Origin of the sequence: Algoriphagus alkaliphilus, from assembly GCF_900103735.1 — a bacterium.
In the GTDB taxonomy this organism is placed as follows: Bacteria; Bacteroidota; Bacteroidia; order Cytophagales; family Cyclobacteriaceae; genus Algoriphagus; species Algoriphagus alkaliphilus.
The window spans coordinates 1-57,671 of record NZ_FMXE01000005.1; the positions used below are offsets into that span (position 1 = coordinate 1).

Consider the following 57,671-nt stretch of genomic DNA (forward strand, 5'->3'; position numbering starts at 1 on the left):
AGTAAATATACTATTATAAAATCATAAAAAATATGGGCTATAAAGTTAAAATTCAAAGAGTTGAAAGAGGAAAAACCAGTTCCTATTATATCAATTTTCCTGCGGCTCTGGCAGAGTCTTGTGATATAGAAAAAGCAGAAGAATTGGAATGGGAGATAGAGGACAGGAATACCTTTGTTTTGAAAAGGGTAATTAAAAAAGAATCATTTCTGAAGAAGAAGGCTAAAAAATAAGAGAGGAACTATCTCTCTAATAGGGGTATAAGCCTTAAGTTAACGCCAATGCCTGAAAGGGTTGAACATTCTAGATATGGAATTACAAATTCCAAAAAATATAAAAGCATTTCGGTTTGAATATTTTTCATGTCCATGGCTTAGTGATTTTCGATCTTACCGTCTTCCACATGAAGGATATGAAGCAAGCGGTGAATGATGGGAGCAAAAAAGACAGCTGTAATACTCAGGAACGCAACTCCGCTGTAAAGGGCATAAAAGGAAGAGAAAAGCTTGGCTCCGTTAGAAGTCATATCAGATACCGGTCCCATCCCGGTCAGAATCATACTGGCCATATGAAAACTATCAATAAGAGTAAGATCAGCAAAAAACCAATATCCCAACATTCCAAACCCCACTGAGACTACTACTAAGGAAAAAGCGAACAATCCAAAGCGACTCAGGCGTATTAAAAAGGATGGAAAAGCCAGTACCTTTTGGGTTTTATGTTCAAGGACCTTTTGAAAGCTTTTTTTTGAATTGTTCATAAAAGGTATCAGAGTGGAAAACCTTCTTCTAAGTTAAATTATATTCCTATCGAAGTAAAAATTATACAAAGTCAATTTGAGCCCGCAATTCAATCTTTATTTCTTTCAGTTTATTTAGAAAAAAAAATGAGGGAAATAACTAACTGCTACTTTTTTAAATTCATACCGCCATTGCTTTTACTTTTTCACCAAGTTCATTTTTCCGGTTACTTCAATGGTTTCAGCAATTTTGGTAATCACCAAAGAAGGAACCTTAATCTGATAGTCTTCAGGTTTAACCTGAAATTTAAAGTCCAGTTTAAGTTCATTTCCCGTTGAAATAAGGGTTCCTTTTACAGCTACAGCCTTAGTGGCTCCATGAATGGTCATGCTTCCCTCTGCGGTAACAGGATAGGTTCCCGCCTTTGTCAAGTCTACCAGTTCTTTGATCTTACCTTTGAAAACCGCCGCAGGGTATTTTTCACTTTCCAGATAATTCTCATTGAAATGCTCCTGCATAAGCTTATTGGGAAAAACGAAATCAGTGATTTTCATCTGCACAGCCAATTCCCATGAAGAGGAATTGATAATGCACCCAGACTTTTTGTTTACAGCCTCAATGGTCTCCAGCGGAGTGTCTGAATAAAATGATACCACTCCTGAGGATGTACCATATAGTACCTGTGACCATGCATCTCCCACATGAAGGAAGAAAAGTAGTGCAGAAAGAATTAGCATATTCCTCATTTGTCTTTGTTTTTTGCTCCTTTGTCAAAGCTGAATGTCCTGGCAATATTGAATCCGTAATAGATGTCACCATCCTCCCACGAGCCTGTTGTCTGACCGATGAAATGCCTTTCGATCATTCCCCGTGAATTGGTGAAGTGGAGCTGAAAGACGTGCCCGCCTGTTTCGATGTCTACTCCGATGGAAATGGCATCGTGATACGGATAGGCTTTCCCGGTACTTGTCTCATAAGCTCCCGGATCAGAGAAGGCATGGTAGTATTCTCCTGAAAGCGTAAATCGTTTGGTGAGCTTGTAGCGTCCTCCAAAACCTAAGGCCCAAAGGTCATTGGGAATGGAGGGATCCTCAACTTTGTTTAAATGAAGGAAAGTTGGCATGACCTGAAGTGATAGCCTATCATTAAACTTCCGGGCAATCAGCGCCTGACCCCAATAGGAATAGCACTCGGTATTATTGTTGAAGCGCATTTCAGAACCGGATTCCATGACATAACCCGTCTCCATTGTGTTGATCGCCCATCCTCCAAGTCCAGTCACCGTGAGGGGGAATTTGTTGGATTGCCTCAGGACCTTGTATTTGGTGTAGAGGTCATATGTTTTTTCTAGTGAACTTCTCCCCGCTCCGATTAGCCATTTGTCAGTAAGGCCATATTCAAGACCCAATCTTATTTTTGCTTCATCCAAACCAAAGAAATTGGCGATAAACCCACTGTTGACCGCGCCAAAGCGGTGGGAAATCCAAAAGTTCAGGTGATTTTTGGATACCGTCTCGATCGTTTGCCCATTGATCAGCCGGGAAGCCTTGAAGGTTGCCAGAGTGAATGTGGGTTCCTTGGATTGCTCCTCGTCCAACATCTTCAGCAATTCATCCTGGGCCAAGGCTTTGGGAATCCAAATCATGGCCACCAGTCCTGCCAGCAAAAGAATAAGCAGAACTTTCTTTAGGGAAGGATTCAAGATCATAAGGTTACAATAAGCGTAGTGCCGCTAAATTGTGTTTGGTAGGTCTTAAGACCTTTTGATCCTTTCGAATTCAATCCTTTTCCAGAAGTGTCAAATAAAGCCCCATGCTCTGGGCAATAAAACTCCCCGGACCTGAAGTAAACTTTCCTTTTGCCTTCATGGGAACATACCTGTGTCACTGCCGCGAATGAAGTTTCAGAAATCCTTGCGATTACAATACCACCGACGATAACATAATTTCCCACGGTATTCAGTTTGGAGTAAGTGGGGTCGTTGAGGTCGAGTGTCAATTCATTGGTATTTCCACCTGTGCCGGGAGGCAAAGTCGGATCCATGCTTTCGTTTACACAGCTACTCAGACCTGAAGCAGCGCAGTAAACTGCAAATAGAGAAGCCCCCTTCAATCCCAAGGATTTGAGGAATTCCATGCGATTCATTTTCTCATTCATAATTTTGATGTTTAGGGTGTTAAGTAAATTTAGAGGCAGACTCCTTCAGGCTTTCTTAGCTTTTTCTTAAGATTGGCTTAAAAGAAGAATGCCTTTAAATCATCCTTCCTTTCTATTCCAGAATTCAGGCGTTTTATAGTAGCCTAAATTGGATTTGATTAAATTTCCGGAATCCAAATTCACCTCTTCCAGTATCAAAAGGCCAATAATCCGGCAGATATTTTAAAAAATACCCCCGGAAGAATCCACCGGGGCTATCGGTCAACATATCAATAAAACCTCAATCAAAATGAAAACTGATACTGCATCACCAGCATTCCCTTTCGTGGATCAGACTCGTTTTTTACCAACTTTTCAGAATTTCCTTTGGCCAAAATGGGTCGGCTTTGGTAATCCAAGGAAAGCTTGGAACGATGCCCTGCCTGAAGCCAATTGACCCCGATGTCATAGATCGTGATGGGCTTTTCTACCCGCTCATAATCTGAAACAATTAGCTGTGCATATGGCTGAAGGGTGCTCTGTTTGCCAAGCAAATCATTTCTCATCAGGTAACCCATCTGGGCATAATAGACTTGACCCGTACCGATAAGGGGGGCATTATTTCCGGGTCCATTAAATGCCCCTTGGCTAGTAGTTCCGTTTGCCGGGTTGATGGCACCGGCATTTCTCAGGTAGTTGGGACCAAAATCATAATCGATCAGCGCTGCGTAGACCGTCAAAGCAGTACCCTTTTCTTGGTCGAGCGGCGCATCGTAGAAGACATCCAGCCCAAATTGCCTACTCGCTTGTTGGATCACAGGACTTGTCACTGTCTCACGGTATTCCGTGGCGTGATCTTGAGTAGAAAAGCCAACACCGATATTGAATACATTCTTTTTTCCCAAATATGTCCCTGTCATATAAGGTATCTGATTGCTTTCTTTCTCATGAAACTGCCAAAAGAAATATCCCTGGTAATTAACTGCGGGGGCGGATGAGCTGTAATAAGCGATATTGGTGACATTTTCCGGTAAAGTGGGGACAGGAACCAAGGCAGTTTGAATCGGGAAAGGATTTGAAACCGATACCCGGTAGTCTAATTCGCCCAGTTTTCCTTTGGCATAAATCCCAAGCTTGCGGACAAATTGATCCGTAATGTCATTGGTGGATTCCTCAATATAGGGCAGATCCAATCCCAGAATGCTAGCTACCGAAGATGACGAATAGCGAACCGTTCCGTTCCACCCATGAAGCCCGGCACCAAGACTGAGCTTGTATTTAACCACTGCATATTCGGCGGTGACATCATGAAGGAATAGTCCGGGTTTTCGGGCAGAAAGTGATCCAAAGCTATTGATCCCAAACTGCGTATAGACGAATACATGATCCGTAACTTGTCCCATCACCTGATAGCGAACTCTTCGAAGACCGACATCGAAGACCTGATCCTTGGCTGTCCCAACCACAGTAGAACCGGGATTCAAATCTGTATAGCGAATCCAAATTTGTCCGAGACCGGTTCCTTTTACCCAATGGGTTTTTTCCTCATTCAGAAATAGTTTGACTTCTTTTTCGGTCTGGGCAGTGGCTGAAAGAATAAATGCCATAAAAATCAGTGCTGCCAGGAGAAGGATTAGACCTATTTTTCTCATGATGGATTTTTATTTATTTGGAAAATAGGACCACAAGGCACTATCCAAACAGTGCCTTGAAGTCAGATTTATTCGGTGGTGATTTTGAGGCAGGAAAAGTAGCCACGACTGTCAAAGCTTGATTAGCAGTTTTCACACCACTGATCGATTGTTAGATCCTTGATTATCGGAGCGATTTCCCTTGAGTTCAGGATTGGATCAGTTTTCTCGATGCCAACTTATGATCCGATACCGGCTTGTGGTTTTCCAGGCCAATGATCCTGACTTGTCCCCCATTTTCTTCATACTCGTGCTGGAAATGATGCAGGTTTTCCATCACCGAGTGGTCGACCAGCTTGGTGTTTTTCAGATCGATAGTCACATTGAATCCGGCAGGAATTTCTTCCAGTTTTCGTTTGATTCCCATAAAATTTGAGAAAATGGCTGCCTTATCGATTTCTACCAGGTATTCATTATTATTAAAAGAAACCACCGTTGGGGCCTTGAAGAAAGAATTGATAGGTGTACCATTAATGAGGTGAAGGAACATTTTCAAGACGATTCCAGCTCCAATTCCAATTAATAAATCTTCGAAAATGGTGAAGGCTATGGTCACTAAAAATATTGCCAATTGCTCTTTGCCGATTTTAAAGGTGTTGACAAATTCCTTCGGATGGGCCAGCTTAATACCTACAGTAATCAACATCGCCGCCAAGGCAGCGTTGGGAATCAACTCAATCACAGGAGTAGCAACCAATACGAAAACAAGGATAAAAAATCCATGGAAGAAGTTTGCCCAACGGGTTTTTGCCCCATTAGTCACATTGGCAGAGCTACGGGCCACTTCAGAAATCATTGGCAAACCTCCCAAAAAGGCACTAACCGTATTTCCGACTCCTATCGCGATCAAATCTTTATCGTTGTTGGATTTCCGCTTGAAAGGATCGGAGAGATCAATTGCTTTTACAGTCAGCAGCGATTCTAAAGTTCCGACCAAGGCAAACATAATGACATACTTAATAAACGTACCCGTTTGGGCAATCCCCGAAAAGTCCGCATTGTACTTTACGTTTTCCACCAGATTCCCGATATGAAGCAAGGCATAGGGTGGTTCGGTGTGTGCAAAATCCATCGCCAATTCTGAGGGAATGGCAACGATTAACACCATTAATGGAGCAGGGATTTTTCCTAATTTAAAATCCTTCAAATAGGGCCATCCCAGCATGATGGCCAAGCTGTACACGCCGATCATCGTGGCTCTCGGGTCAAAATTTGCAAAGAAGGTAGGAATCGATTTGATCATCCCCACAATACTCATCCCCTTATAAAGTTCTGGATTGACGTCCAATAAAACAGGGATTTGCTTTACAATGATGATAATTCCAATCGCCGCTAGCATCCCGTGTATGGCGGAAAGGGGGAATATATCGGCCAATTTTCCGAGTTTAAATACACCGAATAGAATTTGAACCAGGCCAGCCACCACCATGGCTCCGAGGGCTAGTTTCCAACCTGTATCTCCGCCGCCGAATTCTGCAACAGATCCGGCTACTACCACAATCAACCCCGCCGCAGGACCTTTGATAGTCAATAGTGAACCTGAAATCAAACTGACCAGTATGCCCCCAATTATGGCAGTCACCAAGCCCATTATCGGAGGAAAATCAGAGGCTTTGGCGATACCCAAACTTAAGGGCATTGCCAAAAGAAATACTACAAATCCTGCACTGGCATCTGCTCCGAAGTTTTCAACCAGACCTTTCCAGCCGTCCTTTGGTAGTTGAAGTTTTGTTTCGCTTTTCATTTGATATGATATTTTATGAGGAAATTCCTCTTGAATGAATGATTAGAATGAGGTTTTTATTTGCGTTTTATTCGCAATCATTTTGACAGTACTAAACTGCCAAAAAGATAAAATCCCAGGCTTTGCCGGATCCTTTTTGTAACCGGTAAGTTTTGCTCCCAGAAACAAGCGCGCAAAGATTCTCACAGAAGCAATACCTTCCATGACAAAGGCCAGCGCTGCAAGAAATGCCAAAAGGTATTGATCTTGATGGATATGGCTGAAGAGCAAATCCTCACCTATAAACGTAGGCGAAAGTGGAAATCCCATCAGGCCAAGCGAGCTGATCAAAAAACCAAAAGCCAACATCGGGTGCCGACTCACATAGCCTTGGTATTCAAATAATCCCTTCTGCCCGAGGGAATTTTTCATCCGTGAAATAATCAGAAGACCTGAAAACCCAAAAACAAGTACACCACTGAGGTACATGGCAATTTCTTCAGCGGAGAATTTTTCATTTTCTGCAATTGCCAAGACCATCCAGAAATGGTTCATCATCAAAAATGTCCAGCTCAACCTTGCGGATTTTCGTTCGGAAAATGACTTGAGAACCATCAGCAGGGCTATAAATGCAAAGAGCGGCGGTAGCAGTCTGTGCAACTCCGGGGGGACTTTATATCCAATAAGCAAGAGTCCCATTCCGATTAAGTAGCTTGGTACAAAATAAAACAGGACAGTTCGATAGCTTAAGAAGTCAAGTCTATGACCTAGTCTCTTCAATGGATTGAAAATAAGCCGATTGATCAGTCGATCAAGATTCCATTCTTTTAGACTCCAGATATAAAATGAGATCTGAAGTTTATTCCAAATGCCGGTTTTATTATGGAATTGCTTTGGCACGAAGCCATAAAACTGCTCTCGAATCAAGTAGCTGACTACTGAGGGAGAAACCAAAAGCTGGTAGGTTCTTAAGAAAGCATTTCCGGCAAAATGGATCAATACGAGCACTTCCAAGCCAGCGGCAACCTCAATAAACATGATCCCGATTTGAGTCAGAGAAGCATAACCTATTTGGGTTTTGACAGAAGTCTGAACACGGGCGATCATTGTGGAAAAGACTGCCGTCATAAGGCCAATTAATCCGATCAGAACTCGCACGACAAGTTGATTTTCCCAAAAAGGAAATGTCCTGAGCAAAAGAAATACCCCCAAGTGAACAGACAGCGATCCATAGAAAATCGCCGAAGAAGGAGTCGGACCCTCCATTGCTCGGGGCAACCAAGAGGAAAATGGAAATTGGGCAGATTTGGCAGCAGCGGCCAAAAGCAACATCAATGCAATGAACAAACCGATTCCAGAGTGGCCTGCCAAATGTTCCGATACTAATTCGGAATTATTAAGCTTGAGAAAGGTGATGTTTTCATGCCAAAGATGATGACTGGCCCACATCGCCAAAATCAACCCGACGTCTCCGATCCGATAAATAGAAAAAACTTTGATTGCATTTTTTGTCGGTAGGTAATTCTCCCGATAAAAGGCAATCAACAGGAAAGAAGATAAACCCAAGATCTCCCAACCTATGAATAAGGTTTCGAAATTTCCTGCCAAAACAGTGATATTGAAACCCAGGTAAAAGAACAAAACAGTGTTGAAAAACCGTTTGTAGCCACTTTCCCTATGAAGGTAATAGCGACTGTAGAAAGTGATCAAAAAGGTTAACAATGCGCCTATAACCACATACACGGCGCCGACCCGGTCAAAGAAAAAGTCTACCAAAAACTCAAAGTGGTCGTTTCGATATAGGACAAATTCCTTGAGATTAAGCGCCTGAAATCCCTGAATACTCCAGAACACCAAGAAAACCAGGACACTCATCAAGTTAAACCCTGCCGTGAAAAAGGCTACTCTGGAGAGCAGTTTCTCCTTATACTCCGGCACCATAAGACTCACCAAAAAGCCAACGAGAGGTATCCCAATCATTAACTGAATCCAATTTTGAAGTTCCATCAAAGTGAGTCAATAAGGTAAACGGGAAGATTTTCTTTGCTACTCAACAGCTTGTCCTGCAAGTGATCAAGGTGCTCGATTTTGGACTCGGGCTGGTAGGCCTCAAATCCCTCATCTCTATACCGCAAAAACGTGCCTGTAAATGGATCGATGACTACTAAATGGATCCAATAATTCTTTACCCATTCATAGGTTCCGGGATTAGCCTGAAGCACCTTCATCACTACCGCGGGGTCTTGCTCAACAATCATCAACAAGCGAATCGGGTCATGAATTTCGACCATTTGGTAGGGCAATCCTGTTCTCAAATCACCGTCAGCACCATTGGCTACGCCGATCAATCCCATAACATTGTGGGGTAGTTTGGTGCCAGCCCCAAGCTTATCCGGATCCATTCGGGAGAAATAATATTCCAGATTGATTCCCCCACACACCGGTGCTGCCGCACCGAGAATTTTGGTCAAGGCTTTTCCTTCGGGATCTTTTCGGTAATCGTATGAATTCAAAAAAGCTCTTCGATCAAAAAACAGACCTTTGATCGTTGATTTTCGGGAAATAATACAAAGCGCATTAGTCGCATGATTGTACTCCGGTCGGGGTTCGAAAAGGGAAAAGGCACGTTTTTTAATCTCCTCATGCAATCTTCCTACCGACTTGTTGGGTTTTAACGTATCGAATCTCCTTGACCGCTCCAAGGCATTAAATCCCAGGGCCTTACCAAACTTCCCTTTATTTCCCTGATGAAGTTGAGTATTGAACGCTGAAAGTAAATACTCATCAAAATAGGCGATTTCATCTTTGGTGGTATCGTGCAATCCACCTAAAAACTGGGTGGAAACAGGGATTTCAATCCCTCTAGTGAGGAGCTGCTCCCTGACCATAGGATGATTTGCCATGGCTGCGGCCACTCGGGCATTCACAGATCCTGGACGACCACAGCATGCACCACAGTCATATCCGGCATAGTGGGTGTTATTTATACTGGATGCGCCATGCCCAATCAAATAAACAAGAGGAGAAAAGCCATCGATAAGTCCAATGCTCCGCAGAAGACCTTCGACTCGATCAGTCATTTCCTCTACCTTGAAACCGACCTGAAGCCCCTCTTCCATCAGCCCCTTGTATTCAATCGACAGGGTACCGGAAGGATCCATGTGTTTAAAGGAGGACACCTCAAGTGCTGAACTGGAAGGCCTTAAGATATTACCCACCAATTTCACTGCGGATAAAAATCCGAGAGTCTGAGCACTAACCCAGCCACGGACCAGTGAGTGGCTTTTTTGGTTGAAATGTGGATCTCGGACCAGTATTTTATGGCTGGCTATTTCCTTAATCAGAAACTTCGGGGTGACAGGAGCCGGGCAGGATTTGGTATGAAACTTTCCAAACTCTGGCTGAAAGTAGAATTCCACATTGAAAAATCCGGGGGTACCATATGTCGCACATTCAGGATCGATGTATTCCAAATGTCGTCGAGTGGAGCATTCCCGGTCATCAATGCAAAATAAAGCCTGAAAACTAGGTATTCCAGATGCTTTTGACTGAGGTCTAACCGCCGAGATACCTGCCAAAACCTCATCATAATAGCTCCATTCGTAGGCTTCTTGCCAACATTGAAGAACTAGGTCTAATTCATTAAAAGGATTGTTTTCAAACAGATCCTTGGTTTTAAAAGGAAATCTATGACCAATTGGGATCCAATTTTCTCCAAACTTTTGATCCAGTGCATCGATCTCCAGCAGGCATTCAAATTTGATCACATCCTCCAGGCATATTTTTTTGAAATCCAAAAGAGATTCAGGTTGGGATTCCAAAACTGACACCATACCCGACCACCCCGCATGCGCAAATTGTTGATCAAATAAATACCAACCGTAGGATTGAGGATCACCAACCAGAATATCAAGGAGTTTCTCCAAACTTAATTGAGGATCAAAAAGTAAATCCAAAGCTCTTTTACTCTTAATAATCGAGGAAAAACTTTGGGTTTGGATGACTTTGATCGCATCCAAAAACCCCTTGGCTTCGACCGGAAATGACCAAATCGAAATTCCCTGATCAAGGTAAGCTGCCAAGATTCTAAAGAGAAAAGGATGTGTGACCTTATCCAGGTTAAAATGATAATCAGATTTCCAGTGGTTCCTCAATGAACCAACTTTAGCACCCGAAACCTCCTGATAATCTTGATCGAGTAGTTTGACAGCCCAGTCATTGGCCGCTGCTAAACCAAAATGATCCTCAAGCAGATTTTTTAATAGTTGACCTTTGATTTTACTGGATCTGAAAAGATCTCGGTAGGCTTCCAAGGGCAAATAGCCTTGGTATCCCAATTGTGTTTTGGCTTGCTTTAACCCTTGATGAAAAGGCAGGTGCTGAAAAGCATGTAGCGTATTATGATGGACAAAGTCCTTGAGTGGAGCCTGTGCAGGGAGGAAATGCCGCAACTCATGCAGAATTTCGCCCAAGCCAAAGGCATGATGCATCAAATGTGAATTCATGAATTTAAGTATTGAGTTGGAGATCAGGCAGTGTCCAACAGACCAAAAGTCTGCGACAACAGTAATCAAAGCCTATCGGCTAAAAATCAACCCAAATGGGTCTTCCAGGATTGGAAGATATCGTAAAGATGCAGGTCCCCCTGAATGGGTTTATTCCCGAAAATAGTATTTGAAAGCAATCGAGGCTCCCGCTCAATAGAATCTTGAAAGAGCAAAGCCAAGATATCTGCTACGCTTTCACTTTTATCTTCTGTTTTCTCCTCCTCGGCTTCTATAAAGCCATATTCATTTGCAAAAGCGGGAATTAAAAACTCGTGTAGCTCTTGATCAGAACCAAGATCTGAGGCAGCAATCCTGTCTCCAAAAAAATCATTCAGTAAAATCCCAACTGCCTGACCTTGGACAGCCAAGGTCAGGCGTAAGGATAGAATGAGAAGATTAAGAAGAGAAATCATTTTTTTCTAAAAACATTGAAAGGTACACTTTTTTAATATCAAGCAATAGATCTTTACTATTTTTAACGATTACGCAAGAAAAAGACGCTATTATTTAAATATCAGTCGATTGTTCAATGCATACTCCGATTCCTAAACTATTCCAATCACCTACACTCCTATCACAATTTTAATCAGCAGCCAATTATCAAAAAGGGTTTAGAATTAAATTTTTTGATGGAAAGCTAAAAATAGAAGACAGATAAATCCGATTGTCTTTCCTGATGAAAAGACTTAGTAAGCCTACTCTGAGGATTCTTAAATGAGGGCGGAAAGAAAAAAAACCCAGGCTGATCAGGCCGGGGCTAGGGGTGATTGAAACAACTTTTCTCGATTCCTTTTCAATGTTTTACCAATTGGTTTACTGGCATTCGATACAGAAAGGAAAACTGTAGTGAATTTCTTAACTACAGTATAACTTCTTGGAATTTAAATTGATTGAATATATTAAGTGAAAGATTACAACAAAATCTGACTCAGTTTCCCATTTAAAATCAGCTGTTAAAACAACAATTATGACCTGTTTTGGTTGGTTTCAAAGAAGGATAAAACTGACTTTAATCTGAATTGACGAAAGATGAAATCTTTTTTTTTCAATACCCAAGATTCCCTACTAAGTGTAGTAATTAGTAAATAAAATGAAATTGACCTCACTTGCCTCAATTAATCTTGCCTGTTGCAAAAAAGTTCGGAATAGAGAATGTGGTAATTTTAGAGTCACATGAAACGAACAAAAACAAGACTCCAAGCCTGATCGAGGTCCGTATGGAAAAACAATTGTTAATTTTTTATTTTAAGTTGAAAGATTCAGGCCTTATCAACAGCCACTTTTCCAAGTCATGTTATTCCTAAAAAAAAATATCCACCTGTCCTGATTTGACTCCAAGTCCATTAAAATAAAAACTAACTTTAATCCATCATTTTGACCGAATATGAAGCGATTAGGTATTTTTATTTTTGATGAAGTCGAAGTTTTGGATTTTGCAGGACCATTTGAGGTTTTTTCTGTGGGTTCACAGCTGTCAGATTATTCCCTCCTAGAGGTTTTCACTTTTGGAGCAGATGATTCGCTAATCCGAACAAAAAACGGACTTCAGGTTAAACCTGATTTCGGGATTTCCGAACTATTGAATTTGGATTTTTTGGTACTTCCGGGAGGAGATGGAAGCAAAAAAGTGATACAAAATTCCGACTTATTGTTTGACCTTGAATTGCTGATCCAAAATTCCAGGTGGACAATGAGCGTGTGTTCCGGTTCCAGAATCTTGGCAAAGACGGGGTTTTTGGAGGGAAAACCTTACTGCACCCATCATGAGGTTTTTGAAAGCATGAAAGAGATTGTTCCTGATGGAATACCTAAACCAGAGCTCAGGTTCGTCCAAAGTAATGATAAGATTTGGACAGCAGCCGGCATATCTGCCGGAATAGACTTGTCCTTGTACTTATTGGAGAAAACTTTTGGTGAAGAATTGGCTTTGAAAACCGCCAAGTATATGGAATATCAACCTTATTTGGATTCAAAATGATCGCAAAAACCCCAAATCCCCCTTATTACGCCGTAATCTTCTCCAATCTGAGAACTGAAGTCAGCGAAGGCTATGAAGAAATTGCGGAAGAAATGGTTCGCCTAGCAGAACTGCAGCCCGGGTATCTTGGGCATGAAAGTGTCCGTGACGGGCTGGGAATTACAGTCAGTTATTGGGCAAATCTAGACTCTATAAAAAACTGGAAAGCCAATACAGACCATTTAATAGCTCAAAAATTCGGTCGTGAAAAATGGTATTCAGCCTACAAGACCCGCATTGCATTGGTGGAGCGGGATTATGAATTTGGGATTTGATTTAGGCAGTTATGCCTGCTACAGTTCACTTTTTTTTACCGCAAAGGAAAAAAGAGATAATTTAATCTAGTCTCAATAGGTTTAATCCAGTCGCTTTCGCTCTAATTGAGTTCGCAAAGAGTTCAACTTCAATCCTCAGTTTTTCAAAAAATCTGCGTTCATCAGCGGCTTTTTCTGCATCAGTCTGCGGGATATTTTTCAAGGAAGAAAGAGTTCAAATTCTATTTTTCTCTATTCTCTTCTGTGGAAAAAACCCTTACATTCTCAGAACCTATGGTAAAAAAAATTTAGAATCAAAGACCCCGATTCTCAACCCTAGAACTATTTTTCTTTTTCTTTCAATAGTAATAAAGAATTCTACTCCTTCTTAAGCTCAGTAGCCAGCATTTTCACACGGTCTTTGATATTCATTTGGGAGACATCCAAGTCATCCGAAGTAGCTTTCAGAAAGTCCTTCACCGCTCCGGTATGATCGGTTGATTTACCTTCTGCCAATGTTACATATCGCATAGTTGACCAAAGTATTGTTTTCAATTGTGTTTTGGAATCATCTGTCATGTAATATTCCACCACGATTGTATTGTGATTATGCCAAAGAATCCGACTCATGATCCGCACCCACTCTCCCACCATAGCAGGTTTTACATAGCTGATGTTGTGATTGTAGACAACCCAAGCAGCCTTGTATGTTTTGATCAGATCTATGATCTCCAAACCATACAGCTTTGGAACCTGATCTTCCCTAGCGTTGAAGAAATAGTCAAAATACTTCGCGTTGTTGAGGTGACGAAGCGGGTCACAATCCTGAAATCGAATGACCACTCGACTTTCAGTTTCAGTTGGATAGTGTTTCTCTGGATTGTAGTCAAACATGGCTTAAAGTTGATTGCTGGTTAAAACTGTAATTCCCGCTGCCTCCATTTCGGCAATCGCTAAATTTCCGTCCTCAGGTTTAAGGTTTACCGCTCTGGTGGCATCTGAAATTAAAAACGTCTCAAAACCGAGGCTTTTAGCATCCAAAGCAGTGAATTTCACACAGTAATCCAATGCCAAACCGCAAACAAAGACCCTCCTAATTCCAATACTTTTTAGGAAATCCCCTAGTCCCGTATCTCCCCTTCTGGCATTGTCAAAGAAACCCGAATAAGAATCCACTTCCGGGTTTTTCCCTTTCTGGAACACAGCCATCCATTGACTCCGATTCAGTTTCGGGTGAAAATCCGCTCCTGAGCTCCCCTGTACGCAATGTACCGGCCAGAGAATCTGTGTCAATCCGGCCAATTCGATGAATTCAAAAGGTTTTCTTCCGGGATGATTTGCAGCAAAACTACCATGATCCGACGGATGAAAATCCTGGGTGGCGATGACATGCCGGAACTTTTTCTGCATGTCATTGATCAGCGGGACCACTTGGTCTCCTTCGCTGACAGCTAAAGCCCCGCCCGGAATGAAGTCATTTTGTACATCTACGATCAGCAGTACCGAATCGTCATTAATCCATTCCATTATCAAATTTTTTAGCTTTCAAAACCAATTCCATGCGCAAATGATGCAAATTCTCTTCCAATCCTACCGGATATAAGTGGGGATTTACCAGGCGTTTATGCGTTTTGTCCAAGGACTCCAATTGCTCCGCAGCACGATTTCGGACGGCATCTAAAGTCGGTAGATCATAGACTTTCTCTCCTTTTTTAAAAATTGGTTTCAGCAATACCTCTTCTTGATAATAGACCGGCATCAGTCGCTTTCTCCGAGTCGCATCGATGGGGTCAATAATCACAACACTTTTAGGATCAATATCTTGATCTTCCAAGTAGATCATATCAGCAATGGCTTTTCCTTTGGTGAAATACCGCTTTACATTGTGAACACCAGGAATATTGATTTTGAGCAATTGCTGCGACACTTTTACTTTTGGATCCCATGTACCGTCAGCCATTCGGATTGCCGAAAGCTTATAAACCGCACCAAGTGCAGGCTGATCATAGGCTGTCACCAATTTTGTTCCTACTCCCCATACGTTGATGTCGGCTTCCTGAGATTTAAGCGAGGCAATAATATGTTCATCCAGGTCATTTGAAGCGATGATTTTGGCATCCGGAAAGCCAGCCTCATCCAGCAGTTGTCTTGCCTTGGTACTGAAATAAGCCAAGTCACCCGAGTCGATTCGGATTCCGACCATTTCTTTTCCTTTGCTGCGCAAAATCTCCCCGACCTTGATCGCATTCTTAACACCATTCAGTGTGTCATAGGTATCCACCAAGAATACACACTGATCCGGAAAGGCATCTGCATAGGCCACAAAAGCTTCCAGCTCCGTCTCAAAAGAAATAATCCAGCTATGCGCATGCGTGCCGGCAACAGGAATTCCAAACAGCTTTCCCGCCATCACATTCGAGGTGGAAGTACATCCACCGATATACGCTGCACGGCTTGCCGCCAAAGCGCCGTCAATTCCCTGTGCTCTTCTCAAACCAAATTCCAATACCGGTTCACCCTGCGCAGCAATATTGATACGGGCGGCTTTGGTGGCAATCAGGGTTTGGAAATTGATGATGTTCAAAAGTGGTGTTTCCAATAACTGACATTGAATTAAAGGGCCCCTTACACGAATCAAAGGAGCGTTTGGAAAAACCACGGTTCCCTCCTCGACTGCGTCGATGTCACAGGTGAATGCTAGATTTTTCAGATACTCCAGAAAGGCCTGCTCAAACACAGGACTTTTATCCTTGTTTTTCATCCCCGCCAAGTATTCCAGATCTCCCTTTTCGAATTTGAAATTTTTGCAAAAATCAACAACATAATCCAGCCCGGCAGCCAGCGTGAAACCACCCTGAAAAGGGTGCTTGCGAAAGAAAAGATTGAAAACTGCCTCCTGCTCTCCTTTCCCTGACTTCCAATAGGCATAGGCCATCGTAAGTTGATAAAAGTCAGTCAGCAACACGAGGTTACTTTGATAAAGGTCTTTGGTGATTTTCATGAAGGGAAAATAATTACGAAAATAAAGGTAAGGTGATCTGCTTATCTGAGCAAGAAAACGGTATTTTGGTAATGGATCTCATTTTTTTTAATTAGTTAGAAAAAGATTGCACTGTTTTTGAACGTTGTGGAAATACAACCAATTAACTATTATGAAAACTAAACAAAAAATTTACGCAATGGTCTTTGCGCTATCAGGAGCGCTTTTTGCATCCTGCTCTGAAGATTCAGATCTCGATATTATTGGAGAAGGCGATGTACGGATTGGAATGGGAGTAAAACTCAAAAATAGCGGTGTCGCTGGAGCAAGAATTTTGAATGCGGGTTTGGTTGTGCAAAGCGGCTTTATTCAGATTAAAAAAATTGAGCTGGAGACCGAAGGAGTTGATGAAAACGGAAATAAGTTTGAAAAAGAATTCGAACTCAAGTTCAAAGAAATCAAAAAAATCGATTTCAATAGGTTTGATTCAGAAGTAGATTTTTTTATCAATATTCCTTCGGGAAATTATGAAGAAATTGAATTTAAAATTGACTTGATTGATAATAGAAAAGAGCCGAGTATTCAATTGGACGGAACTTACACTTATCAAGACGGAAGAACTGTCCCAATGAGATTTCAGGTTTTTGGAGATGATGACGATGATTTTGATTTTGAAGTAGAATTAGAGGCAGATGATGACGATTTGTTTTTCCTAAATGGAGTTAACAATCCCCTAGCCCTTTTTCAGATAGATGCCAAAGGTTGGTTTACAAAAGTGGGATCTTTTGAACTTGAAACTGCAGATCTCACTGATGGTGTCCTTTTAATCAACAAGGATAAAAACAAATCAATCTATAGAAAAGTAGAAACAAGAATTAAAGATTCTACCGACATTGAACTGAAGCTTAATTAAATATTATGTATGTCCGCTTTCTTGCCAGTAGCAAAATAAAATAAGGTTTGAAGTTCCAAAAAACGAGCTGTGGACTGTTGACAGTCGTCTGTGGTCGATTATCCGCAACTTTATATAGCCTAATCTTTCTTACTGGCAGGATTGCGGATAATCAAATTAAATATTCTAGGCAAATCACTTAAAAGCTGACTTCTACCAGGGTCAGCTTTTTTTTGACAACCAATTAAAATTCTTAATGAGTGGTTATTTCACTCTCAAATTCAACAAAATCCCCACCAATACCAAAGCCATTCCGATATAGGAAGCAAATGGAAAGGTCTCACCAAACAGAAAAAAGCCGAAAATGAGGGCATAAAGCACACTCATGTAGCTTATACTTGAAACTCGCGCAAGATTTCCGGTCTGATAAGCCACAGTCATAAAATACTGGGCACTTTGTGTACAGAACCCTATCCACAGCAATATTACCCAGTCCCAGACCTCTGGCATTACCCAATCGAAATACATAATGATTGAGGCGATGGGCAAGGTGACCAAGGGGAAATAAAACACGATAACCAGCGGGTGCTCGGAAGTCTTGAGCTTACGGATCATATTGTAGGCAAGCCCAGCCGAAAGTCCGGAAACAATGCCCATCCCAGCACTCAGGGGATCAATTCTCGGATCCACACCTTGGATAATCAAGACTCCTGCAAAAGCCATGGCAAAATATAGAAATTGAATCGGTCTAACTTTTTCCTTGAGAATGAAAACTCCCAAGATTGTGGTGAAAATTGGAGACAAATACTGCATCGTCACCGCACTTGCCAAAGGAATCCGCTGTAACGTATAGAAAAAAAGGATTAAACTGATTGATCCGACAATTCCACGGATTATCAGACTTCCTTTATTGTTTCCAAAAACCGAAATCCCTTTGTTGCTTAGTACAACAAATGTGAAAATTAAACTAAAAATAGACCGAAACCAGACTATCTCAATTGCAGGAATGTGAGGGATGAACTTCACTGAGACATTCATCATTGCAAAGAAAATTCCTGCTAAAAGCATGGACTGTACACTGGTAATTTTCAACGCTATCTTTTTTGTGTAAGTTTTTTTCCAAAGCTAATCCTTAAAAAAAATAGTTCAAGACAACAAAAGAATCTTTGGATTAAACCAATCGTGCCGGAACGGAGTTAAGATGGAAATTACTATTATGGCACTGAGCCTTGGCGAAAAAGCACCTGATTTTACACTTCCTTCCACTTCCAATAAAAAGATTACTCTTTCCAAAGACTTGGAAGGAAAAGTTGTGATCCTCTATTTTTATCCTAAGGATTTCACAGGGGTTTGCACTGCAGAAGCATGTGAATTCAGAGATCAATTTGAAGCTTTTAGAGCGTTGGATATTCCGGTTTTTGGTATCAGTCGGGACGATATAGCCACCCACGAAAAATTTAAGAAAGCCCATCGGCTTCCCTTTGATTTACTTTCTGATGAAAAAGGAAAAGTCTGCAAAGCCTACGACGCCTTGATTCCTTTAATCAAAATGCCAAAGCGTATTACTTACTTATTGGATCAAGACCATAAGATTTCGGGAGTCTTTTCCGATATGTTTGAATCCAAAGGCCATATCGAAAGCGTGCTCAAAAAATTGAAAAAGCAATTAATCTGACACGATAAATCCATCCTTCATCACAACTTTTCGATCTGCCATCCCGGCCAAGTCTTCATTGTGCGTGACGATGACAAAAGCCTGTCTCAATTCATCCCGAAGCTTGAAAAAAAGCTCATGAAGTCCTTTGGCATTTGCGGTGTCCAGATTTCCACTGGGTTCGTCTGCAAATACTACCGAAGGGTTATTTATCAAAGCTCTTGCCACAGCCACACGCTGCTGTTCACCCCCGGAAAGTGTGGATGGTTTATGGTCAAGCCGGTGACTGATTCCCAGGATTTCGGAAAGTTCACCGGATTTTTTTAGTAACTCCGACTCTTGGGTTCCTTTAATAAATCCGGGAATTTGAATGTTTTCTTGCGCAGTGAACTCTGGTAAAAGGTTGTGAAACTGGAAAATAAACCCAATTTGGCTGTTTCTGAAATCGGCTAAATTGTCGCCTTTTAGAGACAGAAGGTTCATCCCATTCATAGTGAGCATTCCTTTTTCAGGTTGGTCCAAAGTCCCAAGAATGTGCAATAGGGTGCTTTTCCCCGCACCGGAAGAACCTACGATGGAAACTATTTCCGAGGTAGAAATTTCAAGATCGACGCCTTTCAATACGTGAAGGCTTCCGTAGGATTTATGGATCCCTTTGGCAATCAGCATAGTAATTTTTTTTGAGTTTTTAAAAGTAAAACAAATCCCTCAATTACAGGAATTAAAGGTTTTTCATCTGAAAAATTGAAAAAAACCGGCTTGATTTATCCATCTGCCCGCCTTATCTTCGTGCAAAATTTTAATCGGATGAAATGTCCACGAGAAAACCTCCGCTTAAAGGAGATTACTATTTTGGACTTTCTATGTGACCTTGATAAAAAAATCTTACACACATGAATATTCACGAATATCAGGCTAAAGAAGTATTAAAAGGTTACGGAGTAAAAATTCAGGAGGGATATGTAGCAGATTCTCCTGAGGCCGCCCACGAAGCTGCAGTAAAACTCAATGCTCAAACCGGTACTTCCTGGTATGTGATCAAAGCACAGATTCACGCAGGTGGAAGAGGAAAAGGTGAAGTAAAAGAAACCGGTTCCAGAGGTGTCGTACTTGCCAAGAAATTGGATGATGTGAAAGAAAAAGCAGCCGCAATTCTTGGCGGTACTTTAGTCACTATCCAAACTGGCGCTGAAGGTAAAAAAGTAAATAAGGTCTTGGTCGCTGAGGATGTGTATTATCCAGGAGCTTCAGAACCAAAAGAATATTACATGTCCATCCTTTTGGACAGAGCTACAGGATCAAATGTGATCATGGCTTCTACCGAAGGCGGAATGGACATTGAAGAAGTAGCTGAAAATCATCCTGAAAAAATCATTAAAGAATGGATCGACCCGAAGGTCGGACTTCAGGGATTTCAAGCAAGAAAAGTTGCTTTCAAATTGGGGCTTTCAGGTAACGCATTCAAAGAAATGGTGAAATTCATCACTTCACTATACAATGCCTATATCGGAACAGACGCCTCTCAGTTTGAGATTAACCCTGTGCTTAAAACTTCCGATGATAAAATTTTGGCGGTAGATGCAAAGGTTAACATCGATGACAATGCACTTTATCGTCAGCCAAAATTGGCGGAATTACGGGATTTGGCTGAAGAAGATCCTTTGGAAGTAGAAGCCGCTAAATCAGGACTTAACTATGTCAAACTTGACGGAAACGTAGGTTGCATGGTGAATGGCGCAGGCCTGGCAATGGCCACCATGGATATGATCAAGCTTTCAGGTGGTGATCCTGCCAACTTCCTCGATGTGGGAGGAGGAGCAAACGCAACTACTGTTGAGGCAGGTTTCAGAATCATCCTTCAGGATCCAAACGTCAAGGCGATTTTGATCAACGTGTTCGGTGGAATCGTTCGTTGTGACAGAATTGCAAACGGTGTGGTAGAAGCTTACAAATCAATCGGTGACATTAAAATCCCAATTATCGTAAGACTTCAGGGGACAAATGCGGAAGAAGGTGCTAAGATCATTGACGAGTCAGGATTGAAAGTGCAGTCAGCCATTACATTGAAAGAAGCTGCCGAGAAAGTACAGGCTGTACTGGAAGGCTAAAAATACTAGTACGCACTCGTAGTTCAACTGGATAGAATATCAGATTTCGGCTCTGAGGGTTGAGGGTTCGAATCCTTCCGAGTGCACAAGCTCAGACAAATGTCTGGGCTTTTTTTCTTCGTAATTGAAAAGCTTGACGACAATAAATTGTTTTGATTTTGATTGAAAAATATCACTCTTTCAGGGTTTTGAAAAAACCTCCATCTAATTTTTCTATAATTTTACCACCCCTTCGGGGTTTATATTGAAAGTATCTACTGAGGAGTCAAAGAATTTCATAACATTATTAAACTCAATTCAGATGACCGAAAAACGTCTGGTCAGCTGGTCAAACCAAGTCGAGTTCATTTTTTCTAAGAAGACCGAAAGCAGATTTTAGAATTTTCCTGCATTTATTTATAATCCTGAAGGGATGAAATAATTGTGAATGACATTTGAGAAATACGATACTAAAACCCCGAAGAGGTGATAGGATTCAATCCATTCATAAGGGTAGTTCAGCTCGAAGGAGATTTCAATTTTTTCAAAAATCAAAATTTATTGAAGATAGACTTAATTGAACAATCTCGCTTGGCAAGATTCGATTATAAAAAACTTGTATCCTTATCTAGTGAATTAAAAAAAAATAGCATTATTCCATGGTATTAAAATAAAAAAGCAGGAGAAAATCTCCTGCCCTTTATTTGAAAACTAAACCAACTATTATTTAACTACCACAATGAATTCAAAAGTAATACAAATCCCTTTAAATCAAAATCCCAAAGAATAATTTGTATTTTTTTTATTTTCATTCCGAAAAATTTCCACTTTTATAAACTAATCCAATATCTAATCCTTGGCTAAATTGGATTTTTTCGTTTTGGTCCAAATCATAAATGGTAAGTACCGCCAATGTTACACTGATTGCATTGGAAACCTTCGCTGCTAAGATCAGATCCAATCGATGGTCGATTGCATTAAAAGCGAGTGTTTCATAATTGGCGTATAGTTGATAGCGCGCTTTGAAGAATATATTTTCAGACAACTGCTTATTTTGGGTTGACCTTCTTACTTACCAATGTAATGTCAAATAATGCCTCTGCCGCACTTTTGGCTCCAATTGCTATAAATATTGCAGCAGGTCTTAATGTAGACGTAGAACCAGGTCGTTTTTAATGGCGGAGAAATTCGCGGCAAGTTTGAGTTTCATGACACCTATGGGTTTTCAGACCAATACAATGATCTATAATCCCGGAAAATACCGATTCACAGATTTTCTAAAGGTAGGCACACCCCTCAACATCCTCTTTTGGATTCTTCCCACTTTTTGAATTCCGATTTTCTTTCCTTTTTAGTTGGGAAATCCTCATCTTTATTTTAACAATTCAATTCACTTAAACCCAAAACCATTTATGAAAACATTTGGAATTGTTTTGATCGTAGTAGGATTAATCATGTTGTTTGTTCCAAGCCTAAATTTTACCACCAGCGAAAAGGTGATTGACGCTGGCCCCATACAGGTGACAGCCGATAAGAAAAATGAAATTGGCTGGCCAACTTATGCCGGTGGAATTGTAGCCGCTGCCGGAGTTATCCTGTTAGTTGCTTCAAAGAAAAGATAAAGGATGCCCAGAGAAAAATTGAGGTGAGTTTCCTCAATAACCGGAACTGAAATCAGTCCCTCCCCAATACATTGGTGAACCAAATTGTTTATTTCATAAAAAAGCCCTCGGAAAATTGATGATGAATTTATCCAGGGCTTTTTTTCAGAAAGAGGACTATTCAACCAACTTCACTTTGAGTACTTCTTCAACATCAACATTGAAAAACTCCTTGTGAACATTAAATTCCAGCTCATCTCCAATCGGGTGTTTGGCGATGTAAGTGCCGTCTTCCTTCATCACATAGGAATTGACGTTATCTTTTAAATTGAAGGAAATAATATTCATCAGCTGCTTTTCCAGCAATGGAGCTTCAATTTTGAAGAGAGATTCCAGTCTTTTATCAAAGCTTCTTACCATCATATCTGCGCTCCCGGAATAAGTCCTTGTGTTTCCGTTGTTATGGAAATGATAAATCCGGCTGTGTTCAAGAAAATCTCCAACCAGGGATAAAACTTCTATGTTTTCGCTCAATCCTACTCTTCTCGGTCTCAAACAACAAATTCCGCGAACGATTAATTTGATGGTGACACCTGATTGAGAAGCTCTATATAAGGCATAAATGATTTCGGAGTCCTCCAGTGAATTCACTTTAATGAAAATTCCTGCTGGCAAACCTTTCCTCGCATTTTCAGCCTCCTGTTCAATAAAGTCGATTAACTGGTTCCGCATATCTCGCGGGGCGGTAATGAGATTTCGGTAGGTACTTGGGGCAGAGTGCCCAGTGATTACATTGAAAAACTCCGAAACATCGTTGGCTAGGGTTTCATTGGTGGTCAATAAGCCAATATCTGTATAAAGCCTCGCAGTATCTTCATTGTAATTTCCAGATCCCAAGTGTACAAACCGTGTTATTTCGGTATCGTCTTTTTTAACTATCAGGAGGAGCTTCGTATGGGTTTTCAAATTTGAAATACCATAAATGACAAAGCATCCTGCCTTTTGTAATTTTTTAGCTTCTCGGATGTTGTTTTCTTCATCAAATCGGGCTTTCACTTCGAAAAGTACCGATACGTGCTTTCCATTTTCGGCAGCTTTCAGGAGTGTCTTGGTAATTCTGCTATCCTTGGCCAATCGGTAGATGGTCATTTTAATGGCCATTACATCAGGATCATCCGCTGCATTTTCAATTAGATCCAAAATCGAATCAATGTTATTATAGGGATGATGAAGTAGAATGTCTTTCTCTTTGAGTATTTCAAAAATATCAGCTTTCCCCTCTTCCGGATAAGAAAGAGGTTTTACGGGTTCTGGAATTTGAGGGAGCCTGTCTCGAAATCGCTTATTTCCAACGATCTGCCATAAGCCTGTAAAATCTATCATACTGGATCGACTAACCATATAAACTGAATCCGACTTGAGATTCCATCTTTCCAGAAGGGAGTTTAACATCCATTTTGAGTACCCTTCTTCAATCTCGATTCGAACCACCCTACCGGTCTTCCGCTCCATCAATTTACGCTTCACTTCTTCAAGGAAGTTGGCGTCCATATCCTCACTTTCCTCCAGCGTGAAATCTCCGTTTCGAGTAATTCGGAAAAGACTGATAGATTCAATCTCTACATTTCTAAAAAGCGAAATGACGTTTTCCCTAATCACCTCCTCTATAGGAATAAGTAAAAGTGAGTTTTCACGCTCAATCTCAAAAAACCGAGGAATATTTGCCGGAATCTGCACAAAACTCATTTTGCGCATGTCCTTGCGCTCGCCTGGACTTGTAGTGACCACTCCAAAAACGAGGAGCTTATTCATCAAGATCGGAAATGTACGGTAGCCATCATAAACCATCGGCGTAAGCATAGGATAGATTGCCTTGAGAAAATACTGCTTTACTATTTCCTGTTCGTTTTCATACAATTTGGAAACATTGTAAAGGGAAATCCCCTCCTGATGCAATTCCGGGAGAATTACTTTGGTGAAATGCTCATGTTGGTCAAAGTGATACCGCTGACAATCCTTCATGAGCTTCTCCTTAAATGGATCTTCTCTAAGACCTGAATAGTCAACCCGCTCTTTTTCGTAGTCTAAATAGTTGTACAAAGAGCCCACCCTGATCATAAAAAATTCATCCAAGTTGGAGGCAGTGATTGCTAAGAACTTCAGCTTTTCAAATATGCTTCGACCGACCTTTTTAGACTGATCCAATACTCGCTCATTGAACTTAATCCAACTTAAATCTCTGCTGACAAGATCACTTTTTTGGATTGTGGATTCATATTTATCTCCAATTGCCAATTTCATGTGTTTATAATTTGTTTTTTAGCTGTCACATGGAATGCCCTTTATAATCATTCCCCTGTGTGATCCCGTACCTACGGGATCATGGGCATTTCATCTGTTTATTAATTTGATTTTTATGGTCAGATGGAATGCCCTGCCACGATAGGTCGGGGCATCCCCCTGTGTGATCCCGTAAATACGAGATCATGGGCATTTCATGTGTTTATAATTTGGTTTTTAATTGCCACATGGAATACCCCCAGATAATCATGCTCCTGTGTGTCGCTCTTTCGAAATGGGTATTTCATGTGTTTATAATTTGGTTTTTAATTGCCACATGGAATACCCCCAGATAATCATGCTCCTGTGTGTCGCTCTTTCGACATGGGTATTTCATGTGTTTATTATTTATTAGTAAAGACCACTCAATTTAACCCCTACCTGCCTAGCGGCCCGGTAAGCCTAGAAGTCACAGGCAGAATAGTGAATTAAGAATCTCGCATCTGCCTTTGCTTAGCAACCACCTCCCTTATGTAGCTTAGTGTCGTGCCTGAGGCAGACCAGCTCAATTTATCTCATTCAATATTCAATAAAAAGACGGCCAAGTCAAATTTTGAATCCTTGAACATTTCGAAAAAGGGGCTTCAAAAGCCCCTTTTTCTTAAGTATCGATTTTGGCGTACTTCGCATTTTTTTCGATGAAGTCTCTGCGAGGGGCTACTTCATCTCCCATGAGCATGCTGAATAAGTGATCTGCCTCCGCGGCTGATTCAATGTTCACCTGTTTGATTGTTCGCACGTTGGGATCCATTGTAGTGGTCCAAAGCTGCTCAGGGTTCATTTCACCAAGTCCCTTGTAACGTTGAATTCCTACACTATCTATCTTTCCGTCTTTCGCCATATCAGCCGTCATAAGCTTTCGCTCCTCCTCTGTCCAGCAATAGCGTTCATCTTTTCCACGCTTCAAAAGGTAAAGCGGTGGCAAGGCTATATAAACGTAGCCATTTTCGATAAGTGCCCTCATGTATCGGAAGAACAAGGTCAAAATCAAGGTTCGGATGTGAGATCCGTCAATATCCGCATCCGTCATGATGATAATTTTATGATACCGCAGACCGGTCATATCCAATTCCTTGTCATCATTTGCAGTACCTAGCTTTACACCCAGAGCAGTAAGAATGTTTTTGATTTCCTCGTTGTCATAGATTTTGTGCTCGTGTGCTTTTTCAACGTTTAAGATTTTACCTTTTAATGGTAAAATGGCCTGAAAATCACGATCCCTACCTTGCTTGGCAGATCCACCGGCAGAGTCCCCTTCGACTAGATACAATTCACAAACAGTAGGATCGGAATTTGCACAATCGGCAAGCTTACCCGGAAGTCCTCCGCCTCCAAGAACATTTTTACGCTGAACCATTTCACGGGCCTTTCGAGCAGCGTGTCGTGCCTGAGCGGCAAGAATTACCTTGCCAACAATAATTTTTGCTTCTTTGGGATGCTCTTCCAGCCAGCTTTGAAGTGTTTCGGACACCGCACTGTCTACTGCTCCGATAACATCGGAATTCCCAAGCTTTGTCTTGGTCTGGCCCTCAAACTGGGGTTCTTGGACTTTCACCGAGATCACGGCAGTCAAACCTTCACGAAAATCATCCCCAGAAACCTCAAGTTTTAACTTGTCAAGCATGCCGGATTTGTCGGCATAAGACTTTAATGTTCTAGTCAAAGCCCTTCTAAAACCGGTTACGTGGGATCCTCCTTCGTATGTATTGATAGTATTGACATAAGAAACCACGTTTTCACTGTATGAACTATTATAGTTCATTGCTACCTGAACGGGTACTCCGTTTTGGTCCGATTCTATGTAAATTGGATGATCGATTATTTTCTCGCGTGTTTCGTCCAGGTACTGAACAAACTCAACCAATCCACCTTCGGAGAAAAATTCATCCCGTTTAGGAGTTCCATCCTCTATTTCTCTGAGGTCTGTTAAAGTGATTCTGATTCCTGCATTCAGGAATGACATTTCCCTGAGACGATTTGCAATGGTTTCGTACTTGAATTCGGTGATCACAAAAATGCTTGCATCCGGCTTGAAATGGATGGTTGTTCCTCTTTTATCCGTCGGCCCAATTTGCCTGGCAGGATATTGAGGCACACCAATCTTAAACTCCTGCTCGAAAATCACTCCATTACGATAAACAGTTGCTTTAAGATCACTGGAAAGTGCATTGACGCAGGAGACACCAACACCATGCAGACCACCAGAAACTTTATACGTATCCTTGTCAAATTTCCCACCGGCATGCAATACAGTCAAGACAACCTCAAGTGCTGACTTTTTCTCTTTGTGGTGCATATCAGTAGGTATGCCACGACCATTGTCCTCTACTGTGACAGAATTATCTTCGTGAACAGTGACATGAATTGTATCACAATGTCCTGCAAGAGCCTCATCAATGGAGTTATCAACCACTTCCCAAATCAAGTGATGCAGGCCTTTGACACCAATATCACCAATATACATTGCAGGTCTCTTTCGAACTGCTTCCAAGCCTTCTAATACCTGGATATTATCTGCTGAATAATCAGCAGAATTCTTCGCTTTTTCTTCACTCATATTTTTTGGAGAAAAGCCTCAAAATGGGCTTAAAAAGGTGATTTTTTGTTCAAAATTATTAGATGCAATATAGGTAAAAAAAGTCGGTTTGAAGCAGGTTTGGTGTCACTAAAAATCGTAACAGGGATTTTCAACAGAATCATGAATCGACAGAACAATATTTTGTTTCTGTAATAATATTAAAATTTTTCTTTCTTTTTTGTCTCAGTTTTTATGCAGTTGAAACTTGAAATTTAACTGTTCATTATGTTTTGTTTAATTATACATATCATTTGTTAAACAAAAATCAAACCGAGGTTCTTTTAATACGGCTAAAGCGCTCGGATTGGTAATCTGCTTGGTTTTTATGTTTCTTCCAGAAAGCAATTCACTTGTTCAATTTGCTCTTTTTGGAGTAATTCTTCTTTCCATAGGTATTCCCCATGGTGTAATTGATCACTTAATATCCAACCCGAAAATTGACAGAAAGGGATTGGGAAGGTTTTTGCTGATTTATTTGACTTTAATAGCTGCCTATCTATCGATTTGGTATTTCCTTCCTAAACTGGCTTTGCTCGCTTTTTTAGTGATGTCTGCATACCATTTTGGACAATCCCACTTCATCTCGGAAAACCCTCCCAAACAATATTCATGGCTTCTCTTTACCACTCGCGGAGGTTTCTTCCTTTTTGCTATTCTATTTGGTGATTGGGAAGCAACCAAATTGATCCTCTCGCCTCTTGTCAATTTGGAATATCTGGCTCAATCCAAGAGTTTTATATTAGTTGCATTTCTCTTAACTACCCTGCTATTTCAAGAAATATCCGGTTGCAAATTTCAGCAAAGACACATTTTGGAAATCGGAGTTTTGGGGCCCATTCTCTTCTATAGCCCATTGCTCATAGGATTTGTGGTTTACTTTGGGTTTTGGCATGCATTGCCAAGTATGATTACAGAATACAAGTTTTTGCGTGGGTTCAAAGCTTACAACACAGTCAAAAAATTTGGAATACAACTTCTTCCATTTTCAATTATCAGTTTCATAGGTATTGGCCTAATCTTATTTTTTGGCTTAAAATTTCTCGAAAAGAATGAATTGATTCTACTTTTCTTTGTGATGATCTCCCTGATTTCATTTCCCCATATCCTTTACATGGATAGCTTTTTGAAAAAATTAAATCAAAATTGACCTGTACTCAACATCACTAAGTTGCAGGCAGTCAGCACTTCAATTCCGGCTTCGGAAGCTTTCTTGAAAAATTCAGGGTTTTCTGTACCCGGATTAAAAATAATTCGTTTTGGATGCAGGCCGATCAGGTAGTCAATCCACTCCGTCTGATTGGCCGGGCCGATATACAACGTGATGGTATGGACATTCTTCAAATCAGGCCTGGCATTTAAATCAAGGATTTCCTTTCCAAAAAGCTCCCCTTTTTTGATTCCTATGGGTATAAATTCGAGGTTTTTTTCAAGAAACAGTTGAGCTGCAGAAAATGCATAGCGGGAAGGATTTGTGGTAGCACCAACTACCAAAGTCAACCTTGAATCCATCTTACTGCCTTTCAAAAATACGGTCTCGTACAAACGTATCCATGTGACGGTGCTTTTTACTTTCGTAGATATCGGCTAGGGTAATCATTATTCCGGTTTCCTCTACTTCGCCAAACTCATCATTCAAGGCAGTACCGAAAGTTCTCATGGTCGGTGATAAGTTCATATAGGTATTGATCAAAGGAGGGATGTTCTCACCCAAGGATCTTATTTTCCCATTCAGGTATTTATACCCATCCTTATAGTCTAGGTTTTCAAAAGGGTTTGGCAGCAATTCAATCCCAGTCTCATAGGTTAACCTTAGATTCATTTTAGGCAATACAAGTGAATCATTATCAGGGAAATAGTGATTCATAAAATACAACAAAAGGTCACGCCCTTCCCGATTGTAATGTGGATACATAGTCACTTTGCCGAAGAGATATTTGACATCCGGATTGAGTAAAACCACAGCCCCTAATCCATCCCAGAGATTATCCAAACTAAAGATACCTTTTCGATTATCCAGACTCGGCTGATATTGTGGCTGGACAAAAGAGCGCCCTAATTCTAAAGTATAAGGGATATAATCCTTGATAAATTTTTCGGAAAAGTCGAATAAATGAGTCGTAGACAAATTAATTGAACCATCAGGCTGTATTGCATTTTTGCACATAATCACGCGATATCCTGCTACGATTTCTTCATCCTCGGGATTCCAGGTAATCAGCTGATCATAGCAATTTTCGCAAATATCATTGTCATCCAAATCCACTTCCTTTCCGGTTCCACCGCCGGCTGCACGAAATGTTAACTCCCGCAATCGGCCAATTTCTTGAACCACATTTGGAGCATTGTGATGATTGACCAAATAGACTAGGTTATCTCCATTGTTTGTATAGCGGAGGAATCGCTCACCCGTTAACTCGCATTTGAGCAGGTTGCGATCCACCGCAGAAATAATCGGCATTACTTTAGTCATTCGCCTCCTCAAGTTTGTAAACCAGATCTTTCATATATTCAGCCCATTGGACATCACTTTTCTCAGAATTAAAATATTGGTAAGAAACGGGATTACCTACTTTGATCACCACTTTCTTCCCTCTTTTCTTATACATTTCGTCTACCAGCCAAAACATTTCAATGTTTGCTGATACGCCGATTTTTTTTCTCCAGTGAGCAAGATTGTAAAAAAACTCAGAATTCCTTCCTCCGATGTGACAGGGCAGTACATTCAACTGATATTTTTTTGCCTTCGAAATAAAGCTTTTCTTCCATTTTAAATCTTGAACCTTACCTTCTTGTTTTCTTGAAACCAGTCCGGCCGGAAATATCAATACCGGATGATTGTTGGCATAGGCTTCCTCAATCCTCAAATTCGCATTCAGTGAGTTTTTACCCAAGGTATTTACCGGAACGAAAATCGGCTGAAAATTATCAAAACTCATGAGCAAATCATTAACAAGAAAGCGGATGTCAGTCCTGATTTTTCCTATTGCATACATCAGTGCGATTCCATCCATTCCCCCCAAAGGATGGTTTGCAGCAAGTATGAACCCACCTGTTTTAGGAATGTTTTCCTCTCCTATCAATTCAACCTCTATTTCAAATTCCTCGATTAACGCATTGACAAAATCAATTCCTTTCAGCTGAAGATGCTTGGTCAATACAGAATTAAGCCAAGCTTCATGCGTGACTTTTTTAATATAATTCAATAAAAACCCTGGCATCCATTTGAGAAGCTTGGGGTTTTTAGAGTGAATGGCCTTTTCGATATCGATAAATTTCTTTGACATGGGGTCAAAAAATTGTGCTTTCAATTGAAATTCGAAGCAAAAATTAATTTTTTCACAACGTATTATTTCAAAAGTACAAAAATAAAATCTTCCATTTTCCTACTATAAAGGGACTAAAACTAGATTCCTGAAAACCAAGAGCCTAGATTTTCAGTAGTCTAGGTAAACTACAGATATGATAAATTTAATAGTGACAGGCAGCACTTCCGGTATTGGATGGGAGACATTAAAAGCATTACTGCCAGAATGCAAAATGGCACTCCTGCCTGTCAGGAATCTAGAAAAAGCCAAAAAAATGATTGATGGCTTACCCGGTAAAGAAAAGATCAGACTTATATCGATGGACTTGAGCGAAATGAGCAGCGTAAAAGCAGGCGCTAAAGAAATTCTTCAATTCACTGACCAAGTAGATGTGTTGATCAATAATGCAGGGGGAATGTTTCCCGCAAAAAAACTCACATCTGAAGGTCTGGACATGACCTTTGCCACCAATCATCTTGGACACTTTTTGTTAACGCAAGAGCTTCTCCCTGCATTGGAAAAAGGCAAGGCCAAAATCATCAATGTAAGTTCAGAGGCCCACCGAATTTCCGGAGATCCAAGCGGGGATTTCGGTCTGAAAAAATCCGCAAATACCATCACTGCCTACGGAAAAGTAAAACTTTATAATATATTGTTTTCCAACGAACTGAAAACCAGATTTGAAAGTAAAGGAATAAGTGCATTCTCCTTGCATCCCGGGGCAGTCCGAACAGCTTTTGGATCTGAAACTTCGGCCCTTACAAAAGGCCTCATCCGTCTCACTCAGCTGTTTTTCATCAGCCCCAAAGCAGGTGCTGAAACGACAATCTTTTTAGCGAAAACTACGAAGGAAAATCTCCGAAATGGAAGTTATTATGTTCGCAGAAAACCAAAATCTCCATCTTCATTTGGACTGAGTCGCGATCTATCATACAGCCTGTGGGAATACAGTGAAGAAATCCTGTCTGCTTTGAAGTCATGAATTCGCTTATCAAAATCTTGGATAGCGCTAGGTGAACGATGGTCGCTTCGGTCAAAAAACCTAAATTGCGGCAATGAAAGAAACCATCCTCTCACTTTGCCCCGGCCCATGGTCTGATTATGAACTGATCGATACAGGGGGCTTCGAAAAACTGGAACGCTTCGGGAATTTTATCCTCAGCCGACCCGAACCACAGGCAATTTGGGACAAAAGTTTGCCTGAATCTGAATGGCGAAAACTTGCTCATGCCCATTTTGCAAAGGAAAAAAACAATCCAGAAAAGGGCCAATGGCAACAGATCAAACCCATGCCGCATAATTGGTCCATTGAATATGAAAATGGAGATGGATTGAAAATGACGCTAAATCTGGCTCAAACGTCCTTTAAGCACATCGGGCTCTTTCCCGAACAGGCAGTAAATTGGGATTATCTATTTCAAAAAATCAAGTCCTTCCCAAATCAAAAACCTAAGGTATTAAACCTATTCGCCTACACCGGCGCTGCAAGTGTGGCCTGTCGTGCCGCTGGTGCGGAGGTTACCCATCTGGATTCGGTGAAGCAGGTAGTCACTTGGTCCAAACACAATATGGAATCCTCCGGTCTGGAGGGGATCCGCTGGATGGTGGATGACGCGATGAAATTCATCAAGCGAGAGGCACGAAGAGGAAATGTCTATCAGGGTATAATCCTTGATCCACCAGCCTACGGGCGCGGTCCTGAAGGAGAAAAGTGGATTTTAGAAGAGCAAATCAATGAAATGCTCAAAACCTGCGCTGAAATTCTGGATCCGAAAAACCACTTTCTCTTGCTAAACATGTACTCTTTGAGTTTCTCTTCATTGATCGCAGCCAACCTCATCCGCTCCAACTTCGGTGAAGTCCAAAATCCGGAACAAGGTGAACTTTACCTCGAAGAAAAACAGGGCAAAAAGCTCCCTTTGGGTATTTTCTTTCGATTCTCAAGTTTTTGATTTGAGTTAACTAATAATGAACAACCGACAACTTTTTCTTTCCCACTTAGCGCAAACCACCGATTTCCCATTAATGATCGAAGTGGAGAAGGCCGAGGGCATCTACCTATATGGGCCAAAAGGTGAAAAATACATTGATCTCATCTCTGGAATAGGGGTGAGTAATGTGGGTCATCGACATCCCAAGGTATTAAAGGCCATCCATGATCAACTGGACAAATATCTTCACCTCATGGTGTACGGAGAATATGTACAGACTCCTCAAACACTTTTGGCAAAAGCCCTTTGCGATACCCTCCCCTCTCATTTGGACAATGTGTACTTGGTCAATAGTGGTTCGGAGGCAATCGAAGGAGCACTCAAACTAGCCAAGCGCTACACCAACCGAAGGGAGCTGATTTCATGTGTAGATGCCTACCACGGTTCGAGTCACGGTTCCCTTAGTGTAGGAGGAAATGAGTTATTTAAGCGTGCTTATCGACCTTTGCTTCCGGGAATAAAACACATTGTTTATGGTAGCTATTCGGATTTGGAGAAAATCACAGGCGATACTGCCGCTGTAGTTATAGAAACTATCCAAGGCGAAGCTGGTATCCGGGTGGCTTGTCGGGAATATTTCAAAGCACTTAGAACGCGTTGTGATGAAACCGGGACGCTTTTGATTTTGGATGAAATTCAGGCAGGGTTTGGACGAACGGGTAAATTCTGGGCCTTTGAGCATTTTGAGTTTGTACCTGATATACTCGTCTGCGCAAAAGGAATGGGAGGAGGAATGCCAATCGGTGCGTTCATTGCCAACAAGGAAGTCATGGTTGTTTTCAAAAACAACCCCCTATTAGGCCATATTACCACATTTGGGGGACATCCTGTCAGCGCATCAGCATCCCTAGCCACAATCCAAATTCTTCTGGAAGAAAAGCTGATCGAGCAGGTTGAAGCAAAGGCAAATCTTTTTAAAAAACTGCTTGTCCATCCAAAAATCAATGGATTTCGAAATAAAGGATTAATGATGGCTTTAGAGTTTGAGTCTTTTGAAGTGCTCAAGCCCATCATTGATCGGGCGATTGAATTAGGTGTGATTTCCGATTGGTTTTTGTTTTGCGATGACTCGATGCGAATCGCCCCACCTTTGATTATAACAGAAGAGCAAATTAGAGCTGCGTGTAAAGTAATTTTAAGAGCGATAGATGAGAATTGAAAAAAGGGATTTTCTTTGTAAAAACAGCCTTTAACAAATGGATCAAAAGAGATGTCCTCACTGCGGAAAATGGTCTTCATGGGAAATGAACCTGGATGACGTTTGCGAAAATTGTGGACAAGCCCTTGGTGGAAAAGACCTGGAAAATCAGAAGAAGCGAATTGCTGATAAAAAACTAAACGAAGAAAACTGGATGTTCAACATCAAGGACACCGACTCAAACTTCACCAAAAAAGCCAAAAAAGTTGGTAATTTCTTTTATACGATCTACATGGCCATCATCACTTTTATTCTTTGGCTGATTGCCGCTCTTCCGGGTTAAGAAAATGTCGGTCCTTAAAAATCCATTTTTTTTTATCCCGGTTTTACTTTTTTTGATTAATCAATTGCTGGAAAAATCATTCAGAATTTTCATTCCCCTCGTTCACGCTTACTTGGATGACCTTTTGGCAATCCCTGTCATCTTGGGAACAACACTTCAAATATATAGGCTGATTCACCCAAAAAAAGATGACTTTTCATTCACCAAAATCCAAATTCTCATTGCTTTAATCTATGTTTCTGTGGTATTTGAATGGTTTTTGCCCAAATTCTCAACTGCATACACCTCAGATCTGGTTGATGTAGTCTGTTATGCTTTAGGTGCTTTTTACTTTTATTTTTTGATAAATCCCCCAATTAAATTCGGACTGAAATAAAGAAAGCCTAGGAATCAATTGATGGACATACTTGCTTTTTAATCTTTCACTTATCTTTTAGAAAAATTTCCAAGAAATGAGAAAACCACTTACGATTTTGGGTTCATTGACCCTAACAGGCATCATCGGACTCCTGTTTTTTATCTATTGGCACAGCCCTCGATACGGAGGAGAACTTTCCATTTCCGGCCTGAAAGAAAAAGTAGAAGTGAATTTCGATATGTATGGAATTCCACACATCTATGCGCAAAATGAAGCCGATGCCTATCGGGCTTTGGGTTATGTGCATGCACAGGACCGGCTTTTCCAGTTGGAAATGATGCGTCGGGTTGGTTCAGGTACACTTGCTGAGTTTTTGGGAAAAGACTTGCTTGAGATCGATCAGTTTTTTCATACCCTTGGAATCCCGAAACATGCGAAAGAAAGTTCCGCCGCATTTTTATCCCAAGGTGAAACTCCCTGGAAAAAAGCCGCAGAAGCCTATCTGGAAGGGGTAAACGAATTTATCCAACGCGGCATACTTCCCGTGGAATACTTGCTTTTAGGTGAGAAACCAAGGCCATACACCATTGAGGATATGCATTCGATAGTCGGATACATGTCATTTACCTTTGCGATGGGATTAAAAACCGATCCTCTAGTGACCAGGATCGCCAGAGATCTTGGATCCGAATACATGAGCTCTTTATCTGTTCAAACTCTCCCCGAACATCATGTTATCCCATTAAATTACCCCGATTCCTTAAACTCGAATTTAAGTCCTGTTGGCTCGACTTTGTCAGCATTATTGGGAAATATACCCGTTCCATTACTGGAAGGAAGCAATTCATGGGTGATTGCGGGAAGCCGCACCAAGTCAGGCAAAGTGCTATTCAATAACGATACACACATTGGTTTCTCCTCTCCTTCCGTTTGGTACGAAGCCCATCTTGAGTACCCTGGTTTCAGCTTTTATGGGAATCATCTGGCAGGAGTTCCCTTTGGATTGGTTGGCCATAGCAGACATCACAGTATTGGCCTCACGATGTTTGAAAACGACGATCAGGACTTTTTTGAAGAAAAACTGAATCCTGCCAACGCGAATGAAATCATGATTGGCGAGGTCTCATACCCCATCACTTCAAGAAAAGAAATCATACAGGTAAAAGGTGAAAAATCCATTGAATTTGAAATCAGGGGAACCAAACATGGACCCATTATGAATTCTGTGGTCAAAGAAATTGGTAACCTAACTTCCAACCCCGTGACCTCGTGGTGGGTGTATATTTTAGAACCTACCAAAGCAATGGAAGCCATTTACAAAATGAACCACGCAGGAAATATTCAGGAAGTAGCTGATGCAGCAAGTTTGATCCATGCACCGGGACTGAACATCATGTATGGAGACAGCTTGGGTAATATCGCCTGGTGGGCAGCAGCCAAACTTCCCATCCGTGGCGAAAAAGTCCATTCCAAGATTTTTGCTGATGGTTCAGACCCTGAAGCTCAACCCAAAGGCTGGTATCCTTTCACAGACAACCCTCAAAGCATAAATCCTGAAAGTGGATTTGTAGCTTCTGCCAACAATCAGCCCGATACACTTAGAAATGGCGTCTTTTTCCCGGGATATTATTATCCGGGAGATCGATGGAACCGAATCGCAAAAGCGATACTGGCAAAGGAAGATTGGGATATGGAATCCTCGAAGGCTCTTCAGGTAGAAACAGTAAATGAAACTCATCCCAAAAATGCCCAGTTCATGCTGGCTCTAATTAACCAAAATGACTTTGAGTCTAATTCAGCGGTACTGCAAGTATTACAAAACTGGGATGGAAACCACGAACTGAATTCAAATATTCCCACTGTCTATTACAAATGGCTTTATCATACACTTCGGCTTGCCATGATGGATGAGCTTGGTGAAGATGGGTTTAAGGCCTATTTGGAGACTTTTATGATGATTAGAAGTACAAGACATTTTCTCACCGATGCTGAAAATCGCTGGTGGGACAGGAAAGGAACAGCAACTATTGAAAGTCGCTCAGAAATTATTTCCGAAGCCTTGAAACTCACCTTGGAAGAACTTTCTGATCAATTTGGCAAAAATCCGAAGGATTGGAAATGGGAAAAGGCCGTGGTCGCCGAACACCCGCATCCTTTGGGAAGTCAGAAACCATTGGATAAAATCTTTAATGTCCGTACTGAGGCCATTCCTGCCAATGAGGAATCTATCAATAAACTTGCATTCAAACTTAGCGGAGCGGGAATTTACAAAGTGACTTCAGGCCCTGCGATGCGAATAATTTTGGATTTTGCTGATGTAGATGGTTCCGTTTCTGTTTTACCGACAGGAAACTCCGGCAATCGATTTAGCAAACACTATGCGGATCAAAAGCAGCTTTACGCGAAAGGAAAATATCGCCCCCAATTAATGAATGAAACCGAAATCAAGAATAAAGCTAAAGGAAAACTAGTTCTTATCCCCTCCAATTAACAAGAACAAAAAATCAGATTTCCCATGAAAGACTCTTGGCTGAGTTTATCCGGATTTTCCAAATATTTAAACCTAACTGTTGCAATATGGGTTTTATAGAAAAATTAGGAATGAAGAAGAAAGAGCCAATAAATTTCGAAATCCAAAAATCTGAATCTGAGTGGGAAACCTTACTCGATCCTCAGTCTTTTCATGTGTTGCGGGAAAAAGGAACCGAGCGGCCCTTTACGGGACAATATTACCTAAATAAGGATACCGGGATCTATGAATGCAAAGCCTGTGGAAATGAGATTTTTCACTCGTCCAAAAAATACGATAGCGGTTGCGGTTGGCCAAGTTTCACGGACCCAATAAAATCTGAAGCCATCGTGGTGAATATGGATTACAGCCACTTCATGATCCGGGAGGAAATTGTATGCGGGAAGTGTGGAGGGCATTTAGGCCACCGTTTTCCTGACGGACCAAAAGATCAGGGAGGCATTCGCTATTGCATCAATTCGCTGAGTATGGATTTTAAAAAAGGGTAAATTAACATAACTATAAAAGCAATTAATTGCATAACTTATCCCTATTTACTGCTGCAGAGACTTTTTTAAGGCAAAAGCAAGAAATTGAATTAGCCGCGAACATCAAAAAAACAAAGTGCTGATTCTTCGTTGGGCGTTTTTAGGACTTCTTTTGATGAAGAACTAGAGCAAATTTATTTTTTCTCAACAGTCGGCTTTACCTCCCTGAAGTACTCCCGATCAAATACGCGGGAATAAATCCACGTAGGCACTTTGTCATGGAATGGCATTAGATCTTTAAGCACGGCTTGTTGGCTCTGATGCGCTTGAATTACATCCAAAGTCCTTGGGAAATATGCCTGGGTCTTAATGGAAAAATCGGGCTGGGGTAAACCTAAAGTAGAATCGTCAGGGTAATTTTTCTGGAAGCCTGAAGAAAGTTTCAGCGCTAGCTTTACTTGCTTTTTGCAAAGAGTCACCTGATACATTTCTTCAGGTGTAAAGTCTGGAAACCCTTTGTTTTCCAAAAAAACTTCCTCTACAGCCTGTCCTGTAAGGCGATGATCCGGATGCCCGTAGAGTCCTACTTTTGAATCATAGCTGATCAATACATCCGGATTAATTTCTTTTATAAGATTTCTGATGATTTCCTTTAGGGAATCAAGACCCATTTTTTCTAAACCGCTGTCAGGATAGTTTTTTAAATGGAGTCCATCGGCACCGATTAACTCAGCCGCCTTCTGCATTTCATCTGTACGAAGCCTTGCCAATGTAACTTCATCCGCTATACCTGCGGAATTGCCCTTTTCACCTCTTGTAAGGCAGACCATCTGAATCTCATGCCCTTCATCCTTCAGCTTCATCAAAGTGCCTGCTACGGTAACCTCATCGTCCGGATGCGGAAAAATTACCAATACCCGTTGCTTGTGCGCTCCTTCTACCAATTGCTCTTGCTCGGGAATATCATGATCATGAAGCTGATTTCTACCAAATAGGATCAAAATCCAAGGTGAAAGCATTAAAATGAAGCCGATAATCCCGAGCGAAACAATTACTAGTTTTTTCATCTGGTTATTATTTGATTTTTTTGGTCAGATGGAATCTCGCATAAGTACTGATTTTTGTTCTTTATGATTATACGCTATTCTGCCAGTAAGCAAATTTAATAACTCATTTGGGCCGGATGTCGGGTGTCCGATGTCCGATGAAGCCTAACGTTTGGTGTTTTTAGGCAATTTTAAGTCTATTCAAAAGCTACTGGCAAAGTTCCGTACATACATCTTGTTCTTTTTGACATTTTCGTTATGCCTGTCTGCCTCAGGCAGGCTCGATTTCATTCGAATCTCCTCTTCAAATTTCCCAGGTACGTAACCAAATCACGGATATCCCGCTTGCTTAAAAGCTCTCCCATACCAGGCATACTGGACGGAGCCAACTTGGTAGACTTGATGTCTTTTCTTGGAATCATTTTTTCGTCCGTTCCAATTTTCAGTGTAACTCCTCCCGGTAGATCCGTCATCAGTGTACCGGAAATACTTTCTCCGGAATTCAGCTCCAAAGTCACAAATCCATAGCCCGGAGCTAATCTTTTACTCGGTTCCACCAAGGCAATAAGCAACTCCTCTTTTGATAAAACATTCCCAATCCCATCCAGAGCAGGCCCTGCATTTCCTCCCATGTCATTGTAAGCATGACAGCGGATACACTGTGCCGTTTGATTTTCAAAGAAAATAGTTCGCCCTCTTCGATTGTTTCCTTCCGCCAAAGCACCGGAATATTTTCTCCATGTCTCATCGCCAGCTTTCTTTTCCAAAATAGCGGCAAACTCAGTCTGGAGTTCGGGAGATTTAGTCTCCACTATCGCTTCTTCAAGTTCAATCCAAGTTCCTTCGGCAAGTTTTCCCCGATCAAAATCTGTAAGTATCTGTTTCCAAACAGGAAACTCCTTACTTCCTTCCAGCTTGGATAGGGTCAGCAAGGCCGTTTGCTTTTCAGGTACAGTTCTTTTCTGAATAATATCAGTCAAAAGCGCAATTTTTTGGTCCTTTGGAAGGCTAGTTTCGGCTAATAATGATAATCCCGCAACTCGAACGGATTGGGAATTATCACCCATCGCTTGAGAGATTGCCTCTCCAAGATTTGATGCATTTAGGGTCATTAATGAATTTAAAGCCTGAATTTTAACCAAATCAGAAGGATCTGATTTCAACTTAGTCAACAAAAGATCTGCAATATCAGACATGCCAAGTTTTCCGGCAGCTTTTACTGACTCCAGACGAAGTGACTCTTCTTTTGTGCTGATCTGAGCAATCAAAACTGGTTTTACCTGATCACGAATCAGAGCCGGATCCCTGGAAACCACTCCTCTATGCCTCCCATCCACACGATCCAAAAGCGAAGGCTTAGCCCAAGTACCAATTGCGGCTAAAGCTTCAGTTTTCAAAGCTACCGGATTATTCACTTTTCCCAGATAAGCAATGAGCTGATTTAGGTTTTCTTCTTTACCCACCCGCTGATTGGCACTGATTGCTCTGCGGATTAGTGCTTCATTTTGAAAAGGAGTGGTGCTTAACAAAGCACCTAAAGCAGGAAGAGCTGCTGGAACAGAAAAATCGTCATGAATCGCACGAGCCGCTTCAGTGACAATCAACTCTTCAGAATCTGAAAGAAACTTAACCAGCTCAGGGGACTCCAACCTTCTCAAGGCTAAAACCGCCCCCATTCTTACTGCCTTGGAAGGATGAGTGGAAAGTGCTGAGATGGCATCCACTTTACCAATTCTGAACAGAGCCAGACTTGCTGCATGACGGATGTAGGCATCGGTATCATTATTTTCTTCCAAAAGGGTAATTAAAGATTGAACCGCAGCAGCATGACTTGTTCTTCCCAAAGCCTCAGCACTGAAAAACCGAACCCTTGAATTCTCATCTTTCAGCCCGGCAATCAACTCAGAACCTGCTTTCGGATATCTAATGTCTCCAATCCACTTGGCAGCCTGAGCCCTGATCTCAGGATCGGAATCTTTCAATAATGGAACTAAAGCATCCGCAAAAGCCATATCATCCATCCTTCCCAATTGACTCAGGCCAACTATCGAATGTACTCGAGCCTGTTGATTACTTTTATCTTTGATTACCTCCTGAAATATAGCCGCCCCTTTTTTGCCCCTCTTGGCGAGTTCAAATTGTGCTTTTCTACGAACACGCTGATCTTCAAAAAACAGTTTTGACTTTAAGTCCTTTTCTGAAAGGGTCTTGTAATTAGCCTGCAATTCTGTTTCTGTCAGTTTTTGAAGATCCCAACCTGTAGCTGTTTCGTCTTTCAAAGTCCAAATTCTACCGTAATTTTTATCATCCCAGCCTGTGATAAAATCAGCCATATACAAGGTGCCATCCGGTCCAAAATCCAAGCCTGTAGCCAACAATCCTCCGACAATTTTTTCTGTTTTGGTTAGCTCAAATGTGGCTCCCTTTGGCCGAAGTTGGAAAGCATGTACGCCTGAATTGGCAGGATTTCCAACAAACTCAGCTACAAAAAAGTGGTCTTTCCATTTTTGTCCCAATCCGGTACCAGGATTGAAAACCATTCCAGTTGGCCCATTTACGTAGTTTTGAATGCAGGGAGTAATGTACGCCGCCTGACCTTCCCATCGTGGGAGATAAAGCTTCTCATCCATCCACACTTTATAGGTATTGTTATCTGGGTCACGATATTTTCCAAATTGCCAATTGATTCGCCAGCCGGTATCAGATCCATTGGTCAAATAAACCAAGCGCTCTCTTTCGCCGGCATGATCTCCGTCATTATCTACGGAAATAAGATTGTTAAATTGGTCAAAAACAAACTCATGGGTATTTCTGACACCCATTGCGAAAATTTCAAAATCACTTCCATCGGGATTTGCACGTGCAATCACACCACGATTGGGATATTTCCATTCTGTCCCGTCAGCACTTTTGCCATTAAATCCGATATCACCGATTCCCCAGTATATTTTTCCTTCAGGCCCCATTTTTATACCGGACATTCCATGCCCTCCAAACCCAACGTGAATGCCATATCCATGGGACAGGGATGTTTTTTCATCCATAATTCCGTCACCATTTTTATCCAAAAATTTCCAAAGATCAGGACCGGCCGCGACATATAGTGCGTCTTCAGTTTTCATTAGCCCTCCGGCAACATCGGTCACTTCCTCGTTCAAATCCTGCATCATGATCTGAGACCAATCTGCAAATCCGTCGCCGTTGGTATCTTTAAGTTTGAAAACTTCATTCTTCTCCAAGGTCATGTCTCTCCAATCGTGAGATCCGTCGCCGTTCAAGTCTGCCAGCCAAGTATTCTCGGCGGATCGCTCAGGAGACAATTCATCATGAAGAAATGCCCGCTTGTCCTCGATAGTTTGTAAACCGATGGAGCGGATTTCCCAACTCTGATGACCTCTAATGTCGAATTCTGAATTATTTCGTCGGGGAGAGCGTGAATAAAAAACCTCTCCAAATTCATTGACCTGAATCGAAATGGGATCTTTTACCAAGGAATCCACTGCCCATACAGAAAGCTTCAGCCCGTCTGCAAGAATAGGATTAATGGACTTGACCGCAGCTTCAGCTAAAGGTGTGATTTCTTCTATAGTGAGCGTTTTGATGCGAAGATCAACAGGCTCAGACTTCTTACAAGCTGTGAAAAAAGTCATGGTACCCAGCAAAAGTGCTAGGACAAAAGTGAGTTTGTTTTGTGAATTAAACATATAATAGGCTGATTCGAACCTCCAAAATAGATAAATTGAAATTCGAATGCATGCCGTTGATATAAACGATGCTAAAAACAAAAAACCCGATCAAGGATCGGGGTTTTGTTTACTTTAACCACTAACAACCATAAATCAAAAAAAATTGACTTTAAGCGATTTTGCTTTGGAGTCTTGTAGTCGATACGGGAATCGAACCCGTGTTTTATCCGTGAAAGGGATACGTCCTAACCCCTAGACGAATCGACCATACTATTTAAAAATTTCAAAATCACTGATCTAATTTATTGAAAATCAGCGACTAGTAGTCGGTACGGGAATCGAACCCGTGTTTTATCCGTGAAAGGGATACGTCCTAACCCCTAGACGAACCGACCATTAAAACCCCTGAAAAACATGCTTTTCCGTAAGGTTGTGCAAATATAGCTGGTCAGATTTACAAAGCCAAAATCGGCACAAAAATTTCTTTGGCAAATAAGGTAAAAACCTGAACCAAAGCCTTAAAATTTTGCTTAAACCAATCTCAGGTTTTTATCTAATTTCGTCCTGAGAAAATCTGCACATGTCAAATCAAACTCCTCAAACAAGAATTGCTATAAATGGATTTGGTCGAATAGGCCGATATACCGCAAAGCTTCTCTTTTTAAATCCAAGATTACGCTTGGTTGCGATAAATGATCTGGCTGATCCTACAGCCATCGCACATTTACTGAAATACGATTCTGTACATGGCAAATTTGAAGAGAAAGTTTCATTGAATGAACATACCCTTTTTATCAATGATTATCCGATTGAACTTTTCTCCAAATCAAATCCCGAAGAATTACCATGGAAAGAGTTGGATATCGACGTTGTCATCGAATGTACAGGAAGGTTCACTACCCGTGAAGGAGCCCAAAAACACCTGAAAGCAGGTGCGAAAAAAGTTATTATCTCAGCACCTGTTCAAGACCTGAGTATTCCGATGGTGGTTTTGGGAGTAAATGATTCGATTCTGGATGGGACGGAAACGATCATTTCAAACGCATCTTGCACTACCAATTGCCTCGCTCCCATGATCCAGGTTTTGGATGAAAATTTTGGTGTTCTAAAAGGCTTTGCTTCTACCGTGCATTCCTATACCAATGACCAAAACCTTCATGATGCGCCACACCGCGATTTGAGAAGGGCCCGTGCTGCCGCTTATTCTATTATCCCCACTACCACCAATGCAGGCAAAGCATTGGATATTATTTTACCTGCCTTAGCAGGTAAAATCGAAGCTTCGGCGATGCGCGTACCTGTTCCCGATGGTTCATTGACGGATTTGATAGTGGAATTAAAGCAGGAAGTCACTGCTGAACAAATCAACCATGCCTATAAAAATGCAGAAGATGGAAAATTGAAAGGCCTTTTGCAGGTAGAATCAGATCCAATTGTCTCTATGGATATTTTGGGAAACCCGAATTCCTGCATCATTGACGAGGCGCTCACCTCGGCAAAAGGCAATCTGGTAAAAGTCGTTGGCTGGTATGATAATGAGTCAGGCTATGCAAACCGACTGGTTGATCTGGTCGAAAAAATATCAAATACTTAAGACTTCACGCGGTTAAGAGCCAATAGCTTCACTAAAAGCTTTGGTAGGTTCTTTTTGTGGTCTCGCTTTTTCAAGTTGAGATAAAGATTCCACTTCTGAAGAATTGGGACGCGGTGAGTTTCCACAAATTCAATCAAGGTCTGGTCATAGTCCTCTAGGTAACCAAAATGCCCAGAAGCACTCCCCATATCAAAACTATTCTCACTGTCCACAGTAAATGGATATCCTGCTTCTCCAGCCTTTTTCTTCAGATCTTTCATCCCGTTTACATCGAGACAGCAATGGATAAATCCCAAATCACCCCAAAGACGATCTTTAAAGATATGACGGCCTTGCCTTTCCTTTACTTCAATCAATTCGATTTGAGCAGGGCAAAGTAAAGCTCCAAATGCACCGGGATTACACTTTCCTGGCATTGCAAGCAGTGCTCGTTTATAGGTGAATTTTTCACCTGGAATGTCGGAATAAGCACCTTCTTCTTGATAATTTAAAACTGAAAAACCCAGAATATCACGATAGAGTAGAATAGACTTTTCAAGGTCAGAAACACCAATGACCACCCCTAACACTCCTCCTGTTGGGGATGAATTCTCAGAAAACCAACTGGAATCTTCCACAACCTGGAAAATATTATCAAAGGGATCCTTTAGGAAAAATGAACCCATTCCATTGGGTGTCTTTGCAACTTCCGTCAGAATTTCGGCATTCTGGTTTTCCAAATGTTTAAAAGCTCTCTGGATATCCCTCACACGAATTTTCACTGCATAAATCCCCAAATCTCCCGGCAAAATTTCGAAATTAGTAGAATTGGGAGTTCGACTGGTGAATTGCCAGATTTCAAACCCCCCTCCTCCCTGCATATTCAAGGCCAGTACAGCATGTCGTGACTCTGCTATCCCATTGGTGTAGCGGGTCATCAAGTTGGCAGTAGCTTCATCTTCAAATACCGGCACATCCATCGAAAAAGCTTTCCGATACCAAGACCAAGCCTGATGAAGGTCTTTTACTCCTATTCCTATTTGTTGAATTCCATTAATTTGGTATGACTTATCAGGAGTTTGTATCATGATGTAATAGTATTGCGTAAGAATTTTTTAGCTTTTCCGGAGCCACGCCAAAATAAAAAAGCGTAAACACATACAAGTTAGCTAGTTGAACTCTTAGCCAGGAATTCTCCCGATACTTTCTCGCTGACACTGTCATACTCTTCGGAATGATATAAAACTTAGTCTGTTTTTTGATTCTTTTCACTAATTCAAAATCTTCCATCAGACAAAAGTTGGTATCATATCCTCCCAATGTATTGAAAAAATCACGTGTTATAAACAAAGTCTGGTCTCCTCCACCTGAAAAAAGCCCATTAAAACGTGTAAACCAGGAATTTAACCTCAACAAAAAAGATTCTGAGTCAAATCTGTAACGGTAACAACCTGCCCTATAGCCTTTAATCAAAGCTTTTTGGAGATCAGATGCAAATGAGCCTAATGGTCTCGTATCCGCATGAACAAAATACAGGATATTCGCAGTAGCATGTCTAGCCCCTAAATTCATCTGGACGGCTCTTGATTTTTGTTCTGAAATTAAGACCCTAGCCCCCAAAGACGCTGCGATTTGGCAGGTTGAGTCTGTGCTGCCTCCGTCTACCACGATTATTTCATTGATAAAATCTCCTCCTTGCCTTAACAAAAAGGGAATCAGCTCCTTGATACTTTCAGCTTCATTGAGCGTAGGTATGATCACTGACAAATTCATCATCGCTACTAGTTCACCAATTTGATCAAATAATTTTTTATTGGACTTTGCATTTCAGCTTTGACCATAATTCCATTTTCATAATAGTAGCGGTTGGTATTTCCGTTTATCGTTACCTCGTAGACGTTAGTTGATATCTTTTTTACTTTGGAAACGAGTCCAAAAACTTCCCCCAAGAAATCTTGATTTGCCTTTGGTTCATGAAAAAAAAGCATGACACTACTTAATGTAATGAGATCATAAATAGGTTTGGAATTTTCAAACTTATATGTGGATGCATCCACCTCATAATGCCTTCCATTCCATTTAACTTCCGATTGAAAATCACCCTTGTTGCTTTTGGAAAAACTTCTTGTCCAAACGACTTGATTATTCGCAAACCGTGAATCTAACCGGAAGTCCACGTTGACTTTGCCAAAAAACCAAAAGCTCACATTGCTCTTCACTTTGTAAAGCGTACTATCGGAGCTTTTGGATCTATTTGCTGTCATTTCTCCTATTTTAAAACCCAGTACTGTAATCTCATAGTTTCGCTCATTGCTTTGATTTTGAGCAAATCCATCACCCAATACAAAGACTAACACCACTACGAGTGGGATTAACTTTTTACTAACAGCAGCCCCCGCCGTCGTAGAAATAAGTGGATTCTGAAACATAGATGTCATTTCTACCCAAGTTATGAATTGCAGCGGCAGTTTTATCACAAATTGACAATGGCTGATTGTTCATTAAAATATGACCCTTGTGATCATCGAAATATTCGTCGCTTCCAAAATAGATTGCGGCTTTACCCGTGAAAATGCATGGGCCGTCGGCTGGCATCGGATCTTTGATGGCACATACTTCAATTGAGTCTAAGAAAATCATCTCCTCAGTATCATATTGACCTGGTGCCAAAATTCGATAGGGGCGCTTAGCGCGAATCTCTACTGTACCAAAGCCTGCATCGGTAATCATCTGAAGGTAATCTTTCATCGAAAGTGAACCACTCAGGCAAAGCGCACGCAGTCTTGAATCATTTCGCAGTGAATCCGGCATGTGGTTTTCGGTAATCGGATCACTAAGTACCAATCTTCCGTAAGGTTTTAATACCCGATACATCTCCGCCAATGCCTGCTTCAAATCTTCTTGCGTAAAAATATTGAAGAGGCAATTTTGTGCGGCCACATCAATACTATTATCATCCACTGGCAGATGCATGGCTGTACCTTTCCGCAATTCCACAAAATCCCGCTGAAACCAAGGGTTTTCATTTTCAGCCACGGCCAGATTTTCCTCGCAAGCAGTTAACATTTCATCCACTACATCGATACCGATCACTCCGGCTTTCTGTCTGGAGAAATAAGCGAATTGAAGCACTTCCATACCTCCACCGACTCCCACATAGAGGATTTTTGGATTATTGACAAGATCACGGGGATGAACGGTGCTACCGCAACCATAATTCATCTCCTGCATAATTTTCGGGATCCGTAATTCTGGCAGTTGCCAAATGGGTGTAGTGGTACAGCATAGACCAACGTCCGGTTTCAAGGCTGCCTGCTTGTAGACATCTACTGTAGTGTCGAGGTAATTATTCATGCGTGATTTGTTTACGGGTATTAAATTGGTTCCAATCTTCTAGGTTGTCTATGTCTGATAGAATTTGTAGGAACTCATAATCCAAGTTTAATTTATCGGCCAAATTCAGCGTTAATTCAAGTACTCGGGAAGTACTCCATGGAATATTATTGAAAATTTCAGGAATAAATTTACTCATCCCCAAAAGGTAATATCCACCATCCTTAGCGGGACCTACTACCAAGTCTGATTGACTTAAAGCCAAGAAAGCGCTGTTGAGATCTCGTCCTGTCAAGTCAGGACAATCTGTCCCTATGATCGCCACGCTTGAATACCCTTTAGCGAAAAGGTGAGCAAAGGCATTTTTCATTCGCTCTCCCAAATTGGTTCCTGACTGCACTTCAAGCTGATACCCTTCCAAATTCCCTTCGGGATTTTCAGGAATATAATCTGAGTAAAACAGAAATTTATCGACCTCCAATTTCTTCACAATTTCATGGGTATAATCAGTCAACCAACGATATACCTCTAAGGCCTGTTCATCTCCTATCGAAGCTGCCAATCGGGTTTTTACTTTGCCCAGCACAGCATTTTTTTGGAAAATAATCAATGCTGCACGGTTCATGCAGTAGCCCCTCCGCAACTGGAACCAGCACCGGCAGTACAACCGAAACAATGATTATTGATTTGAATAGACCGATTAGATAGCGCCGATGAGTCCCATTCTGAGAGGTGAATTGAATTCGGAGTATTCACCTTCATGTCTAGCATTTGGTTGAAATCACAATCGTATATATACCCATCCCATCCTATCGAAATGGTATTTCGGCACATGACACCGGCTGCTGCTGAAGGATTAAATACCGATAAGAGCTTTTCCATGTAATTCTCAAAATTGTCCGAGCGAAGTAGATACTCCAAAAATCTGGAAATCGGAATATTTGTGATGGTAAATAAAGAATTGAACACAATATCAAACCGCTCCTTGAGTTTCTTTTTGAATTCAGCTTCCAATTCAGACTGTGATCCAGGCAGAAATGCTCCGGATGGATTGTAAACCAAGTTTAAAACTAATTCAGAACCTTCAATTCCGTATCCAACCTCATTTAACAATCGTAGCGCACGAATAGATTTTTCGAAAACCCCATCCCCTCGCTGCGCATCCGTTTTCATGGCAGTAAAATAAGGCAAGGATGAAACTACCTCAATGGTATTCCTTTTGAAAAATTCCGGTAAATCGTGGAATTTGGGATTAGCAAGAATGATCGTGAGATTACACCGAACGATTATTTTTATATCGGGTCTGATAGATCGAATCGACTCCACAAACCATCTGAAATCAGGATTCATCTCCGGCGCCCCACCAGTGAGGTCGACACAGTTTAAAAAAGGCTCATTCTGAATCACATCAAGGCAGGACTTCATGGTCTCGCGGGTCATGATCTCCTTCCGGTCGGGTCCTGCATCCACATGACAATGCTTGCACACCTGATTGCACATTTTTCCAAGATTGATCTGAAAAATCTCAAGCGTGGTAGGCTGAAGTGGAAATAATCCAATTCCTTCAAGATGACTTTGAAAATTGTTTTTTTGGCCGCCGGGATGTCTTTCTTCCAATAGTGCCAATTCCTCTTCGGGGTCTGCTAAACTATGCAGCTGCGCTTTGAGTGATTTCATTACATTGATATTTCTTTGATTTTATTCATCATTTGAGTGCTATGTACTAAGGCGGCCCCACCACGAATGGCTGCAGCCACATGGACAGCCTCCATCATCTGCTCTTCGTCACAGCCTTTTTCCAGGGTATCCGTGGTGTAGGCATCAATACAATAGGGACATTGTAAGGCATGGGCTACTCCCAATGCAATAAGCGATTTTTCTCTTGCGGTGAGTGCTCCTTCTTTAAACACTTCCGCATAGTAGGCAAAAAACTTATCCGCCATTGATTTTTGAAGATCTCCGATTGTTCCAAATTTTTTTAAGTCTTCAGGATTATAATAAGTCTTCATTTGTGATTTTTTGAGATGTACGATTAATAGCTAAAGAACGGATTGTTGTACCGTTAAAAATATCAAATGGCGGACATTGTTTAAAAATTTTAAATCTGAACTTGATAAATAAAACATTCCCAAAGACTTCAAATCCTGAAAACTTTTACCAAATTTTAAGTCTATTCATTCTATAGACTTAAAATACTAAAATTATGGCATTACGACTCGGGGACATTGCTCCAGACTTTTCGGCTGAAACTACCGAAGGAACCATCAATTTTCATGAATATCTTGGCACCGGTTGGGGCGTATTATTCTCCCACCCTGCTGATTACACTCCGGTCTGCACAACAGAGCTTGGAGCTGTAGCCAAGCTAAAAGATGAATTTTCAAAAAGAAACACTAAAGTTATTGCTTTAAGTGTAGACGGTTTGGAAAGTCACAGGCTGTGGATTGATGACATCAATGAGACACAAAATACCGTGGTCAATTTCCCAATCATCGCTGATCAGGATCGTAAAGTATCAGAATTATACGACATGATCCACCCCAACTCCAATGAAAACTTTACAGTAAGATCGGTATTCGTCATCGGTCCAGACAAAAAAATCAAGTTGATTATTACTTATCCCGCAAGCACAGGTCGGAATTTCGACGAACTCCTTCGGGTGATTGATTCACTGCAATTAACGGCAAACTATTCGGTAGCAACCCCCGCAAATTGGAAGCACGGAGAAGATGTAGTAGTCGCTCCCGCAATCAAAACCGAGGATATTCCCAACAAATTCCCCAAAGGTCATAAGGTCATCAAACCTTATTTGAGAATGACTCCACAGCCGGATTTGTAAAAAAAGCCCAAAGTTGGGGGCCGAAGAAAGTTCCCAGTTTGACAGTAGACATTTAAAAAATACCCCCATTAAGCGCTTCGCTTTATGAGGGTATTTTTTTTAGGATATATGAACACGGTCAGGATTTGCTTTCATGTATTGATTCTATGATTCCCATCGCATACCTGACAGATTCTTTGATTTGGTCAAAATCGCCTTTAGCAATCAGGTCTTTTCGGAAAAGCTGAGACCCCATGCCTACACATAAGACGCCCACATCAAACCACTTTTTCAAGCTTTCAGCCGTCGGTTCCACTCCTCCTGTCGGGATAATTTCAATTTTCGGCATCACCGCATGAACAGCGGGCACAAATTCAGGGGTCAAAACATTGGCAGGATAGATTTTAACCAACTCAGCTCCTAACTCCTGAGCGAAAAACACTTCCGAAACTGAACCACAACCCGGTATCCAAGGCACGTCTACTTTTGCGCAGTACTCACCCAATTTTGGATTCATCACCGGTGCCACGATAAACTCTGCGCCCATTTCGATGTATTCCTCCGCTTCATAGGGATGATATATTGTCCCGGCACCCAGATAAATCCCCGGGAGCTTATCTGCCGCTGCTCTGATTTTAGGGAAAATCGACTTGGCCTCTTTTCCGCGATTCACCATTTCGATGACTCTTACTCCACCTTCGTAAGCAGCATGAAGCAAATCCAGACAGACCTCTGCGTCGGGATGGAAAAATATAGGCATCATGCCACCGGCATGCATTTTTTTAATAAAGGGCGTGGGATTTCTCATTAACGTTTGATTTTGCCGACAGCTTCACCGCTTGCCAGTTCATTGATTTCTTGAAGGGAACAGAGTAATACATCTCCGGGAACACTGTGCTTGATTGCTCCGGCTGCCATTGCAAATTCAATTGCTTCTTTGGGTTTGAAATGCAGTAAACCATAGATCAGTCCACCGGCAAATGCATCGCCCGTACCAACACGATCCACAATATGAGTGAGCTCATAGGCTTTTGACGAATAGGTTTTTTTACTTCCAAAAAGTGTGGCTGAAATCGTATTGTTAGAAGAACTATGGGAGATTCTGTCCGTTTTCACAATGAACTCCAGCTCAGGAAATCTATGAAAAGCCATGCTTTTCACCTCAATGAAACTTTTAAAATCTTCATTGAGGCATTGTTTGAAATCTCTTGAACCTGCGATAATCACATTGGTGAGTTTCATCAAGTCCGGCATAACCTCATGGGGTTGCTTACCAAATTGCCAAAGGTTGCTTCGATAGTTCAGATCACCACTGACAGTAATTCCTCTATTCCTTGCTTCCTGAAGCGATTTAAGTGTAAGATCAGCGCACTTTTTGGATAAAGCAGGCGTAATACCTGACCAGTGGAACCAATCCACTCCATCAAAAACCTCATCCCAATTTAGGTTTTTCCCATCAAAATTTGAAAAGACAGAATTTACCCGATCATAGATCACCTGCGAACTCCGCTGCATGGCCCCCTGCTCGAGATAGTATACACCCATCCTGCCTGGTAAATGATGGATAAATCGGGTATCAATTCCATTTTTGCGAAGCTGACCAGAAGCGGCCCAGCCAATTTCATTGTCTGGAAACGCGGTCAGGTGTGCAACATGCATTCCCCAATAGGCCAAGGAAGCACCGACATTGGCTTCAGATCCGCCAAATTCCACATCAAAGGAATGAGTCTGGAAAAAACGTTGATTTCCGGGAGGTGAAAGTCTCAGCATTACCTCTCCTAGCGTGACAATTTTCTTCATTGAAGAATATTTTTTTCTCTAATTTGAACAAGTTAAGGATAAAAATCATGAACAATACCACCCTGCTTCTCGACCCCACAGACAATGTGGGAGTAGCACTCTCGGATCTTCAACCCGGTCAAAAAGTAGTCTTAAACGACATAGAGCTTGAAATTCAGGATTTTGTCTCAGCAAAACATAAGTTTGCCATGCGGGATTTTAAGCCAGGCGAGGACATTCTCATGTATGGCACCATAGTGGGCGAAGCGACACAAGCCATCTCCAAAGGCTACCCGATCACACTTGCCAATATTCATCACAAAACCCGCGAATACACCCTAAATCCAGGCAAATTCAGCTGGACTCCCCCTAATATTTCAGACTGGGAAAAGAAAACATTTATGGGATACAGAAGGTCTGACAATCAGATAGGTACGGCAAATTATTGGCTAGTTTTACCATTGGTTTTTTGTGAAAACACAAATGTGAAATTACTTCAGGAAGCCTTTGAGAATGCTTTGGGTTTTAGCAATCCCAATCCTTACGAAATTCAGATCAAAAACCTGATTTCGGACTTTCAGCATGAAAAAATTACGGAAACGGTTCCGCAAAAAACCAAAAATAACCAACCTAGAATTTTCGAAAACTTAGACGGGATTCGATTTCTCACTCACGATATGGGATGTGGGGGAACCCGGCAGGACGCGGAGTCCCTTTGTACCCTACTTGCCGGCTATATCAATCACCCCAATGTGGCCGGGGCCACAGTCCTAAGTCTGGGCTGCCAAAATGCCCAAGCTAGTATCTTGATGGAAAAGCTATCGCTTATTCAAAAAGGTGAGCCAAAAACTGTTATTCTTTGTGATCAACAGCAAGAAGGAACGACTGAACAATTAATCCAAAAGGCGATTACAGAGACTTTTAAAGGCCTCATTGAGGCCAACAAAATAGCTCGACAGCCTTTTCCTTTAAACAAACTCGTCATCGGGCTGGAATGTGGCGGTTCGGATGGTTTTTCGGGAATATCTGCAAATCCAACCTTGGGAAGAGTTTCTGATCTGATTGTAGCACTTGGCGGGGCTGCGATCTTATCTGAGTTTCCCGAGCTCTGTGGTGCAGAACAAAACCTCATCAATCGCTGCAAAAACGAGGATTTGGCCAATAAATTTGTTCATTTGATGGAGACTTATAATGCCGCCGCAAAGCGCGTGGGCAGTGGCTTCGACATGAATCCAAGCCCGGGAAATATTAAGGACGGCCTCCTAACTGACGCTATCAAATCCTGCGGGGCGGCTAAAAAAGGAGGAACTGCGCCAGTTTCAGACATTTTGGATTATACCGAATACCTGAAAACCCCGGGATTAAATTTGCTTTGTACTCCCGGAAATGACGTGGAAAGTACCACAGGTTTGGCCGGAAGTGGAGCAAATATCATTTTGTTTACTACCGGACTTGGTACTCCCACCGGCAATCCCATCTGTCCGGTCATCAAGGTGGCTACCAACCATAAATTGACAAACCGGATGACCGACATCATTGACTTCAACTCGGGTACTGTGATTACAGGCGAAGATTCGATCGAAAGTTGCGGGAACAGACTTCTGGATCTGATCATTCAAGTGGCAAGTGGGGAAATAAAAACCAAGGCCGAACAGAATAGAAACTATGATTTTATCCCATGGAAACGTGGGGTCTCGCTGTAAAACACAAAAGCGGCACTTGGAATCCAAGGCCGCCTTTTCACTTTACTGGGGGTGATTAAAAGACAATATTTGCTCTTACGGTTGTATTTCCTTTTCCATCTGAAGCCATAACATTTCCTTTAACGGTACCTACTCCAGTGGCTCCTTGAAATTTCCCAGTCCCACCAACAATTTCGATTTCAGCTTCAAAAGTAATGTTTCCTTGTTGATCAAACTGAGCACGATTTGAAACACTTTTAAACCAAATTGAATTTCCTTTACCGTCTGTAGTTAAAGAACTTACTATTTTTGAACTGGCCTTAATTACTTCTGCATCTATTCCAAGAGCAATCAATTCCTTCTCAAAAAACTCAGTGACCCAAGCCGGTTCTGTAAATACAACACCATTCTGATCAGGAAAACCCAAGGCATACTGATTGAAAAAAGAAAATCCTTTACCAATAAAAGTGGCTTGCCCTTCTCCAAAGCCTGGAAATGCAGCAGGGTTTCCTACAACAATGCTTTGATTTGAAAATTTTTCTTGATAAAAAACCCCTTTTGGTCCTTTTCTGAAATTTTCTTCACCTGTTACAACTTGGGAAGTTTCTCTTGAAACTTCTGCCAATTCATTAATCACTGGTGTCTCTGCCTCTGACATGCATGAGGAAAAGATAATACCACTTATCAGAACAAGCCCTGATAATTTTAGTTTGATTTGTTTCATAGAATTATTCGGTTGGGGTGATTTAATTTTTTTAATGTTTTTTTAATTATTTCAATAATTAACTGTTAAGTGATCTAGGATTGATTTTCAACAAAAAGTATCTTATTTGTTTTTTATACCAATAAAAATGCCAAATATATTATTCAACAATAAAAAAATTTGCCGAAGAGGCTTTTTCTCTAATTTTCTTTGCAATTTGATATTCCTTGGAATTGTACCATTCCAAAGCAATGGCTTTGCTCGGGAACTCCAAAAGTACGAGGCGGTCGAAATTCCACTCACCTTCCATGACTTGAATGGGATTACCCCGGATCACAAACTTCCCTTGGTAGGCTTCTATAGAAGCAGGTGTTAATTTTTTGTATTCTTCGTAAAGTTCAGGATCTTGAATATTAACTTCTACTAAAACAAAGGCTGACATAGTGGTGATTATTTTACACCCACTAAGTAGTTAAAAATTTTGAACATGGCAAATCCCGAAATACAAATCCTGCAATTTGGTACAGGAAATTTCCTAAGAGCATATATTGGTTCAATGGTTCAAGATTTGAATGAATCAGGCAAGCAATTGAATATCTGCCTCATACAATCTACTTCAGGAAATACCATCGCTAAATTAGCCGCCCAAAATTATGAATACCATCTATTGGTTGCGGGTTATAAGGACGGACACAAAATTGAATCCATTCAAAAAATTAACTGCGTCAAAGATGGACTGAGTCTGCCTTTGGAGCAGAAGAAGTTTTTTGAATTTGCACACTCTCCACATCTAAAATGGATTATTTCCAATGTCACAGAAGCCGGAATGGTATGGAAAGAGGAAGGTCCTTTTGAAAAATTTGCGGAATCCTTTGCGGGAAGAATGACCCAGTGGCTATACAGAAGATTTCTCCTAAAGCCTGAGGCAGATACTGTAATCTTACCCTGCGAATTACTTCCTCAAAATGGCGAGCTTCTAAAAGGTTTTGTCTTAGGCCACTCCAAAAACTGGAATCTCCCAAAAGAATTCAATTCATGGATAAAAGGAAAAGTAATATTTCTTAATTCATTGGTAGACAGAATTGTACCGGGGTTTCCTTCCCACCTTGATTTACCTTTAAAAGAAAAAGATCCTTTTCTTGTCCAAGCTGAACCCTATGCACTTTGGGCCATAGAGGGGCCGGCTTCTGTTAGAGTTCATCTCCCCTTTTTGGAAAGTAATTCCGAGGTAATCTTGGAAGAGGATATTTCAGGGTATTCCTTGAGAAAAGTCAGGATTCTAAACGCCTCACACACCGCAATGACGGGTCATGGACAGTTATTGAATATCAAAACCGTAGGAGACTGGATAGAAAGCCCCGAGCGAGAAAGTTTCCTTCTGGAAATGATTGCGAAAGAAATCATCCCTAGTCTAAACCTGAATTCAGATGATTTAAAAAAATACGGGAAAGAGGTTATTGATCGATTCAAAAATCCGTTTGTTTCACACAAACTGAGTGATATTTCACTAAACAGTATCTCAAAAGCAAAGAGCCGCATTATCCCCATTCTATTGGATTATCAGGCTTCCTTTGGCTATTACCCTCAAAAACTAAGTTACTGTCTGATTTCCCTGCTTCTATTTTACCTCAGGAATCCGGACAAAATCCGAGACAGTAATGACATCGTCTTATGGTTTCAGAACGTTTCAAAAAATCAAACTGAACTGGACAATCTCAAGCTTTCTCTTTTACACTGGTTGCAACTGAATTGGGATGCAGCTTTCGATTTAGCTTACACTAAACTGACAGAAGAATAAATTCATCAATGAGTTAATCAAACCCTATACCGGCTGCATATCTTGTTTTCGCATAAGAAATCCTGAGTTTGGAAGCAAGATCATTCAGTGTGACACGTGAATCAAAAAGTGAAACCTCCCGGGCGTTCACCAGAAACAAACTTGATTCACCCATCTGGAACCTTCGGATTTCTCCGGTAAGCAGGGCTTGGAGACTTTTAACATTTTCAGTGAAAGTAAGCAGTTGGAGATTCAAAGTACTCCAGTTATTCAGTTCCGCTTCCAGCTTCATCCTCAGCTGGATTTCCTTTAGATCTCTTGAGTTTTGCTTGAAATCAATTTTGGCTTTTGCCAATCCAAACGCTCCTCTAGATTTTCTCCAAAGTAAGGGGGTATATACCGTCAGTCCCCATTTGTAATTATTTTCATAGAATACCGACTCGTCAAACTGCGAAAGTGTTTCACTTAGAAAGTTGTACTTAAGTTTAACTATAGGAAGCATCTCCTGACCTTTCAGCCGTCGTTCCACATCCAAACTCGCCAACTCAAAGTCAGTGATCAATAATTCTGGATGATTTATGACCAGCGTACGCAATTCTTCAATATCCGGATAAAAAGTAAACTCTTCGAACAAACTCTCGGGGACAGTTCCCGCACCCAAAGTCATCGGATTTCCATCTTCATTCCAGAGAAAGGTATTTAACTCCTGAGTCGTGGCGAAAAACGAATTTTCAGTTTCTTGAAGTCGGTATTGACGATTCAGTAATTGAGAAAAAGCTTCTACAGTATCTATTGCCGCAAAATCTCCCTGTTCAAAGCTCCGCTTGACATAATTGAATCGTGAAGTAGCCAGTTCCACCCCCTCTCTCAGCACATTCAAATTCTCATAAGCCAATGCCCACTTCCAATACATGGCTGTGGCAGCAAGGTTTAATTCGTTTAAAAGCCTGACGCGCTCCACCTCACTGGATTGCTGATAGATTTGTGCCTGACGTAAGGACGCTCGTCTTTGATCCAAAATCAGACCTTGACCTAAGTTTACAGAAGCACCCGCCGCAAGCAATCCATTGGATGGGACAGCGGCCTCGGGGCTTAGAAAATTTCCTGAATTCTGTTCAAATACACCATTTAACTCCACGCCCATCCAGGTTGGAATACTTATTCCAGCCTCTCTTTTGTCGTAATAAGTTGATTCTTTAAATTGCTTTTTATCAAGATTACCGTAGATCAGAGGGTCAAATGCCCCTCTTGCCTGCATTAATTCCATTTGGCCAAAGCGAAGATTCAACTCAGCCTGAGAAGACACAGGATGATAAAGACGTACCCACTCCATATACTCCTCAAATTTGAGTTTCAGGGTATCTTGAGCTTTTGCGAACAACGGCCAAAAAATCACCAATAAAATCAGCGTCAGTTTTTTCATTTTTTGGAAGATGCAGCTTGATCTTTTTGTTCTTGAGTATAATAGTCAGCAGGGAAGCCATTTAGTTGTCGCCAGATTTCGTACCAAACCGGCACATCATTAAAGAGCGCAATTCCATCAGCTCCGGAACCAATCCTAAGCAAATCAGGCCATGCAAATTCATCAGGATCTTCCATTACCAATACCCGATATTGGTTATTTGGGCCTGCAAACTGATCAATTGCAATGACAACCCCTCCAAAAGTCCCATTTGAAATCTGAGGCCAACCAGAGAAAACGATGGCAGGCCAGCCATCAAATATGAATCGAACCTTATTCCCTACTTTCACCAGTGGAAGATCCACCGGCTGCACGTACATTTCCACAGCCAACGCGGCATTTGCAGGTACAATATTGACGATTGGATCACCTTCCTTAATCGTCTCTCCTATTCCCACTTGTATGGCCTTGGCAATGTATCCATCCTGCGGTGCAAGAAT

At 41.3% G+C, this 57,671-nt stretch carries 54 protein-coding genes and 3 tRNA genes (1 of these 57 running past the window's edge); 20 read left to right on the forward strand and 37 right to left on the reverse strand.

Features of this window, described 5'->3' with window-relative positions; translation table 11 throughout:
* The first annotated feature begins 32 nt into the window (after positions 1-32).
* A complete protein-coding gene (locus BLQ81_RS03680; protein WP_092728614.1) occupies positions 33-233 on the forward strand; it encodes a hypothetical protein in 201 nt (66 codons plus the stop codon).
* Between the two features lie 140 nt (positions 234-373).
* Here the strand turns inward: BLQ81_RS03680 and BLQ81_RS03685 are convergent, their stop codons facing one another.
* The 9 genes from BLQ81_RS03685 to BLQ81_RS03725 form a co-directional block, all read right to left on the reverse strand.
* Positions 374-760: a hypothetical protein gene (locus tag BLQ81_RS03685; protein ID WP_092728615.1), complete on the reverse strand. Its 387-nt coding sequence runs from the start codon at positions 758-760 to the stop codon at positions 374-376.
* 177 nt (positions 761-937) lie between these two features.
* On the reverse strand, positions 938-1,486 hold the full coding sequence (locus tag BLQ81_RS03690; RefSeq protein ID WP_092728616.1) for a YceI family protein: 549 nt from the start codon (positions 1,484-1,486) through the stop codon (positions 938-940).
* Positions 1,483-2,442, reverse strand: a complete 960-nt coding sequence (locus tag BLQ81_RS03695) for a DUF5777 family beta-barrel protein (RefSeq protein ID WP_245693160.1) — start codon at positions 2,440-2,442, stop codon at positions 1,483-1,485. Before BLQ81_RS03695 ends, BLQ81_RS03690 begins: the two co-directional genes overlap by 4 nt.
* Before the next feature lie 2 nt (positions 2,443-2,444).
* Positions 2,445-2,897, reverse strand: a complete 453-nt coding sequence (locus BLQ81_RS03700; protein ID WP_245693161.1) for a Rieske 2Fe-2S domain-containing protein — start codon at positions 2,895-2,897, stop codon at positions 2,445-2,447.
* A 284-nt stretch (positions 2,898-3,181) separates the two neighbouring features.
* Positions 3,182-4,528, reverse strand: coding sequence for a hypothetical protein (locus BLQ81_RS03705; RefSeq protein WP_092728617.1), 1,347 nt, complete (start codon positions 4,526-4,528; stop codon positions 3,182-3,184).
* 187 nt (positions 4,529-4,715) lie between these two features.
* Positions 4,716-6,311 carry a SulP family inorganic anion transporter gene (locus BLQ81_RS03710; RefSeq protein ID WP_092728618.1) on the reverse strand — a complete coding sequence of 532 codons (1,596 nt, stop codon included), beginning with the start codon at positions 6,309-6,311 and terminating at the stop codon, positions 4,716-4,718.
* Between the two features lie 42 nt (positions 6,312-6,353).
* The gene (locus BLQ81_RS03715; protein WP_245693162.1) at positions 6,354-8,270 is read right to left on the reverse strand and encodes a proton-conducting transporter transmembrane domain-containing protein; all 1,917 of its coding nucleotides are present in this window, start codon (positions 8,268-8,270) and stop codon (positions 6,354-6,356) included.
* A gap of 26 nt (positions 8,271-8,296) precedes the next feature.
* Positions 8,297-10,795, reverse strand: coding sequence for a YbcC family protein (locus BLQ81_RS03720; RefSeq protein WP_245693163.1), 2,499 nt, complete (start codon positions 10,793-10,795; stop codon positions 8,297-8,299).
* Between the two features lie 86 nt (positions 10,796-10,881).
* The gene (locus tag BLQ81_RS03725; RefSeq protein WP_092728621.1) at positions 10,882-11,250 is read right to left on the reverse strand and encodes a hypothetical protein; all 369 of its coding nucleotides are present in this window, start codon (positions 11,248-11,250) and stop codon (positions 10,882-10,884) included.
* A 971-nt stretch (positions 11,251-12,221) separates the two neighbouring features.
* On the opposite strand from BLQ81_RS03725, the gene BLQ81_RS03730 reads away from it, so the two are divergent.
* Positions 12,222-12,815 (forward strand): DJ-1/PfpI family protein, encoded by a 594-nt coding sequence (locus BLQ81_RS03730; protein ID WP_092728622.1) that lies wholly within the window; start codon positions 12,222-12,224, stop codon positions 12,813-12,815.
* Positions 12,812-13,129, forward strand: a complete 318-nt coding sequence (locus BLQ81_RS03735) for an antibiotic biosynthesis monooxygenase family protein (RefSeq protein WP_092728623.1) — start codon at positions 12,812-12,814, stop codon at positions 13,127-13,129. Before BLQ81_RS03730 ends, BLQ81_RS03735 begins: the two co-directional genes overlap by 4 nt.
* A gap of 357 nt (positions 13,130-13,486) precedes the next feature.
* Here BLQ81_RS03735 and BLQ81_RS03740 read toward each other — a convergent pair whose 3' ends face one another.
* The 3 genes from BLQ81_RS03740 to BLQ81_RS03750 are packed head-to-tail and all read right to left on the reverse strand — an operon-like array spanning position 13,487 to position 16,109.
* Positions 13,487-14,002, reverse strand: a complete 516-nt coding sequence (locus tag BLQ81_RS03740) for an acyl-CoA thioesterase (protein ID WP_092728624.1) — start codon at positions 14,000-14,002, stop codon at positions 13,487-13,489.
* A 3-nt stretch (positions 14,003-14,005) separates the two neighbouring features.
* Positions 14,006-14,635: a bifunctional nicotinamidase/pyrazinamidase gene (gene pncA / locus BLQ81_RS03745; RefSeq protein ID WP_092728625.1), complete on the reverse strand. Its 630-nt coding sequence runs from the start codon at positions 14,633-14,635 to the stop codon at positions 14,006-14,008.
* A complete protein-coding gene (locus tag BLQ81_RS03750; protein ID WP_092728626.1) occupies positions 14,622-16,109 on the reverse strand; it encodes a nicotinate phosphoribosyltransferase in 1,488 nt (495 codons plus the stop codon). Before BLQ81_RS03750 ends, pncA begins: the two co-directional genes overlap by 14 nt.
* Positions 16,110-16,260: 151 nt before the next feature.
* Here BLQ81_RS03750 and BLQ81_RS03755 point away from each other — a divergent pair, with 151 nt between their 5' ends.
* Positions 16,261-17,001, forward strand: coding sequence for a hypothetical protein (locus BLQ81_RS03755; RefSeq protein WP_245693164.1), 741 nt, complete (start codon positions 16,261-16,263; stop codon positions 16,999-17,001).
* A 243-nt stretch (positions 17,002-17,244) separates the two neighbouring features.
* Here BLQ81_RS03755 and BLQ81_RS03760 read toward each other — a convergent pair whose 3' ends face one another.
* Positions 17,245-18,048, reverse strand: coding sequence for a DMT family transporter (locus BLQ81_RS03760; RefSeq protein WP_092728789.1), 804 nt, complete (start codon positions 18,046-18,048; stop codon positions 17,245-17,247).
* A gap of 148 nt (positions 18,049-18,196) precedes the next feature.
* Between BLQ81_RS03760 and BLQ81_RS03765 the strand changes: the two genes are divergently transcribed.
* Positions 18,197-18,655, forward strand: a complete 459-nt coding sequence (locus BLQ81_RS03765; RefSeq protein WP_092728790.1) for a peroxiredoxin — start codon at positions 18,197-18,199, stop codon at positions 18,653-18,655.
* Here BLQ81_RS03765 and BLQ81_RS03770 read toward each other — a convergent pair.
* Entirely contained in the window at positions 18,647-19,303 is a 657-nt protein-coding gene (locus BLQ81_RS03770) for an ABC transporter ATP-binding protein (protein ID WP_092728627.1), read from the reverse strand. The two genes, BLQ81_RS03765 and BLQ81_RS03770, sit on opposite strands and share 9 nt — an antisense overlap.
* Positions 19,304-19,527: 224 nt before the next feature.
* On the opposite strand from BLQ81_RS03770, the gene sucC reads away from it, so the two are divergent.
* Positions 19,528-20,742, forward strand: a complete 1,215-nt coding sequence (gene sucC / locus BLQ81_RS03775; protein ID WP_092728628.1) for an ADP-forming succinate--CoA ligase subunit beta — start codon at positions 19,528-19,530, stop codon at positions 20,740-20,742.
* A 12-nt stretch (positions 20,743-20,754) separates the two neighbouring features.
* Positions 20,755-20,828: transfer RNA gene (locus tag BLQ81_RS03780), tRNA-Arg, on the forward strand.
* A 701-nt stretch (positions 20,829-21,529) separates the two neighbouring features.
* Here BLQ81_RS03780 and BLQ81_RS03785 read toward each other — a convergent pair.
* A complete protein-coding gene (locus BLQ81_RS03785) occupies positions 21,530-21,766 on the reverse strand; it encodes a hypothetical protein (protein ID WP_092728629.1) in 237 nt (78 codons plus the stop codon).
* 130 nt (positions 21,767-21,896) lie between these two features.
* Here BLQ81_RS03785 and BLQ81_RS23010 point away from each other — a divergent pair, with 130 nt between their 5' ends.
* Together BLQ81_RS23010 and BLQ81_RS03795 are read left to right on the forward strand one after the other, a co-directional pair.
* Positions 21,897-22,052: a hypothetical protein gene (locus BLQ81_RS23010; RefSeq protein ID WP_317042015.1), complete on the forward strand. Its 156-nt coding sequence runs from the start codon at positions 21,897-21,899 to the stop codon at positions 22,050-22,052.
* An 81-nt stretch (positions 22,053-22,133) separates the two neighbouring features.
* Entirely contained in the window at positions 22,134-22,343 is a 210-nt protein-coding gene (locus tag BLQ81_RS03795) for a hypothetical protein (protein WP_092728630.1), read from the forward strand.
* A 156-nt stretch (positions 22,344-22,499) separates the two neighbouring features.
* Here BLQ81_RS03795 and ppk1 read toward each other — a convergent pair whose 3' ends face one another.
* Both ppk1 and gyrB read right to left on the reverse strand, forming a co-directional pair.
* Positions 22,500-24,623 (reverse strand): polyphosphate kinase 1, encoded by a 2,124-nt coding sequence (ppk1, locus tag BLQ81_RS03800; RefSeq protein WP_092728631.1) that lies wholly within the window; start codon positions 24,621-24,623, stop codon positions 22,500-22,502.
* 640 nt (positions 24,624-25,263) lie between these two features.
* On the reverse strand, positions 25,264-27,219 hold the full coding sequence (gyrB, locus tag BLQ81_RS03805; protein ID WP_092728632.1) for a DNA topoisomerase (ATP-hydrolyzing) subunit B: 1,956 nt from the start codon (positions 27,217-27,219) through the stop codon (positions 25,264-25,266).
* 346 nt (positions 27,220-27,565) lie between these two features.
* Here gyrB and BLQ81_RS03810 point away from each other — a divergent pair, with 346 nt between their 5' ends.
* Positions 27,566-28,387: a Brp/Blh family beta-carotene 15,15'-dioxygenase gene (locus BLQ81_RS03810; RefSeq protein WP_092728633.1), complete on the forward strand. Its 822-nt coding sequence runs from the start codon at positions 27,566-27,568 to the stop codon at positions 28,385-28,387.
* Here BLQ81_RS03810 and BLQ81_RS03815 read toward each other — a convergent pair.
* Genes BLQ81_RS03815 through BLQ81_RS03825 form a run of 3 tightly spaced genes read right to left on the reverse strand, consistent with a single transcriptional unit; the run spans position 28,378 to position 30,524 of the window.
* Positions 28,378-28,749, reverse strand: coding sequence for a CoA-binding protein (locus tag BLQ81_RS03815; RefSeq protein ID WP_092728634.1), 372 nt, complete (start codon positions 28,747-28,749; stop codon positions 28,378-28,380). The two genes, BLQ81_RS03810 and BLQ81_RS03815, sit on opposite strands and share 10 nt — an antisense overlap.
* 1 nt (position 28,750) lies before the next feature.
* On the reverse strand, positions 28,751-29,710 hold the full coding sequence (locus tag BLQ81_RS03820; RefSeq protein ID WP_092728635.1) for a GNAT family N-acetyltransferase: 960 nt from the start codon (positions 29,708-29,710) through the stop codon (positions 28,751-28,753).
* Entirely contained in the window at positions 29,703-30,524 is an 822-nt protein-coding gene (locus BLQ81_RS03825; RefSeq protein WP_092728636.1) for a 1-acyl-sn-glycerol-3-phosphate acyltransferase, read from the reverse strand. Before BLQ81_RS03825 ends, BLQ81_RS03820 begins: the two co-directional genes overlap by 8 nt.
* Positions 30,525-30,699: 175 nt before the next feature.
* On the opposite strand from BLQ81_RS03825, the gene BLQ81_RS03830 reads away from it, so the two are divergent.
* From BLQ81_RS03830 to msrB, 6 genes are all read left to right on the forward strand, one after another.
* Positions 30,700-31,527 carry an SDR family NAD(P)-dependent oxidoreductase gene (locus BLQ81_RS03830; protein ID WP_092728637.1) on the forward strand — a complete coding sequence of 276 codons (828 nt, stop codon included), beginning with the start codon at positions 30,700-30,702 and terminating at the stop codon, positions 31,525-31,527.
* 73 nt (positions 31,528-31,600) lie between these two features.
* Positions 31,601-32,497, forward strand: a complete 897-nt coding sequence (locus tag BLQ81_RS03835; RefSeq protein ID WP_092728638.1) for a class I SAM-dependent methyltransferase — start codon at positions 31,601-31,603, stop codon at positions 32,495-32,497.
* Between the two features lie 16 nt (positions 32,498-32,513).
* Positions 32,514-33,695 (forward strand): aspartate aminotransferase family protein, encoded by a 1,182-nt coding sequence (locus BLQ81_RS03840; RefSeq protein ID WP_092728639.1) that lies wholly within the window; start codon positions 32,514-32,516, stop codon positions 33,693-33,695.
* A gap of 37 nt (positions 33,696-33,732) precedes the next feature.
* On the forward strand, positions 33,733-34,017 hold the full coding sequence (locus BLQ81_RS03845) for a hypothetical protein (protein WP_092728640.1): 285 nt from the start codon (positions 33,733-33,735) through the stop codon (positions 34,015-34,017).
* 452 nt (positions 34,018-34,469) lie between these two features.
* On the forward strand, positions 34,470-36,866 hold the full coding sequence (locus tag BLQ81_RS03855; protein WP_092728642.1) for a penicillin acylase family protein: 2,397 nt from the start codon (positions 34,470-34,472) through the stop codon (positions 36,864-36,866).
* 110 nt (positions 36,867-36,976) lie between these two features.
* Positions 36,977-37,393, forward strand: a complete 417-nt coding sequence (gene msrB, locus BLQ81_RS03860; protein ID WP_092728791.1) for a peptide-methionine (R)-S-oxide reductase MsrB — start codon at positions 36,977-36,979, stop codon at positions 37,391-37,393.
* Between the two features lie 173 nt (positions 37,394-37,566).
* On the opposite strand, the gene BLQ81_RS03865 is transcribed toward msrB, so the two are convergent.
* The 4 genes from BLQ81_RS03865 to BLQ81_RS03880 form a co-directional block, all read right to left on the reverse strand.
* Entirely contained in the window at positions 37,567-38,439 is an 873-nt protein-coding gene (locus BLQ81_RS03865) for a PIG-L deacetylase family protein (RefSeq protein WP_092728643.1), read from the reverse strand.
* Positions 38,440-38,705: 266 nt separating this feature from the next.
* Positions 38,706-42,122, reverse strand: coding sequence for a HEAT repeat domain-containing protein (locus tag BLQ81_RS03870; RefSeq protein ID WP_092728644.1), 3,417 nt, complete (start codon positions 42,120-42,122; stop codon positions 38,706-38,708).
* 177 nt (positions 42,123-42,299) lie between these two features.
* Positions 42,300-42,371: transfer RNA gene (locus BLQ81_RS03875), tRNA-Glu, on the reverse strand.
* A 56-nt stretch (positions 42,372-42,427) separates the two neighbouring features.
* Positions 42,428-42,499, reverse strand: a tRNA-Glu gene (locus BLQ81_RS03880).
* 185 nt (positions 42,500-42,684) lie between these two features.
* On the opposite strand from BLQ81_RS03880, the gene gap reads away from it, so the two are divergent.
* On the forward strand, positions 42,685-43,698 hold the full coding sequence (gene gap / locus BLQ81_RS03885; protein ID WP_092728645.1) for a type I glyceraldehyde-3-phosphate dehydrogenase: 1,014 nt from the start codon (positions 42,685-42,687) through the stop codon (positions 43,696-43,698).
* Here gap and BLQ81_RS03890 read toward each other — a convergent pair.
* From BLQ81_RS03890 to BLQ81_RS03920, 7 genes are read right to left on the reverse strand one after another with little or no spacing between them, the layout of a single operon-like run.
* Positions 43,695-44,765, reverse strand: a complete 1,071-nt coding sequence (locus BLQ81_RS03890; RefSeq protein ID WP_092728646.1) for a VOC family protein — start codon at positions 44,763-44,765, stop codon at positions 43,695-43,697. The genes gap and BLQ81_RS03890 overlap by 4 nt on opposite strands.
* On the reverse strand, positions 44,749-45,453 hold the full coding sequence (locus BLQ81_RS03895) for a TIGR04283 family arsenosugar biosynthesis glycosyltransferase (RefSeq protein ID WP_317042016.1): 705 nt from the start codon (positions 45,451-45,453) through the stop codon (positions 44,749-44,751). The genes BLQ81_RS03890 and BLQ81_RS03895 overlap by 17 nt, the downstream gene beginning before the upstream one ends.
* A 5-nt stretch (positions 45,454-45,458) precedes the next feature.
* Positions 45,459-46,115, reverse strand: a complete 657-nt coding sequence (locus BLQ81_RS03900; RefSeq protein WP_217636646.1) for a DUF6134 family protein — start codon at positions 46,113-46,115, stop codon at positions 45,459-45,461.
* Positions 46,060-47,031 carry an arsenosugar biosynthesis arsenite methyltransferase ArsM gene (arsM, locus tag BLQ81_RS03905; protein ID WP_092728648.1) on the reverse strand — a complete coding sequence of 324 codons (972 nt, stop codon included), beginning with the start codon at positions 47,029-47,031 and terminating at the stop codon, positions 46,060-46,062. Before arsM ends, BLQ81_RS03900 begins: the two co-directional genes overlap by 56 nt.
* Complete coding sequence (locus tag BLQ81_RS03910; RefSeq protein ID WP_092728649.1) at positions 47,024-47,635, reverse strand: TIGR04282 family arsenosugar biosynthesis glycosyltransferase; 612 nt, start codon at positions 47,633-47,635, stop codon at positions 47,024-47,026. The genes arsM and BLQ81_RS03910 overlap by 8 nt, the downstream gene beginning before the upstream one ends.
* A complete protein-coding gene (gene arsS, locus BLQ81_RS03915; protein WP_092728650.1) occupies positions 47,632-48,687 on the reverse strand; it encodes an arsenosugar biosynthesis radical SAM (seleno)protein ArsS in 1,056 nt (351 codons plus the stop codon). Before arsS ends, BLQ81_RS03910 begins: the two co-directional genes overlap by 4 nt.
* Positions 48,687-49,019: an arsenosugar biosynthesis-associated peroxidase-like protein gene (locus BLQ81_RS03920; protein WP_092728651.1), complete on the reverse strand. Its 333-nt coding sequence runs from the start codon at positions 49,017-49,019 to the stop codon at positions 48,687-48,689. The genes arsS and BLQ81_RS03920 overlap by 1 nt, the downstream gene beginning before the upstream one ends.
* A gap of 194 nt (positions 49,020-49,213) precedes the next feature.
* Between BLQ81_RS03920 and BLQ81_RS03925 the strand changes: the two genes are divergently transcribed.
* Positions 49,214-49,849: a peroxiredoxin gene (locus tag BLQ81_RS03925; protein WP_092728652.1), complete on the forward strand. Its 636-nt coding sequence runs from the start codon at positions 49,214-49,216 to the stop codon at positions 49,847-49,849.
* A 118-nt stretch (positions 49,850-49,967) separates the two neighbouring features.
* Here BLQ81_RS03925 and BLQ81_RS03930 read toward each other — a convergent pair whose 3' ends face one another.
* Both BLQ81_RS03930 and BLQ81_RS03935 read right to left on the reverse strand, forming a co-directional pair.
* Complete coding sequence (locus tag BLQ81_RS03930) at positions 49,968-50,636, reverse strand: beta/alpha barrel domain-containing protein (protein WP_092728653.1); 669 nt, start codon at positions 50,634-50,636, stop codon at positions 49,968-49,970.
* Positions 50,636-51,628 (reverse strand): sugar kinase, encoded by a 993-nt coding sequence (locus BLQ81_RS03935; RefSeq protein ID WP_092728654.1) that lies wholly within the window; start codon positions 51,626-51,628, stop codon positions 50,636-50,638. Before BLQ81_RS03935 ends, BLQ81_RS03930 begins: the two co-directional genes overlap by 1 nt.
* A gap of 47 nt (positions 51,629-51,675) precedes the next feature.
* Here BLQ81_RS03935 and BLQ81_RS03940 point away from each other — a divergent pair, with 47 nt between their 5' ends.
* Positions 51,676-53,310 (forward strand): UxaA family hydrolase, encoded by a 1,635-nt coding sequence (locus BLQ81_RS03940; protein ID WP_092728655.1) that lies wholly within the window; start codon positions 51,676-51,678, stop codon positions 53,308-53,310.
* Positions 53,311-53,365: 55 nt separating this feature from the next.
* Here BLQ81_RS03940 and BLQ81_RS03945 read toward each other — a convergent pair whose 3' ends face one another.
* Both BLQ81_RS03945 and BLQ81_RS03950 read right to left on the reverse strand, forming a co-directional pair.
* A complete protein-coding gene (locus BLQ81_RS03945; RefSeq protein ID WP_139183561.1) occupies positions 53,366-54,013 on the reverse strand; it encodes a dirigent protein in 648 nt (215 codons plus the stop codon).
* A gap of 139 nt (positions 54,014-54,152) precedes the next feature.
* Entirely contained in the window at positions 54,153-54,434 is a 282-nt protein-coding gene (locus tag BLQ81_RS03950) for a DUF1330 domain-containing protein (protein ID WP_092728657.1), read from the reverse strand.
* Positions 54,435-54,479: 45 nt separating this feature from the next.
* Here BLQ81_RS03950 and BLQ81_RS03955 point away from each other — a divergent pair, with 45 nt between their 5' ends.
* The gene (locus tag BLQ81_RS03955; protein WP_092728658.1) at positions 54,480-55,790 is read left to right on the forward strand and encodes a tagaturonate reductase; all 1,311 of its coding nucleotides are present in this window, start codon (positions 54,480-54,482) and stop codon (positions 55,788-55,790) included.
* A 13-nt stretch (positions 55,791-55,803) separates the two neighbouring features.
* Here the strand turns inward: BLQ81_RS03955 and BLQ81_RS03960 are convergent, their stop codons facing one another.
* Together BLQ81_RS03960 and BLQ81_RS03965 are read right to left on the reverse strand one after the other, a co-directional pair.
* Positions 55,804-57,192, reverse strand: a complete 1,389-nt coding sequence (locus tag BLQ81_RS03960; RefSeq protein WP_092728659.1) for a TolC family protein — start codon at positions 57,190-57,192, stop codon at positions 55,804-55,806.
* Positions 57,189-57,671 carry the end of an HlyD family secretion protein gene (locus BLQ81_RS03965; RefSeq protein ID WP_092728660.1) on the reverse strand. 873 nt of this gene lie beyond the right edge of the window, so 483 of the gene's 1,356 nt are visible here — the last part of the coding sequence; its start codon lies off the right edge, out of view; its stop codon occupies positions 57,189-57,191. Before BLQ81_RS03965 ends, BLQ81_RS03960 begins: the two co-directional genes overlap by 4 nt.

Bases quoted from the DNA above. Each gene is read 5' to 3' on its own strand.
- BLQ81_RS03935 (WP_092728654.1), bottom strand. From the start codon at position 51,628: ATGAAGAAAATTGTCACGCTAGGAGAGGTAATGCTGAGACTTTCACCT.
- BLQ81_RS03830 (WP_092728637.1), top strand. From the start codon at position 30,700: ATGATAAATTTAATAGTGACAGGCAGCACTTCCGGTATTGGATGGGAG.
- BLQ81_RS03765 (WP_092728790.1), top strand. From the start codon at position 18,197: ATGGCACTGAGCCTTGGCGAAAAAGCACCTGATTTTACACTTCCTTCC.
- BLQ81_RS03950 (WP_092728657.1), bottom strand. From the start codon at position 54,434: ATGTCAGCCTTTGTTTTAGTAGAAGTTAATATTCAAGATCCTGAACTT.
- BLQ81_RS03690 (WP_092728616.1), bottom strand. From the start codon at position 1,486: ATGAGGAATATGCTAATTCTTTCTGCACTACTTTTCTTCCTTCATGTG.
- BLQ81_RS03680 (WP_092728614.1), top strand. From the start codon at position 33: ATGGGCTATAAAGTTAAAATTCAAAGAGTTGAAAGAGGAAAAACCAGT.
- BLQ81_RS03715 (WP_245693162.1), bottom strand. From the start codon at position 8,270: ATGATTGGGATACCTCTCGTTGGCTTTTTGGTGAGTCTTATGGTGCCG.
- BLQ81_RS03930 (WP_092728653.1), bottom strand. From the start codon at position 50,636: ATGAGAAATCCCACGCCCTTTATTAAAAAAATGCATGCCGGTGGCATG.
- BLQ81_RS03960 (WP_092728659.1), bottom strand. From the start codon at position 57,192: ATGAAAAAACTGACGCTGATTTTATTGGTGATTTTTTGGCCGTTGTTC.
- BLQ81_RS03910 (WP_092728649.1), bottom strand. From the start codon at position 47,635: ATGAACCGTGCAGCATTGATTATTTTCCAAAAAAATGCTGTGCTGGGC.
- msrB (WP_092728791.1), top strand. From the start codon at position 36,977: ATGAAGAAGAAAGAGCCAATAAATTTCGAAATCCAAAAATCTGAATCT.
- arsM (WP_092728648.1), bottom strand. From the start codon at position 47,031: ATGAATAATTACCTCGACACTACAGTAGATGTCTACAAGCAGGCAGCC.
- pncA (WP_092728625.1), bottom strand. From the start codon at position 14,635: ATGGAATGGATTAATGACGATTCGGTACTGCTGATCGTAGATGTACAA.
- BLQ81_RS03835 (WP_092728638.1), top strand. From the start codon at position 31,601: ATGAAAGAAACCATCCTCTCACTTTGCCCCGGCCCATGGTCTGATTAT.
- BLQ81_RS03925 (WP_092728652.1), top strand. From the start codon at position 49,214: ATGGCATTACGACTCGGGGACATTGCTCCAGACTTTTCGGCTGAAACT.
- arsS (WP_092728650.1), bottom strand. From the start codon at position 48,687: ATGAAATCACTCAAAGCGCAGCTGCATAGTTTAGCAGACCCCGAAGAG.
- BLQ81_RS03770 (WP_092728627.1), bottom strand. From the start codon at position 19,303: ATGCTGATTGCCAAAGGGATCCATAAATCCTACGGAAGCCTTCACGTA.
- BLQ81_RS03815 (WP_092728634.1), bottom strand. From the start codon at position 28,749: ATGGATTCAAGGTTGACTTTGGTAGTTGGTGCTACCACAAATCCTTCC.
- BLQ81_RS03955 (WP_092728658.1), top strand. From the start codon at position 54,480: ATGGCAAATCCCGAAATACAAATCCTGCAATTTGGTACAGGAAATTTC.
- BLQ81_RS03685 (WP_092728615.1), bottom strand. From the start codon at position 760: ATGAACAATTCAAAAAAAAGCTTTCAAAAGGTCCTTGAACATAAAACC.
- BLQ81_RS03820 (WP_092728635.1), bottom strand. From the start codon at position 29,710: ATGACTAAAGTAATGCCGATTATTTCTGCGGTGGATCGCAACCTGCTC.
- BLQ81_RS03795 (WP_092728630.1), top strand. From the start codon at position 22,134: ATGAAAACATTTGGAATTGTTTTGATCGTAGTAGGATTAATCATGTTG.
- BLQ81_RS03750 (WP_092728626.1), bottom strand. From the start codon at position 16,109: ATGAAAATCACCAAAGACCTTTATCAAAGTAACCTCGTGTTGCTGACT.
- BLQ81_RS03840 (WP_092728639.1), top strand. From the start codon at position 32,514: ATGAACAACCGACAACTTTTTCTTTCCCACTTAGCGCAAACCACCGAT.
- BLQ81_RS03825 (WP_092728636.1), bottom strand. From the start codon at position 30,524: ATGTCAAAGAAATTTATCGATATCGAAAAGGCCATTCACTCTAAAAAC.
- ppk1 (WP_092728631.1), bottom strand. From the start codon at position 24,623: ATGAAATTGGCAATTGGAGATAAATATGAATCCACAATCCAAAAAAGT.
- BLQ81_RS03710 (WP_092728618.1), bottom strand. From the start codon at position 6,311: ATGAAAAGCGAAACAAAACTTCAACTACCAAAGGACGGCTGGAAAGGT.
- BLQ81_RS03740 (WP_092728624.1), bottom strand. From the start codon at position 14,002: ATGTTTGACTACAATCCAGAGAAACACTATCCAACTGAAACTGAAAGT.
- BLQ81_RS03755 (WP_245693164.1), top strand. From the start codon at position 16,261: ATGAAAACTAAACAAAAAATTTACGCAATGGTCTTTGCGCTATCAGGA.
- gap (WP_092728645.1), top strand. From the start codon at position 42,685: ATGTCAAATCAAACTCCTCAAACAAGAATTGCTATAAATGGATTTGGT.
- BLQ81_RS03725 (WP_092728621.1), bottom strand. From the start codon at position 11,250: ATGATTTCTCTTCTTAATCTTCTCATTCTATCCTTACGCCTGACCTTG.
- BLQ81_RS03895 (WP_317042016.1), bottom strand. From the start codon at position 45,453: ATGATGAATTTGTCAGTGATCATACCTACGCTCAATGAAGCTGAAAGT.
- BLQ81_RS03900 (WP_217636646.1), bottom strand. From the start codon at position 46,115: ATGACATCTATGTTTCAGAATCCACTTATTTCTACGACGGCGGGGGCT.
- BLQ81_RS03810 (WP_092728633.1), top strand. From the start codon at position 27,566: ATGTTTCTTCCAGAAAGCAATTCACTTGTTCAATTTGCTCTTTTTGGA.
- BLQ81_RS03920 (WP_092728651.1), bottom strand. From the start codon at position 49,019: ATGAAGACTTATTATAATCCTGAAGACTTAAAAAAATTTGGAACAATC.
- BLQ81_RS03700 (WP_245693161.1), bottom strand. From the start codon at position 2,897: ATGAATGAGAAAATGAATCGCATGGAATTCCTCAAATCCTTGGGATTG.
- BLQ81_RS03705 (WP_092728617.1), bottom strand. From the start codon at position 4,528: ATGAGAAAAATAGGTCTAATCCTTCTCCTGGCAGCACTGATTTTTATG.
- BLQ81_RS03940 (WP_092728655.1), top strand. From the start codon at position 51,676: ATGAACAATACCACCCTGCTTCTCGACCCCACAGACAATGTGGGAGTA.
- BLQ81_RS23010 (WP_317042015.1), top strand. From the start codon at position 21,897: ATGGCGGAGAAATTCGCGGCAAGTTTGAGTTTCATGACACCTATGGGT.
- BLQ81_RS03945 (WP_139183561.1), bottom strand. From the start codon at position 54,013: ATGAAACAAATCAAACTAAAATTATCAGGGCTTGTTCTGATAAGTGGT.
- BLQ81_RS03720 (WP_245693163.1), bottom strand. From the start codon at position 10,795: ATGAATTCACATTTGATGCATCATGCCTTTGGCTTGGGCGAAATTCTG.
- BLQ81_RS03890 (WP_092728646.1), bottom strand. From the start codon at position 44,765: ATGATACAAACTCCTGATAAGTCATACCAAATTAATGGAATTCAACAA.
- sucC (WP_092728628.1), top strand. From the start codon at position 19,528: ATGAATATTCACGAATATCAGGCTAAAGAAGTATTAAAAGGTTACGGA.
- BLQ81_RS03760 (WP_092728789.1), bottom strand. From the start codon at position 18,048: ATGCTTTTAGCAGGAATTTTCTTTGCAATGATGAATGTCTCAGTGAAG.
- BLQ81_RS03865 (WP_092728643.1), bottom strand. From the start codon at position 38,439: ATGAAAAAACTAGTAATTGTTTCGCTCGGGATTATCGGCTTCATTTTA.
- BLQ81_RS03735 (WP_092728623.1), top strand. From the start codon at position 12,812: ATGATCGCAAAAACCCCAAATCCCCCTTATTACGCCGTAATCTTCTCC.
- BLQ81_RS03855 (WP_092728642.1), top strand. From the start codon at position 34,470: ATGAGAAAACCACTTACGATTTTGGGTTCATTGACCCTAACAGGCATC.
- BLQ81_RS03730 (WP_092728622.1), top strand. From the start codon at position 12,222: ATGAAGCGATTAGGTATTTTTATTTTTGATGAAGTCGAAGTTTTGGAT.
- BLQ81_RS03870 (WP_092728644.1), bottom strand. From the start codon at position 42,122: ATGTTTAATTCACAAAACAAACTCACTTTTGTCCTAGCACTTTTGCTG.
- gyrB (WP_092728632.1), bottom strand. From the start codon at position 27,219: ATGAGTGAAGAAAAAGCGAAGAATTCTGCTGATTATTCAGCAGATAAT.
- BLQ81_RS03845 (WP_092728640.1), top strand. From the start codon at position 33,733: ATGGATCAAAAGAGATGTCCTCACTGCGGAAAATGGTCTTCATGGGAA.